This window comes from Burkholderia sp. MSMB1588, assembly GCF_001546925.1.
In the GTDB taxonomy this organism is placed as follows: domain Bacteria; phylum Pseudomonadota; class Gammaproteobacteria; order Burkholderiales; family Burkholderiaceae; genus Burkholderia; species Burkholderia humptydooensis.
Window position 1 is genome coordinate 859,581 of sequence record NZ_CM003770.1, and the last position, 57,671, is coordinate 917,251.

Here is a 57,671-nt window from a genome sequence, read left to right on the forward strand (position 1 = left end):
CGGCCGGAAGCGCACGCCGGCAAGCCCGGTGCGGCGCATGGCTTTCGCCAGCGAGCGGCGGACGATCTCGCCGGGCCGCTCGGTCGGCTTCCTGACGCCCGGCACGCCCCACGCGAAGCCGGACGGATACAGCATCGGCGAAATGTAGTCGACCGTGCGCCCGAGCGTCTCGAGCCGCTGGCCGATGCGCGTATCGTTTGAATTCCAGCAGACATAGCCGAAGATGTCGACCGACAGATAGACGTTGTACGGCCGCAGTCGCGCCCGCGCACCCATCAGAAAGCCGGTGATCGCCGCGACGCGGTTCGATTCGGTGTTGGGCTCGCCGAACCGCAGGCCGTTCGCGTCCGGGAAGCGCAAGTAGTCGAACTGGATTTCGTCGAAGCCCATGCGGGCCGCTTCTTCCGCGAGATCGTAGTGGTGCTCCCAGGCTCCGCGCACGGTCGGATCGATCCAGCGCTGGCGCTCCCGATCGCGCCAGACCGCGCCGGCGGCATCGCGCACCGCCCAATCCGGGTGCGCGGCCGCGAGCGGATCGTCCTTGAACACGACGATCCGTGCGATCAGATAAAGGCCGCGCGCGTGCAGCGCGCGCACCAGCGCAGATAGATCGATCGCGCGCGGCGCTGCGTCGCGCCGAACGGCTGCCGCGCCGATCGATTCGCGCGCCGCGCTGCGATACGGCGTCGCTCCGTCATCTCCTTTCACGTCGATCACGAGCGCATTGATCGCGGTCTTGCCGGGCAGCGCGAGGACGGCGTCGCGCAGCGCCCGGTTCGCAACGCCGAACGCGGACAGATAAACCGCCTTGGGACGCAGCGGCATCATGCGCACGATGCGCGCCGCGTCCCCGTCGCGCAATGTGGTTTCCGCGCGTGCGTAGCCGGGCGCTGTCACGCTCATCGCCGTGGCGGCTCCGCCGGCCGCGGCCGGCACGGCGAGCTTGCCGTCCGCCGCGGTGATTCGGGCCGTGCCCGATGCGTAGGCGGTCGCGCCCGCAAGCGGGCGACCGCTCGCGGCATCGACGACAGTAATCGCGACCGTCGCCGCGTGGCCCGGCAGCCAGACCAGCAGGCACAGGATCGCAATGGCGGCGCGGCTAGCCATGACCGCCTCCCGCGGCGCGCGACGCGCCGCGCGGATCAAGAGGAAAGACTCTCATGGGAGCTTCGCCAGACGTTTTTCAGCCAGTTTCATTGTTGGTCGTTCTGGCGCACTGAGGCAGATCAATCATCCGGTCGGCAGGGTTTTCCGCGACGACGCGCGCGACGGCCCGAATTCCGATACCCGCCATCGTCATCTCCGCATCACGCTGACGTCACGCTCGAACCTTACAGTCCGCTTGGGAATTCCCATGCCGAGGAGGGGCTCGATGTCCGGCGTCACCGGCGCGCGTCGCATGCGCGTCCGGCGCGCGCGTGCATCGCCGGTTCATCGCTCGGTCAATTCAGAACAAGGACTCCGGAACATGAACTCTCGCCGCAGATTTCTGCAAGGCGCCGCATCCACCGGCATCGCGGCCGCCACGCTGGCCGCGTTCCCGCCCAGCATTCGCCGCGCGCTCGCCATTCCCGCCAACAACCGGACCGGCACCATTCGGGATGTCGAGCACATCGTCATCCTGATGCAGGAAAACCGCTCGTTCGACAACTACTTCGGCACGCTGCGCGGCGTGCGCGGCTTCGGCGACCGCTTCGGCATTCCGCTGCCCAACGCGCCGACGGTCTGGCAGCAGCGCAACGCGGCGGGCGCGCCGGTATTGCCGTACCACCTGGACGGCAGCAAGGGCAATGCGCAGCGCGTGAGCGGCACGCCGCACTCGTGGGACGACGGCCAGAATGCGTGGGACGGCGGGCGCATGTACCAGTGGCCGCGCTACAAGAACACGGCATCGATGGGTTACTTCCGGGAGAGCGAGCTGCCGTTCCAGTTCGCGCTCGCGAATGCGTTCACGATCTGCGACGCCTACCACTGCTCGATGCACGCGGGCACCAACTCCAACCGCCTGTTCATGTGGACCGGCACCAACGGCCCGACCGGCGCGGGCGTGGCCTCGGTGGTGAACGAATGGGACGACATCGGTCCTTCCACGCTCGGCTACGAGTGGAAGACCTATCCCGAGCGCCTGCAGGAAGCCGGCGTGAGCTGGAAGGTCTACCAGAACATGCCCGACAACTTCACCGACAACTCGCTCGCCGGCTTCAAGCAATACCGGCGCGCGAACGAGGCGTCGGGCAAGCCGGTGAGCAACAGCGACAAGGTGGTTTCGCCCGCGTATGATCCGGCGAGCGACGACGTGCGCAACCCGCTGTACAAGGGCATCGCCAACACGATGCCCGACGGCGGTTTTCTCGGCGCTTTCAAGGAAGACGTCCGCAACGGCAAGCTGCCGCAGGTGTCGTGGGTGGTGGCGCCGGCCGCGTATTCCGAGCACCCCGGCCCGTCGAGCCCGGTGCAGGGCGCGTGGTACATCCAGGAGACGCTCGATGCGCTCACCGCGATGCCCGACGTCTGGAGCAAGACCGTGCTGCTCGTGAACTTCGACGAGAACGACGGCTACTTCGACCACGTGCCTTCGCCGTCGGCGCCGTCGCTGAACCCGGACGGCACGCCGGCCGGCAAGACCACGCTGTCCGACGCCGACATCGCGTTCGAGCGCTTCACCCACCCGAAGCCGCCGGGCACCAAGAGCCAGCCGCAGCCCGACGCTCGCGTGTATGGCCCCGGCGTGCGCGTGCCGATGTACGTGATCTCGCCGTGGAGCCGCGGCGGCTGGGTCAACTCGCAGGTATTCGACCACACGTCGACCCTGCGCTTCATCGAGGCGCGCTTCGGCGTGCGCGAGCCCAACATCTCCGCGTTCCGCCGCGCGGTATGCGGCGATCTGACGAGCGCCTTCAACTTCGTGCAACCGAACGACGAGCCGCTGCCCACGCTCGCCGGCCGCAAGACCCAGGCCCAGGCCGATGCGCTGCGCGCCGCGCAGCAGCAGATGCCGCAGATCGTGCCGCCCGCGAACGGCCAGTTGCCGCGCCAGGCGGCGGGCACGCGGCCTTCGCGCGCATTGCCGTACGAGCTGCACGTCAATGCCGTCGCCGGGACGCTCGACGGCACGCTGCGCCTCGTATTCGCCAACACGGGGCAGGCCGCGGCCGTGTTCCACGTCTACGACAAGCTGAATCTGGGCCGCCTGCCGCGCCGCTACACGGTCGAGGCCGGCAGGCAGCTCGATGACGTGTGGGCCGCCATGACCGACAACGCGGGCAAGTACGACCTGTGGGTGCTCGGGCCCAACGGCTTTCACCGCCACTTCACCGGCGACCTGAACCGCTTGCGCGCGGGCGGCGCTCCCGCGCCCGAAGTGCGGGTGGAGTACGACAGGAAGCACGGCAACGTGCAATTGCTGTTGCGCAACGAAGGGGCGCGCGAGTGCGTGTTTACCGTGCGCGCGAAGGCGTACCGCAACGATGGCCCGTGGACCTTCAAGGTCAAGGGTGGCGCCGGGCGCAAGCACCACTGGAAGCTGGACGACAGCGGCAACTGGTACGACTTCGTCGTGACCTGCGACGCCGACGCCGGCTACGCGCGCCGCTTTGCCGGCCGGGTGGAAACCGGCGAGCATTCCGTCAGCGATCCGGCGATGGGGATGGGCGACCGGTTCTGAGTGGACACCGCGGCGGCTCGGGCAGACGCGCTGTCTGTCGATTGCGTCTGCCCGGCGCGCCGGGGGAGTGCGCGTCCGTCGATTCGCGGACGAGACGCCGATTCGGTATGGATCGGCGGCGCATCGTTCACCGCCCCGGGCGATCGCCAGTCCGGCGTCGGCCAACACGTGCCGCATCGCGCGGGGGCGACGGTCAATGCGCTATTGCGATATCGCGACGCGACGTCCCGATCCGCGTTCGCCCCGTGCCGTATCCGGCCGCGCATCGTCAGCGCTCGCGGCATGACAACCGCGTGCGACACCGTGCGCAACGGACACGCCGCACGTTCACTCGCCGATCAGATGCAGCACCACATCACGCCGATGCGGCGCGCGCCGATGCTCGAACAGATAGATGCCCTGCCACGCGCCGAGCACCATGCGCCCATGCTCGACGGGAATCGATAGCTGCACCTGCGTGAGCGCCGTGCGCAGATGCGCCGGCATGTCGTCGGCGCCTTCGGTGTCGTGCTCGTAGCGCGTATCGTCCTCGGGCGCGAGGGCCGCGAAATATCGCTCGAGGTCGCGCTGCACCGATGGGTCCGCGTTCTCCTGGATCAGCAGCGAAGCGGACGTGTGCCGGCAGAACACGGTGAGCAGGCCCGTGCTGATCGACTGCAATTCGACGAACGCGCGCACTTGCGGCGTGAACTCGACGAGACCGCATCCGCGCGCCTCGACGGTGATGTGTTGAATCGACTGTTGCATGGCGATGGGCGTAGAGGGTTCATACCAGCGGGTTCATACCAGCGCGGCGAAGCCGATGGATTCGATCTGCTCGGCATCGGTCGGGCGGACGACGCGCGCCACTTCGGCTCCGTCGCGCAGGAACACCAGCGTCGGCCAGAGCTTGATCCCGAACGAGCGGCCGAGCGGCCGGCCGGGGCCGTCTTCGATTTTCAGGTGTCGAACCTCGGCGTGCGCGGAAAACGCGTCGCGAATTGCGGACTGGGCGCCCGCGCAGATGCCGCACCAGTTGGCGCCGAATTCGATGACGGTCGCGCCGGCGAGCGCATCGACTTCCGCGCGCGTGGGCGCGTCGGCGGCATAGGCTTGTGGAGGGGTCATCATGGCTCCGTGGGCTTGGCAAAGGCATGGTTGCGTCGTGGCCGTCGTCGAGGCCAGCGGTTTTACTGTAGTCGAAAAAGGGCGCGATTACACGGGGCGTTGCCCGGCTCGCCGCCGCGACGCGTGACGTATCCGTCGATCTTGCAACAAGCGAACCCGGACCGGGCGATGGGACGGGCGTTTCTTCAACGTCGGCAAGCGGCGGTCCGGGAATCTTGTCGACGGAATGCAAATCCGTCGCGTTGGCGCGAGAGCAGACTACGATCACGACTTGGGGGCGGTGCGGCGAGCGTTTTCTCGATCCGGAGCCTAGAATGGGCTGTAGCGTCTGCACCTTGGTGCGAAACCAGCCGATTTTTCCTCCTGCTAGCGACCGAAGCGGACATGAATATTCACAACGCACACTTCATTCGCCCGGCGCTGGGCGCACTTTGCATCGCTTCGCTGGCGTCGCTTCATGGGTGCGGCGGCGAGGCATGCTTCGGTTTCGACGGTTGCTTCAACGATGGCGGCGTGCAGACCGTCACGCTGTCCGGCACCGCCGCCACCGGCCGGGCGCTCGCCAGCGCGACGGTCAACGTCGACTGCGCACAGGGCTCGGCCGCGACGCTGTCCGACGGCGGCGGCCACTATGGCGTCACGTTCGACGCCACACTCCCCTGTGTCATCACCGTGACCTCCGGCGGCGCGAGCCTGCATTCGCTGGCATACGCCGGCGGCACGTTCAATACGACGCCCGAGACCGAGCTGATGCTCGTCTACCTCGCTGCGCAGCTTGGCACGAGCGCGGCCCGCTTGGTCGGCGATCTGCCGAACAATTCGCGCTTCCAGCAGACGCTGGAGAATCAGACCGATGTGCTGGCCGCGCAAACGGCCGTCGTCGCGAACCTCCAGCAGCGCTATGCGGTCACGTTCGCGACGCCGGCGTTTTTGACGACGCCGTTTTTTGTCGGACAGCCGGGTGTCGACGGCGACCTCGGCGCGCTCGCGAACGCGGGCGCGATCGACGCCAACGGCATGCCCGATGCCGCCGCCGTGTCGCTGCTGCAACAGGCGGGCGCCGCGCATCCGCTGTGAGCGCCCGATTCGCCTCCGTGACGACATACCGCCGTTGCGCCAGCGTGACATGCCGCCCGATGGACGCCGCATCGCCGCCATGCCGTATCCGTATCCCGGGATTGCGTCCGCTCTCGAACGCCACCGTCGCCCAGCGCGGAATCCAGTCGTATCGCCGGAGCTTCGCGCCGTCGCATCGAATCACTTCGAGGCGCCGCCCGGTCAGCACGACGCAGTCGTAATCGACGGCGTGCCGCGCATACATCAAGAAGCACCCGCCGATGGCGACGGCTTCGCCGATCGCGAACGGCGTCGCGATCGCCGGCATGAGCGCGGCCAGCACGCCCATCGACAGCAACGACTGGCGCGGCGACAACGCGCAATTCCGCCGCAGCATCCACACCTGGCGATTCGCGTTCGCACGCGCATACCGCCGCGTCTTGCCCATGTACGTCGGCAGCGCGACCCGGAACAGGAAGTACGCCTGCATCAGTCCGAACGCGAATGCGCCGATCGTCGCGATCTGATCCATGATCGACGACGCGCCGGCGATGTGAATCGCGAAGATCGACAGGTCCATGCGGGGCCCATCTGCGTCGAGAGCGGCGCGTACATCGTCCAGCCGGCGGCCGGCGCGCCGCCCGGCACGAAGAACGAGCCGATCAGCAGCGCGCTCGACACCGGCAGCAGCCAGAAGCTGGAGTTGTTCATCCGCGCGAATCATCAGCGCCATCACGCCGCCGATCATCAGATTGATGACCGAGAACAGCAGATACAGCGTGCCGATGTCCTTGTGATTCGTCGCGAACAGCCAGCGGCATCAGCCGGTCGGTATGGGATGCGCGACGGCATCGAGGTCCGCCGCGTCGGCCGTCGTTTCGCTCATTGTGTGCTTGCCTCGTTCTCGTGATTCCGGGGCACGGATTCGCGCGCGGCCCGATGTGTGCGATCCGTATGTAAATAGACAGACCCTAGAACAACTGCCCCTGCCCGGAGATCACCGACTCGAAATCGTCGCGCACGAACGGAAGAATCGCGTCGGCGACGGGCTGAAGCTGCCGGCTCACGTAGAACGCGTAATCGATCGGCATGCGAAGCGTCTCGAGCGGCTCGGGGCCGGCCGTCGTCATCACGTAGCTGATCCATCCGCCGCGCTGGTACTGGAGCGGGCGCCCCTGTTCGCGGTTGAACGCGTCGGCGACGCGCGCGGCGCGCACGTGCGGCGGCACGTTGCGCTCGTAATCGCGAAGCGGCCGGCGCAGCCGCTTGCGGTAGACGAGTTGCCCGTCGAATTCGCCGGCGAGCGTGCGGCGCACGTATTCGCGGATGAAAGCGCGATACGGCTCGCGCTTGAAGACGAGCCGGTACAGCTCCCGCTGGAACTGCTGCGCGAGCGGCGTCCAGTCGGTCCGCACGGTTTCGAGGCCCTTGAACACGACGTCCTCGCCGCCATCCGCCGCGATGACGAGGCCCGCGTAGCGTTTCTTGCTGCCTTCCTCCGCGCCGCGCACGGTCGGCATCAGGAAGCGATGGTAGTGCCGCTCGTACTGGAGCTCGAGCGCGCTGTCGAGCCCGAAGCGCTCCGCCAGGTGCGCGCGCCACCAGCCGTTGACGTGCCCGACGAGCGCGCGGCCGATGCGGTCCGCTTCGTCGCCGGCGTGCGCGCGCTTGAGCCAGACGAACGTCGAATCGGTGTCGCCGTAGATCACGTCGTAGCCTTGCGCCTCGATCAGCTCGCGCGTCTTGTGCATGATCTCGTGGCCGCGCATCGTGATCGACGACGCGAGCCGCGGATCGAAGAACCGGCATCCGGACGAGCCGAGCACGCCGTAGAACGCGTTCATGATGATCTTCAGCGCCTGCGACAGCGGCTGATTGCGCTGGCGCTTCGCGAGCTCGCGGCCTTCCCAGACGCGGCGCACGATGTCCGGCAGGCAATGGCGGCTGCGCGAGAAGCGCGCGCCGAGAAAGCCGGGCACCGATTCGGCGTCTTCGGGATGGGCGGCGCCTTCGATGAGCCCGACGGGATCGATCAGGAAGCTGCGGATGATCGACGGATACAGGCTCTTGTAATCGAGCACGAGCACCGAATCGTAGAGGCCGGGCCGCGAATCCATCACGAAGCCGCCGGGACTCGTGTCGCCGGTCACGTCGCCGAGGTTCGGCGCGACGTAGCCGAGCCGGTGCATCCTCGGCATGTACAGATGCGTGAACGCGGCGACCGAGCCGCCGATGCGGTCGGCCGGCAGCCCGGTGACGGCCGCGCGCTCGAGCATGAACGGCAGCAGGTCCGCCTTCTCGAAAATGCGCGTGACGAGCTCGCAGTCCTTCAGGTTGTAGCGCGCGAGCGCGGGCTTGTCGCAATCGAAACGGCGCTGGATTTCGTCCATGCGCTGGTACGGATTGTCGATCGCCTTGCCTTCGCCGAGCAGCGCCTGCGCGACGTATTCGAGGCTGAACGACGGAAAGGTCCACGTCGCGGATTTCAGCGCGTCGATGCCGTCGATCACGAGCCGCCCGGCCGCCGCCGCGAAGAAATGGTCGGGCTGCTGGCCGTGCGCGCGCCAGTCGAGCACGCCGCCGCCGCGGCCGAGCCGCAACGGCACGCGGTACTGCACGGCGTGCGCCTGCAGTACGCGCAAGTCGAACTGCACGAGGTTCCAGCCGATGATCGCGTCCGGATCGTGCCGCGCGAGCCAGTCGTTCAGCCGCTCGATCAGCGCCGGCCGGCTGTCGCAGTAGTCGAGCCGGAAATCGACGTCGCGCGCGTCGCCGTTCGCCGGCCCGAGCATGAAGACCTGCCGCTCGCCGCATCCCTCGAGCGCGATCGAATAGAGCTCGCCCTGCGCGCTCGTCTCGATGTCGAGCGACACGCAGCGCAGCGCCGGACGATAGTCGCCGCCGGGTTTCAGTTCGCCGTCGCGCAGCGCGCCATTGTCATCGCCATTGCCGTCGCCGTCGGGCGCGCCGCGAAACCGGACGGGCGCGGTGATGAAGCGCTCCATCATGTAGCGCTCCGGCGGCAGGACGTCGGCTTCGTAGACGTCGACGCCCGCCTGGCTCAGGCGCTTCTTCAGCGCGGCGAGGCGGCGGTATCGGCGGCAATAGAGTCCGACGACCGGGCGTCGGCGGAAATCGCGCAGCGCAAGCGGGCGCAGCACGGCGTCCGGGGCGCCCTGAACGCCCTGAAGCGCGCGCTCGGCCTGCTCCTGCTGCTCGGCAGGGATGAACGCGACCGATTCCTGCGCGCGCAGGCGGACCCGGCGCGCACCGCGCGCGGTCGCCAGCCAGAACTCGACCTCGGTGCCCTGCGCCGTGTCCCGCCAGTGGCGGGTGAGAATGAAGCCCTCTTCGAATTCCGTCAAAACGGGTTCTCTATCTGCTCTATCTGTCGACATGCCGCTGCGGGATTGTAGCGCCGGGGCGCGCGCGTGCGGCGTGCGGCCGCCGATTCGGTCGACGAGCGCGGTCGCCGTGGTTCGGCCGCTCGGGAACGTTCGCCGGATTGGGCGTTTGCCTAATATATAACGTCAGGCATGCTTCGCAGCCATGCATTCGCCCGATGAATCCCTGGGGCGACGTGCCTACCATACGCATCACACGATACAAACGATCCGGAGACGCGCATGAACCCTCTCTCGTCCGCTGCGGCACGGCCCGCATCGGAACCGCTGAACGACGGCTATCGCAAGGTCACGTTGCGGCTGATCCCGTTGATCTTCGTCTGCTACCTGTTCAACTACCTCGACCGCGTGAACGTCGGCTTCGCGAAGCTGCAGATGCTGGGCGACCTGAACATGAGCGAGACCGTCTACGGTCTCGGCGCTGGCATCTTCTTCGTCGGCTACGTGCTCGCGGGCGTGCCGAGCAATCTGGTGTTGCGGCGCGTCGGCGCGCGCGCGTGGATCGCGATCATCATGATCGTGTGGGGCGCGCTGTCGTCGGCGCTGCTGCTCGTGAAGACGCCGGCGTCGTTCTATACGCTGCGCTTCTTCACCGGCATCGCGGAAGCCGGGTTCTTCCCGGGCATGGTGCTGTATCTGACGCAATGGTTCAGCGCCGAGCACCGCGGCCGCGCGATCGCGCTCTTCATGTCGGCGATCCCGATCTCCGGCGTGATTGGCGGCCCGCTGTCGGGCTGGATGCTCGATCACTTCTCGGCGGGCCAAGGCGGGCTCGCCGGCTGGCAGTGGCTGTTCCTGTTGCAGGGCGCGCCGACGATCGTGCTCGGCGCCGCGGTGTTCGTGTTTCTCGAGGACCGGATCGACGACGCGCGCTGGCTGTCGGGCGACGAGAAGGCCGCGCTCACCCGCGCGATCGCGACGACGGCCGCCGACGCCGCCCTCGCATCGTCCGGCCGGCCGCACACGTTGCGCGACATCCTGCTGAACGCCTCCGTGTGGAAATTCGGCGTCGTCTATTTCAGCATCCAGATGGGCGTGTACGCGATCAACTTCTGGCTGCCGTCGATCATCCGCTCGCTCGGCGTCGGCGGTAGCGGCGCGATCGGCTGGCTGAGCGCGATCCCGTACCTGTTCGCGTGCGTCGCGATGATCGCCGTCGGCAAATCGGCCGATGCGCGGCAGGAGCGCCGCTGGCATCTGAGCGTGCCGATGGCGGTCGGCGTCGCGGGGCTGCTGATGGCCGCGCAATCGGGCAACGCGATCGTGCCCGCGATGATCGGCCTCGTGCTCGCGACGGCCGGCGCGCTCACCGCGCTCGCGATGTTCTGGCCGCTGCCGACGCTCGTGCTGACGGGTACGGCCGCGGCGGGCGGCGTCGCGCTGATCAACTCGCTCGGGCAGGTTGCCGGCTTCGTGAGCCCCTACATCGTCGGCTGGATCAAGGACGCGACGCAGCGCACCGATCTCGCGCTCTACATCCTGTCGAGCACGATGGTCGTCGGCATCGTGCTCGTGATGCGCACGCACGCGCGGCGCGCCGGCCGCTGACGCGGGCCACGCCGCGCGTTTCGTCTTTGCATGCTGAGCGCGCGAGCCGCGCGCGTCACCGAAGAGGTTCGCTGATGAAGATCGTGATTGCTCCCGATTCGTTCAAGGAAAGCCTGACCGCGGTCGAAACGGCGCGGCAGATCGAGGCCGGATTCCGCGAGGTGTTCGCCGACGCCGATTACCGGTGCCTGCCGATCGCCGACGGCGGCGAAGGCACGGTCGACGCGCTCGTCGCGGCCGCGGGCGGCGAGCGCCGCAGCGCGAGCGTCGCCGATCCGCTCGGCCGGCCGACGCACGCCGCGTTCGGGGTCCTGCCCGACGGCACCGCCGTGATCGAGATGGCCGAGGCGAGCGGCCTGCATCTCGTGTCGCCCGAATCGCGCGATCCGCGCGTCACGTCGAGCCGGGGCACGGGCGAGCTGATCCGCGCGGCGCTCGACGCGGGCGCGCGGCGCTTCATCGTCGGCCTCGGCGGCAGCGCGACGAACGACGGCGGCGCGGGCATGCTGCAGGCGCTCGGCGTGCACCTCGCGGACGCCGGCGGCCGGCCGCTCGGCCCGGGCGGCGCATCGCTCGCGCGGCTCGCGCGCATCGACGCGGCGGGCCTCGACGGCCGGCTTGCCGATTGCACGTTCGAAGTCGCGTGCGACGTCGACAATCCGCTCGTCGGGCCGAACGGCGCGTCGGCGGTGTTCGGCCCGCAGAAGGGCGCGACGCCGGAAATGGTCGCGGATCTCGACCGGCATCTCGCGCATTTCGCGGCGATCGTCGCGCGCGACGTGGGCCCGGACGTCGCGCGGCTGCCGGGCGGCGGCGCGGCGGGCGGCCTCGGTGCGGCGATGTCCGCGTTCCTGAACGCGACGCTGCGCCCGGGCGTCGAGATCGTCACCGACGCGCTGCGGCTGCGCGACGCGATTCGCGGCGCGAGCCTCGTCGTGACGGGCGAAGGCTGCATCGACGGCCAGACGCTGCGCGGCAAGGCTCCCATCGGCGTTGCGCGGATCGCGGCCGAATGCGGGGTGCCCGTCGTCGCGATCGGCGGCGCGGTGACGAAACAGGCCGACGCGCTGTACGCGCACGGCTTCGACGCGGTCTTCGCGTCCGTCCGGCGCGCGTGTACGATCGACGAGGCGCTGCGCGACGCGGCAACGAACGTGCGCTTCGCGGCGCGCAACGTCGCGGCGGCGATTCGCATCGGCCGGGAGCTCGGCTGTCACGCGTCGCCGCCGCGCGTCGCGTAGCGCACTCGCCACGCATTCATCCCGGGCCGCCCGGCAGCGGGCGGCGCGATCCTCCCGAACCATCCGACTCATTTCCTGCACTGGAACCGGACATGCGAAACGAAAGCCACACCGGCCGCGAGCGCTGCCGTTCGACGAAGATCGTCGCGACGCTCGGCCCGTCGAGCTCGACGGAAACCACGATCGAAGCGCTCGCGCGCGCGGGCGCCGACGTGTTCCGCCTGAACTTCAGCCACGGCGAGCACGCCGATCACGCGGCGCGCCACGCGGCCGTGCGCGCGATCGAGGCGCGCATCGGGCACCCGATCGGCATCCTGCTCGATCTGCAGGGCCCGAAGCTGCGGGTCGGGCAGTTCGCGGGCGGACGTGCGCAGATCGCGAAGGGCCAGCCGTTCGTGTTCGACCTGGACCCCGCGCCCGGCGACGCGCGGCGCGTGTCGCTGCCGCATCCGGAGATCTTCGCCGCCGCGCGCCCCGGCCATCTGCTGCTCGTCGACGACGGCAAGCTGCGGTTTCGCGTCGACGCGGTGTCGGCGGCGCGCATCGAGACGACCGCGCTGCTCGACGGGATCGTGTCCGACCGCAAGGGCGTGAGCGTGCCCGACGCGCCGCTCGCGATTCCGGCGCTGTCCGGGAAGGATCGCGACGATCTGGAATTCGGGCTGTCGCTCGGCGTCGACTGGGTCGCGCTGTCGTTCGTGCAGACCGCGCAGGACGTGCGCGACGCGCGCGCGCTGATCGGCGCGCGCGCGGCGATCGTCGCGAAGATCGAGAAGCCGCAGGCGGTGGCGAACATCGTCGACATCGTCGACGCCGCCGATGCGGTGATGGTCGCGCGCGGCGATCTCGGCGTGGAGATGTCGCTCGAGGACGTGCCGAGCGTGCAGAAGCAGATCATTCGGCTCGCGCGCGCGGCGGGCAAGCCGGTGATCGTCGCGACGCAGATGCTCGAATCGATGACGCTCGCGCCCACGCCGACGCGCGCGGAGGCGTCCGACGTCGCCGCGGCCGTCTACGACGGCGCCGACGCGGTGATGCTGTCCGCGGAATCGGCGTCGGGCCAGTATCCGGTCGAGGCGGTCGACTTCATGCGCAAGATCATCGCGACGACCGAGGCGGACCCGATCCAGCCGCAACTGATGAAGGCGATCGTCACCGCGCACGCGCCGAACGCGACCGACGCGATCGGCGCGGCGATCGAAGTGGTTTCGGATACGCTGCGGCTCGGCGTCGCGGTCACGTACACGGCGTCGGGCGCCACGGCGATACGCCTGTCGCGCCTGCGGCCGCGCACGGCGATCCTGAGCCTCACGCCGCGCGCGGACATCGCGCGGCGGCTCACGCTCGCATGGGGCGTGCGCTCGCGCGTGGCGGTCGAGGCGGCCGGCATCGAGAACATCGTCGAGATCGCGATCGAAGCCGCGCACGCGGAAGGATTCGCCACCGACGAACGCCCGATCGTCGTCGCCGCGGGCGTGCCGTTCGGCCATCCCGGCTCGACGAACCTGATGCGCATCGTCTGGCCGACCGAAATGACGCGACAATAGGCGTCGGGCCGCACGATGGCCCGCAGCCTGCTTCGCTGTCTGCCTTGCAGCCCGCTCCACGGCCCGCTCGCCGCCGTTCCTGCCATTCGACCTGACCGCCATGATGATCGATGCCCGTCTCGCGACTGAAATCGTCGCACGCACTGTCGAAGTGATGCCGTTCGACGTGAACGTGATGGACGCGCACGGCCTGATCCTCGCGAGCAGCGACGCGGCGCGCGTCGGCGAGATCCACGCGGGCGCGCAGCTCGCGCTCGCCCGGGCGCGCGCGGTCGAGATCGACGACGCGATGGCCGCGAACCTGAGCGGCGCGCGGCCCGGCATCAACCTGCCGCTGAGCGTGCGCGGCAAGGTGTGCGGCGTGATCGGCGTCACCGGCGAGCCGGACGCGGTGCGCGGCTTCGGCGAGCTGCTGCGCGTCACCGCGGAATTGATCCTCGAGCGCGAGCAGTTGACCGTCGAATTGCGCCGCAACGCGCGCCATCGGGAAGAGTTCGTGCTTCAGCTTCTGAGGCGCACGGCCGCGGCCGCCGAGCTGGAAGCGTGGGCCGACCGGCTCGGCATCGACGTGCGGCTCGCGCATGCGGCGATCGTGTGCCGCCTGAGCGGCGTCGACGCGGACCCGGAAGCGGGCGTCGGCCAGATCGAGGCGATGCGGTCGCAACTGGCCGACGAGTGGCCGCAGTTGCTGAGCGCGCAGACGTCGTATCGGGAGCTCGTGATGTTCGATGCGATCGACGCGCGCGCGGTGCGCGACAGCGTGCTCGCGACGCACGCCGGCAAGCGGCTCGCCGCGCTGGAGGGCACGTTGCGCAAGGTCGCGACGCAGCCGTTCTCGCTCGCGCTCGGCATCGCGCTCGACGGCATCGACGGCTTCGAGCGCTCGTATCAGTGCGCGCTCGCGACGCTTCGCGTCGGCGCGGCGCGCACGCCGCAAAAGGCCGCCTATTCGTACTACGACTTCGTGCTGCCCGTTCTGCTGTCGGCGCTGTCGCAAGGCTGGCAGGCACGGCAGTTGCGGCTGCCGCTCACGCGCCTGCTCGCGCGCGAGCGGCGCTCCGGCGCGCTGCTCGACACGCTGAGGGCCTGGTACGCGAACGACGGCCACCCGAGCGCGACGGCGCAAGCGCTCGGCATTCACCGCAACACGCTCGACTACCGGCTGCAGCAGATCCGCGACGCGACGGGCCTCGATCTCGGCGCGATCGACGATCGGCTCTGGCTCTATATCGCGCTGCAGACGATGGCGGGCAGCCGCGACGGCGGCGAGGACGACGCCGTCGCTGACGACCGACGTTCGGCGAGCTGATCGCCGCCGCGCCCGATCCGCTCGCCCCGCCCGATCGATTTTGGAAATGTACGTAAAAAATACGGATATCCAGTTCGAAATGTCAGGCTCGATAAATGTCGATAATATGTCGTTCGATCGGGATATAAGTCGCCAAATAAAATCGCATGATTTCGGTGGCGTGAATGGCGGGATGAATTGATTTGCCCGGAATTATATTTAATAAAAATGCCGCGCTTTTGTACGAATACATTCTTGCGAATCGCGTTTAAACTTCACGCGTTTTGTCGTAGACTGCGTTTCGCTTCAATCATCCCGACTGGTACAGGGATATCGCCGTCGCAACTCGCGGCGTTTCATTGAAACGCCGACCGTTTCCCGTTTCGCTTCAATGCTTGTCGCTCGAACCGGTACCGGCGGGCCGCTGGCGCCGGAACGCCGTTGATCGGCCGATTTCCGTGCGGCGTCCCGTCGGTTGCCGGGGCCAAGTCGTTTGCATGCGGCCGATGAATCGCATCGATCATTGGCGCACGGAAAACAATCGAATCATTCGGCGTTTTTCATCCATGCAGCCGGTGGATTATTTCGAAATCCCGTTCATCGCCGTGTGCGATTCGGGGTGAAATCGGGCATTTCGGATCGCATCGGCGCCCGTTGTCGGGATTCGATCGAACAATTCCGCTATTTGCCGGGCAAGCGGCCGGTTCGTCTCACGCAGTCGAGTGTCAATCGGCTGCCGGTCCGTCTTCGCGAGGATCGGCGGCCAGTCAGGTAGGGATTCACCCGCAATCGTCAATCGACGCGTCCGCGCGGACGCGCCCGGACGTTCGTTCACCACTTGCACCACCAGCATGGAGTACCTGCACCATGACGACATCCACTCTCGATTTGCCGCGCGTTTCCGAACACGAATCGCGCGCCACTTCGCCGCACAACATCGTCGACCTGCTGTTGCGGGCCGCACGGCTGCATCCGCATACGGGCGTGCGTTTCATCGCCGCGCAATCCGAGGAAAAGGGGGGCGCTTTCGTCACGTATCCCGAACTGCTCGATGAGGCGCGCCGCATCCTGGGCGGCCTGCGCTCGCGCGGCTACCGGTCCGGCATGAAGGTCGCGCTGCTGCTCGAGCACGCGAACGATTTCATCCCGGCGTTCTGGGCGTGCGCGCTCGGCGGATTCGTGCCGTGTCCGCTCGTGCCGATCCGCAACGATCCCGAGCGTTGGGCAAAGCATCTCGCGCACGTCGACACGCTGCTCGACCATCCGCTGCTCGTCACCACCGAAGCGCTGAAGAGCGATCTGCCGGGCGGCGCGTTCGCCGTCAACCTGAACGCGCTGCGCGCCGGCGCGCCCGACGAATCGGTTCATGCCGCGCAACCGTCGGACCCGGCCGTCTTCGTGCTCACGTCGGGCTCCACCGGCAATTCGAAGGCGGTCGTGCTCACGCACGGCAACCTGCTCGCGTCGATGGCGGGCAAGAACGACCGGCAGCAGCTCGCCGGCGCGGACGTCACGCTCAACTGGATCTCGTTCGATCACGTCGCCGCGCTGCTCGAAGCCCACCTGCTGCCGCTCTGCGTGGGCGCCGTGCAGCTCCATGTCGAATCCGCGGCGATCCTGACCGATCCGCTGCGCTTCCTGCGGCTCATCAGCCGCTATCGCGTCACGATGACCTTCTCGCCGAACTTCCTGTTCGGGCAACTGAACGCCGCGCTCGAAGCGATGGGCGACGAGGCGCTCGCGGCGTGGCGCCGCTCGGTGGATCTCTCGTCGCTGCGGCACGCCGTGTCGGGCGGCGAGGCGATCGTCGTCGCGACCGGGCAGCGCTTCCTCGATCTTCTCGCGCCGTGCGGCCTCGCGCGCGACGCGCTGTGGCCCGCGTTCGGGATGACCGAGACGTGCGCGGGCTCCGTGTATTCGCGCGAATTTCCGCACGGCGACGCGGGCCGCGAGTTCGCGTCGCTCGGCCTGCCGGTGGCCGGGCTGCAGATGCGCATCGCGGACGACCGCAACAACGTGCTGCCGGACGGCGAAGCGGGCGAGTTCCAGGTGCGCGGCCCGATGATCTTCCAGTGCTATTACAACAACGCCGAGGCGACGCGCGCGGCGTTCACGAGCGACGGCTGGTTTCGCACGGGCGATCTCGGGCGCATCGAGCGCGGCCGGCTGTGGCTCGTCGGCCGCAGCAAGGACAGCATCATCGTCAACGGCGTCAACTACTTCAGCCACGAGCTGGAGACGACGCTCGAAGCGCTCGACGGCGTCAAGCGCTCGTTCGTCGCGGCGTTCCCGACGCGCAGCGCCGGCGACGAATCCGAGCAGCTCGTCGTGACGTTCACGCCGTCGTTCCCGCTCGACGACGAGGACGCGCTGTATCGCGTCATCATCGCGATCCGCAACAGCACGATCCTGCTGTGGGGCTTCCGGCCCGCGTTGATCCTGCCGTTGCCGGAAGACGAGTTTCCGAAGACGAGCCTCGGCAAGACCCAGCGCACGATCATGCGCAAGCGGCTCGAAGCGGGCGGCTACGACGGCTGCAAGGCATTGGTCGCCGATCTCGCGAACCGGCAGATGGGCGGCTACGCCGCGCCCGAGGGCGACACCGAGGCCGCGGTCGCCGCGATCTTCGCGGAGATGTTCCAGGTCGCGCCCGACGCGATCAGCGCGACCGCGAGCTTCTTCGATCTCGGCGGCACGTCGCTCGACATCCTGAAGCTCAAGCGCCACGTCGAGCAGCGGCTCGGCGTCGTCGACCTGCCGATCGTGACGATTCTCCAGAATCCGACCGTGCGCGCGCTGGCCGCGCGCCTCGCGTCGGGCGAGCGCGTGACAGCGGGCGATTACGACCCCGTCGTGCCGCTGCAGCTCACGGGCGGCAAGACGCCGCTCTTCTGCGTGCACCCCGGCGTCGGCGAAGTGCTCGTGTTCGTCAATCTCGCGAAGTATTTCGTCAACGAGCGCCCGTTCTACGCGCTGCGCGCGCGCGGCTTCAACGAAGGGGAGACGTATTTCTCCAGCTTCGACGAGATGGTGAACACGTATGTCGACGCGATCCGCAAGCGGCAGCCGCACGGACCTTACGCGGTGGCCGGCTATTCATACGGCGGCGCGGTCGCGTTCGAGATCGCGAAGGTGCTCGAATCGCAGGGCGAGCGCGTGGATTTCGTCGGCAGCTTCAATCTGCCGCCGCACATCAAGTACCGGATGGACGAGCTCGACGAGGTGGAAGGCGCGGTCAACCTCGCGTTCTTCCTGTCGCTGATCGACAAGCAGCAGTCGCTGACGCTGCCGCCGCAGTTGCGCGCCGCGATGCCGGCGCAGGACCCGCTCGCGTACCTGATCGACCACGCGCCGCCCGGGCGGCTCGCCGAGCTCGATCTCGATCTGCCGAAATTCCGCGCATGGGCGGGGCTCGCGCAATCGCTGCTGACGCTCGGGCGTTCGTACGTGCCGTCGGGCAGCGTGCAGGCGATGTCGATTTTCTACGCGATCCCGCTGCGCGGCACGAAGGACGACTGGCTGAACAACGAACTGCGCCGGTGGGACGAGTTCACGCGCGCGCCGAATCGCTACATCGACGTGGCGGGCGAGCACTACACGCTGATGGGGCCCGCGCACGTCGCGACGTTCCAGGCGGTGCTGCGGGCCGAGCTCGATCGCGCGCTCGGCGGCAAATGACCGATGTCCGACATCACGATGAACAAGGAGAAGAGGCTCATGGCAGTGTCTGTCAACGAAGCGCGCGGTGACGCGAAACGGCGGCACGCGAAGCGCAAGGTTCTGATCACGGGCGCGACCGGCCAGGTGGCGCGGCCCGTCGCCGAAGCGCTGGCGGCGCGGGACGAGGTGTGGGCGATCGGCCGGTTCGGCGATGCGAGCGTGGAGGACGCGTTGCGCGCGAAGGGCGTGAACACGTGGCGGTGGGACATGGAGCGCGACACGCTCGACGGCCTGCCCGACGACTTCACGCACGTGCTGCACGCGGCGGTGAGGCGCGGCGAGGACGGCGATTTCGACAAGGCGATCGAGATCAACACGGTCGCCACCGGGCGCCTGATGACGCATTGCCGCCACGCGGAATCGTTCATCTATGTATCGAGCGGCAGCCTGTACGCGCGGCAGGCGCTCGATCATCCGTATGCGGAGACGGACCCGCTGAACGGCGTCGCGCACTGGCTGCCCGCCTATCCGATCGTGAAGATCTCGTGCGAGGGCGTCGTGCGTGCGTTCTCGGCCACGCTCGGCCTGCCGACCGTGATCGCACGCTTGAACGTCGCGTACGGCCCATACGGCCACGGCGGCGTGCCGGTGCTGCTGTACCGGCAACTGCTCGCCGGCAAGCCGGTGCCGGTGCCGCGCGAAGGCCAGAACTGGGCGTCGCTGATCCACACCGACGATCTCGTCCGCCAGGTGCCGCTGCTGTGGGAGGCGGCGAGCTCGCCCGCGCTCGTGCTGAACTGGGGCGGCGACGAGGCCGTCGGCATTCAGGATTGCCTGCAATACGTGGCGGACATCACGGGCGTCGATGCGCGTTTCGAGCGCAGCGACGTGACGCGCGAAACCTATGCGTTCGACAACACGAAGCGGCGCGCGCTGATCGGCGATTGCACGGTGCACTGGAAGGAAGGCGTGCGCCGGACCATCGAAGCTCACTTCCCCGGCGCGGTGAAGACGCTGCCGGCCGAGCAGCGCTGACGCGCGAGACAGGAGCTATTTGCAATGTCGATCAACATGCAGACCGTGCGCGAGTCATACGAGGCCTTCCACCGTCGCGACCTGCCCGGCGTGCTCGCGGCGCTCGCGCCGGACGTGCGCTGGACCCATCCGGACGGCATGAGCCCATACGGGCTCGGCGGAACGAAGCGCGGCCACGACGAAGTGATCGCGTTCATCAGGCACGTGCCGACGCACATCGCCGAGATGCGGATCGAGCCTGAGGAGTTCATCGAGTCCGGCGAGCGGATCGTCGTGCTCGGCTCGCGCCGCGTCACCGCGGCCAACGGGCGCAGCGCGACGCTGAGGTTCGTGCACGTGTGGCGGTTCGAGAACGGCCGGGCGGTCATGTTCGAGGATCACTTCGACACGGCCGAGATGATCAAGCTGATCGCGGCCTGACCGTACCGGCTCGCGCGGCGCGGGCCGCCGCCGACATGCCGCATTCATACGCGCTCTTGCGCATTCGCATTTCGATCGATCACTCGAAAGGAGAAAACTCATGACGGAAGTGCAGGCGGGACAGCCGCCGCATATCGCGATACTGCAGATGGTCACCGGCAAGTGGCACGCGCAGGCGCTCTATGTCGCCGCCGAGCTCGGCATTGCCGACCTGCTGGCGGAGCGGGAACGCACGGCGGACGAACTGGCCGCCGCGACGGACACCCATCCCGAGGCGCTTTACCGCATGCTGCGCGCGCTCGGCAGTCTCGGCGTGTTCGTCGAGGAAGAGGGCCGGCGGTTTCGCAACAGCCCGCTCGGCGACGCGCTGCGGCGCGACGCGCCGGGCTCGATGCGCGGCTTCGTGCGGCTCGCGGGAATGGACGCGGGATGGCGGGCATGGGGGCAACTGATGTACAGCGTCAAGACCGGACGCAGCGCGTTCGAGCATGTCGTGGGCGGGCCGGGCTTCGCGTACATCGATGCGCATCCGGAGATCGCGACGATCGTCAACGATGCGATGACGAGCATCAGCGAGCTGGAATCGCCGGCGGTGGCGCGCGCCTATGATTTTTCGCAAGCGCGCACGATCGTCGACGTGGGCGGCGGCCACGGCTTTCTGCTCGCGACGCTGCTGCACGCGAACCCGAATGCGAACGGCGTGCTCTTCGAGCTGCCGCACGCGTGCGAAGGCGCGCGGCAGCTTTTCGCGAAACACGGGCTGACCGGGCGGGTGAAGGTCGTCGCGGGCGACGCGAGCAAATCGATCGACGCGCACGGCGACGTGTTCGTGATGAAGCACGTGATCTGCGACTGGGACGACGAGCAGGCGACGCGGATCATGGCGAACTGCGCGGAGGCGATGCGCCCGGGCGGCAAGCTCCTGCTCGTCGAGGCGGTGCTCACGCCGCCGGGCGAGCCGCATTTCGCGAAGCTGCACGATCTCGAAATGCTGATCATGAGTTCCGGCGGGCACGGGCGCACGGCCGAAGGGTACGGGCGGCTCTATGCGGCGGCCGGGCTGTCGATGACGGCCGTTCATCCGACGCAAGGCGCGCTGAGCGTGATCGAGGGCGTCAAGCCGTGACGGCGTGACCGCGATTCGGTGGCGAAGCCGCCCGCGCGGCTTCGCCGAATGCGTCGCGGCCGGCGCACGGCGGTTTTGCGTCGTAAGGTAGCGGGCGGCTCGCGTCCCGAACCTCAGTCGCGCATTGCCGCATTCTGCATGTCGAGATGAGGCGCCGCGCTGACGTTGCGCCCCAGCATCTTCGCGCGATACAGCCCCGCGTCGGCGGCCGCGACCAGCGCGCCGGGCGTTTCGAACGGATTGCCGCTGCTCGCCGCGTAGCCGGCGCTCACCGTCACGTAGCCGGGCGTTGTATCGGCCGCGATGCGCAGCCGCTCGACGGACTGCCGCGCCTGTTCGGCGATCGCCGCCGCGCCGCGTTCGTCCGTCCCGGGCAGCACGACGGCGAATTCCTCGCCGCCGTAGCGCGCGACGAAATCGGTCGCGCGGCTCGCCACGCTGGACAGCGCGGCCGCGACGGCGGCGAGGCACGTGTCCCCTTGCAGGTGGCCGAACGTGTCGTTGTACTGCTTGAAATGATCGACGTCGACCATCACGAGTGCGATCGGCAAGTGGTGCCGGCGCGCGTAGTGAAAGGCGTGTTCGAACTGCTCGTTGAAATAGCGGCGGTTGTACACCATCGTCAGCGCGTCGTGCGAGGCGGTTCGCACGAGCGACGTATGCGCGTCGAAGAGCCGCCGGTACAGCATCGTCACTTCCCAGACGAGCACGCATACGAGGATGCCCGGCGTGAACATGCTGAACAGACGCGCGACGTACCAGCCGGCGCTGAAGCGCGTCGTGCTCAGCAGATTCAGGCTGGTATCGGCGAAAGAGGCGAGCAGGACGACAATGAGCCAGACGTCGAGCATCGTCCTCATTCGGCCGACGAGCAGCGCGGCCGCGAACGCGCCGAGATTGATCGTCGAGACGACGATCGCAGCCGGATTGGCGGCGAGCAACGCGTTGTCGAGCGACGGGTCGAACGGCTCGGGCAGATCGACGGACAGTGCGACGGACCCGAGCACGATGCCGGTTGCGACCGGCACGCCCGCCAATGCCGCCAGCCAGAGGCCGACGTGACGGGTGTCGTCGAGCCGCTTCGCGAGCCGGTATCGCGTCAGCATCGCGAGCACGACGAACAGCGGGAAGCCGCCGTGCCAGAACATCCATATCCATGCCGCGCTGTAACGCCGGGCGCCGATCAGGCCGGTCGGCGCAAAAACGCCCGGAAACGCGAGCAGTTGCAGCGCGACCGTGGTCGCGATGAACGCATACGCGCCGGCCAGCGTGCCGAGAACCGGGCGACGCATGACGGTGAACTGCGCGCCGAGCAGGAAGGCCGCGATGATCGACGTGCTGAACACGGTCAACGCGCACATCGGCAGGAACGGCTCGATCGTCGGCAGCCTCAGATTCGCGTTCGGCGCGGTGGCGACGAGCGCGCCCAGCGTCAGCAGCGCGAATGCTCCGGCCCCAAGCGTCTGCAGACGAGACGGGCGCTGAATGAGAAAACCATCCATTGGACCTCCCGAACGCGAAAGCCGACGCCGCCCTCCGGTGGGCGGCGAATCGTAGCGTGGAAAGCGGACCCGTGACGCGTCCCGTGCGAATGGATCGCGTATCGATACGCGCCCCTTCGCGACGTTGATTCACTTTAGTTCATTCCGGGATGCGCCGTCATGCGCGCGGAGCCGGCGCGACGGCGGCGTGGCGCGAAACGAATTGTTCCGATGGTTGCGTCCGTTCGCGCCAGCACGTTCGCGGCGACAGGGGCGCGTAATGTTGTCAATTCGTTCCGTGCCGGCCGCGCGTACCATACCCATTGCCGTTCCGGAATGCGTAGCCGAAGGCACGCGGATTGCCGGCCAAATGCATTTTCACGCCGCCGCAACGAAGGAGAGCGCCATGACTCGACGTTTCGATGCGATCATCATCGGCACCGGTCAATCCGGTCCCCCGCTCGCGGCCCGGCTGTCCGCCGCGGGCATGAAAGTGGCCGTCGTCGAGCGCGCGCGCTTCGGCGGCACCTGCGTGAACACGGGCTGCATTCCGACGAAGACGTTGATCGCGAGCGCCTACGCCGCGCATCTCGCGCGGCGGGCCGGCGAATACGGCGTGACGCTCGGCGGGCCGGTCACGGTCGACATGAAGAAGGTGAAGGCGCGCAAGGATCAGGTTGCCGGGCGCTCGAGCCACGGCGTCGAGCAGTGGGTCCGCGGCCTCGAGAACGGCACGGTCTACCATGGGCACGCGCGCTTCGAGAGCGCGCGCACGGTGCGCGTCGGCGACGCGTTGCTCGAAGCCGGGCGGATCTTCATCGACGTCGGCGGCCGCGCGCTGATTCCGCCGATCCCGGGCCTCGATCAGGTGCCGCACCTGACCAACTCGACGATGATGGACGTCGATTTCCTGCCCGGGCATCTGATCATTCTCGGCGGCAGCTACGTGGGGCTCGAGTTCGGCCAGATGTACCGGCGCTTCGGCTCGCGCGTGACGATCGTCGAGAAAGGCCCGCGGCTGATCGGGCGCGAGGACGAGGACGTGTCGCGGGCGGTGCGCGAGATTCTGGAAGGCGAGGGCGTCGACGTTCGGCTCGACGCCGATTGCCTGAGCGTGCGGCGCGACGGCGGCGGGTTGACCGTCAGCCTCGATTGCGCGGCCGGCGCGCGTGAGGTGACGGGCTCGCACCTGCTGCTCGCCGTCGGGCGCGTGCCGAATACCGACGATCTCGGGCTGGAGAAGGCGGGCGTCGAAACCGATGCGCGCGGCTATATCCGGGTGGACGAGCAGTTGCGCACGAACGTGGCGGGCATCTGGGCAATGGGCGACTGCAACGGCCGCGGCGCGTTCACGCATACGTCGTACAACGATTACGAGATCGTCGCGGCGAACCTGCTCGACAACGATCCGCGCAAGGTCTCGGACCGCATTCCGGCCTACGCGATGTTCATCGATCCGCCGCTCGCGCGCATCGGGCTCACGCAGGCCGAGGCCGCGCGCTCGGGGCGCAGGCTGCTGGTCGGCACGCGCCCGATGACGCGCGTCGGGCGCGCGGTGGAGAAAGGCGAGAGCCTGGGCTTCATGAAGGTGATCGTCGATGCGGACAGCCGCGCGATTCTCGGCGCGTCGATCCTCGGCGTGACGGGCGACGAAGTCGTGCATTCGCTGCTCGACGTGATGTACGCGAAGGCGCCGTACACGACGATCAGCCGCGCGATGCACATTCATCCGACCGTGTCGGAGCTGGTGCCGACGCTGCTTCAGGATTTGCATCCGCCCGCATAGGGCGGCGGCGAACGCGCCGGCCGTAATCGCAGCGGCGGCGCGCCGTTCAGGCATGCGCGGTCGGCGCGCGCGTCGCCCCGCGCGAGCGGCCGCCGCGCGTCAATGCGAGCTCCAGCCCTTGTAGCTCTTCACGTTGTCGCGCGTGACGAGCGTCGGCTCGAGCAGGATCATCGCGTTCCCGGGCTTGTGCCCGTTCATGATTTCGTAGCCGACCGACACAGCCTTCTTCGCCATCGCGAACGGGTCCTGGCTCGACGATGCCTGCACCTGCGTATCGCTCTTCAGCGCGATCTCGATGTCGGGCGCGCCGTCGACCGACGTGATCACGATGCCGGTGCGATGCAACTGCTTCGCGGCGAGGTCGCTGCCGATCGCCTGCGGATCGTTGATCGCGAAGAGCCCGTCGACCTTCGGGAAGCGCGTCAGGTAGCCCTGCATCGCGTTCATCCCGCCTTCGCGCGAGCCCTTGCCGTCCTGGTCGCCCGACAGCAGCTTGAGGCCCGGATTCTTCGCGAGCACCGCCTTGCAGCCGTTCACGCGATCGAGGACGGCCGACACCTGCGGGCCGTTCTCGATGATCACGTTGCCCTTGCCGTTGAGCTTCTTCGCGAGGTAGTCGCACGCGAGCTCGCCCGCCTTCACGTTGTTCGTCTGCACGGTGGCGTCCGCGCCGGAAGCCGCGACGTCGACCGCGATCACCGCGATGCCCGCCGCCTGCGCCTTGCGCACGGCGGGCTCGATCGCCTTCGGATCGGCGGCGTTCAGCAGGATCATGTCGACGTGAGCCGAGATGAAGTTGTCGATCTGCGTGAACTGCTTGTTCAGGTCGTAATCGGCGGAAACCGCGGTGACTTTCGCGTTCGGATTGATTTCTTTCGCCTGCGCTTGCGCGCCTTTCACGACGGTCACGAAGTACGGATTGCCGAGCGAGCCGACGGTGATGCCGATCGACTTGAGCGGCTTGTCGGCCGCATGCGCCGCGCATGCGGCGAACGTGAGCGCGCACGCGGCGGCGGTCTGAACGAGCTTGTGCTTGATCTCCAACATGTCGTTGTCTCCGTATGGTCCGGGATGGAGGGCGCGCGCGAGGACCTGCGCGCGCGCCGCATGGCGGCTGATGATGTCAGGTGCGGGCCGATTCGTGCTGGCGGTAGCGGTCGAGCGCGACCGCGCCGATGATCACGAGCCCCTTGATGATGTATTGCCAGATGTCGGACACGCCGAGCAGCACGAGCCCGTTCGACAGCACCGCGATGATCAGCGCGCCGATCAGCGTGCCGACGATCGAGCCGACGCCGCCGACGAAGCTTGTGCCGCCGAGAATCACCGCGGCGATCGCGTCGAGCTCGTACGACTGGCCGAGCTGCAGTCCGTTCGCCGCATACAGCCGCGCGGCGGACATCAGCGCGCCGAGGCCGGCGAGCAGGCCCGACGTTGCGTAGACGAACAGCTCGATGCCGCGCACGTTGATGCCGGACAGCCGCGCGGCCTCCGGGTTGCCGCCGACCGAATAGATCCGCATGCCGAGCACCGTGCGGCGCAGGATGAACCACGAGAGCGCGACGACGGCGAGCGCGATCACGACGAGCCACGGCACGCCGAGGATCGAGCCGTTGCCGATGAACGCGAATGGCAGTTGCGGGTTGAAGATCGTGGTGTCGTTGCCCATCAGGCGCGCGATGCCGCGCACGGCGGTCAGCGCGCCGAGCGTGACGATGAAGGGCGGCAGGCGCAGGAACGAGATCAGCCCGCCGTTGACGACGCCGAACACGAGCCCGACCGCGAGCGCGGCCGGGATGCCGAGCCAGCCCCAGCCGGGAATGTTCGACGCGAGCAGCGACGCGACCGCGGCGGCCGCGAGCACCGAGCCCACCGACAGATCGATGCCGCCCGTCAGGATCACGAACGTCATGCCGGCGGCGAGCACGATGTTGATCGACGCCTGCTGCGTGACGATCGACAGGTTCTGCAGCGTGAAGAAACCGTCGGTCATGAAGCCGAAGCCGACGCACAAAAGCACGAGAACGGGCAGCATGCCGGCCGTGCGCATCAGCGCCTGCATCCGTGCGCGGCGGTCGGCGGCGCGCGGTGTCGCGCGGTGTTGCGCCGCGCCCGGCGGCGCGGAAGCGATCTCGCTTTGCTTCATCTGTTGGTTCATGGCGATAACCCGAAGGTGAAATGACAGGACGGCGGCGGCCGCTCAGTGCGCGGCCGCGGCCTCGGTGCGGGAGCCGGTGGCGAGCGCGATGATCGCTTCCTGCGTGATCGGCTCGCCCGTGTGTCCGCCGAGCTCGCCGGCGATCCGGCCTTCGCGCATCACGAGCACGCGGTCGGCCACGCCGATGATCTCCGGCAGCTCGCTCGAGATCACGATCACGCCGACGCCGGCGCGCGCGAGATCGTTGATGATCCGGTAGATCTCTGATTTCGCGCCGATGTCGACGCCGCGCGTCGGCTCGTCGAGGATCAGCACGCGCGGCTTCGTCTCGAGCAGGCGCGACAGCAGCACCTTCTGCTGGTTGCCGCCCGACAGCGCGCCGACGTGAACGTTTGCGTGCGGCACGCGAATCGACAGCGCGGCGATCGCGTCGCGCGCGCGCTGCGCGCCGCGTGCGAGATCGAGCGCGCCGAGCCGCGCGTCGCGCCCGCACACCGAGATGTTGATGTTGTCGCGCACGCTCATGTCGAGGAACAGGCCCTGGCGCTTGCGGTCCTCGGTCAGATACACGAGCCCGGCGTCGATCGCGTCGCGCGGCGAATGCGCATCGAACGCCTTGCCGCCGAGCGTCACTTCGCCGCGCACGCGCGGCTCGGCGCCGAAGATGAGCCGCGCGAGCTCGGTGCGGCCCGCGCCGACGAGGCCCGCGATGCCGAGCACTTCGCCCGCGTGCAGATCGAGGCTGCAGCCGCGCACGCGGCGGCCGTCCGCGACGTCGCGCACCGACAGCAGCAGGTTGCCCGGATCGTATGGCGCGTGCGCTTTCTTGTAGAAGCCCGAAATATCGCGGCCGACCATCATGCCGACGAGCCGCTCGGCCGACAGCGAATCGCGATCGAGCGTGCCGACGTACGCGCCGTCGCGCAGCACCGACACGCGGTCGGACAGCTCATAGATCTCCGCCATCCGGTGGCTGATGTAGATGATCGCGAGCCCCTCGGCGCGCAACTGCCGGATCAGCCGGAACAGGTTCTCGGTCTCGCGCGACGAAAGCGGCGTCGTCGGCTCGTCCATCACGAGGATGCGCGCCTTCGTGTGGACGGCGCGCGCGATCTCGACGAGCTGCTGCTCGGCGATCGACAGCGTGCCGACGAGCGTGTTCGGCCCGAAATCCGCGCCGAGCCGCTCGAGCACGTCCTGACAGCCGCGCGCCATCGCGGCGCGGTCGATCGTGCTCCAGCGGCCGTTGCCGCGGCGCAGCTCGCGGCCGACGTAGATGTTCTCCGCGACGGTCAGGTTCGGCGCGAGGCACAGCTCCTGATAGATCACCGCGATGCCGGCGTCGCGCGCGGCGAGCGGGCCGTCGATCGCGACGGGCGCGCCGTCGATCCGGATCTCGCCGCCGGGATCGGCCTGATACGCGCCCGACAGGATCTTGATGAGCGTCGACTTGCCGGCGCCGTTCTCGCCCATCAGCGAATGGATTTCGCCCGGATGGGCGGTGAGGCTCACGCCGGCGAGCGCGCGCACGGCCGGGAACGTCTTGCTGATGCCGCGCATTTCGAGCAGCGGCCGTGACGGATCAGAACGCGGCATATCTGACCTCCTGAGAATCCACGCCGGCGCCGCGGAGAATGCCGGCGCGCGGCGAGAAGTTGAAGAACATCGGCAGCGTCGCGGCGCCGATCGCGCCGGCGTCCGGGCCGAATGAGCCGCGCACGAGCACGGGCGTGCCGCGCGCTTCGGGCGCGAGCGCCGCGAGCGCGGCGTGCAGGCGCGCGATCAGCGTGTCGATGAGGCCCGCGTCGGTATCGGCGTCGAGCACGACGACGGGCGAATCGAGCACGGCGAGCGTCGCGCGCAGCGCGGGCGCGAGCGCGTCGACGCAATCGTCGATCCATTCGCCGACGGCCTTCGCGCCGCGCGCGACGCACGCTTCGAGATCCGCGCGGGTCTCGACTGTTTCGCCGCAGTGGCGCAGATGCCGGACGAGCCCGTTCAGCGATGCGCGCGTGATCAGGATGTCCCATGCGCCGCGCGGCTTCGGCGCCGAAGGCAGGCGGCTCGGCGGCACCGGCATCATCGCGAAGTCGCCCGCGTTGCCGGTGACGCCGCGCAGGCAGTCGCCGTCCACCGCGATGCCGCCGCCGATCGCGGGCCCGAGGAACAGGTAGACGAAATCGTCGCGCTGCCGGCCGCAGCCGTAGAACAGCTCGGCGATCGCGGCGGCGTTGCCGTCGTTTTCGCTGAAGACGGGCAGCTCGATCGCGCGATCGAGCTCGCGCGCGAAATCGACTTCGGCCCATGTGCCGAACGCGTCGGCGGGCAGGTCGATCTCGCGCAGCCAACTGCCGAGGTTGTACGGCTGCGCGACGCCGACGCCCGTGAGCCGCGCGCGCTCGTGCGCGGGAAGCAGCCGCTGCATCGCGGCGACGTCTTCCCGGACGATGTCGAGCACGACGGCGGGCGGCGGCAGCAGCGTGTCGTGCGAGCGGCGGCCGATCACGTCGCCGGCGAAGTTGACGAGCGCCGTCTCGATGCGCATCCGGTCGAGCCGCACGCCGATGCCGAACGCGCCGCGCGGGTCGAGCCGGATCAGCGAAGCGGGCTGGCCGCGCTGGCCCTCGGCGCGGCGGCCGGCGAATTCGATGAGCTTCGCTTCGGCGAGCGACGCGATGATGCTGCCGACCGCGGTGCCCGTCAGATTGGCGAGCCGCGCGAGATCGGCCTTCGACGCACTGCCCGCGCGCCTGAGCGTCTTCAGCAGAAGGCGCTCGTTGTAGCGGCGCACGTTGGCCGAGTTGCTGCCCTGGCCGATGTGCGGACTCCTCATGATGTCTCCTCCTCCAGCCGGCACGGGGCGCCGGAGGTTAAATAAATCAAGTTGATTTATTTAACTGCGCGACGCGCGATGTGTCTGCCTAGGGGATTCCCGAGGAACGACGGCTTGATGTAAGGAAATGGCGGCGGGCGAATGACAAACAGCTTTCAGTGGTGCATGCGTTGCAGAAGATGTTCGCGCTGTATGCGGCCGTCGAGCGATCCGGCGGCGCTTGGCTTGCGCGAACGGGCGTCATGCCGGCGGTGCGCCGGCTGCTTCGTCATCCGAAACGGAAGAGCGCGGAGGGCATCGAGCGGAGTCGTGGCCGAGCACGGGAAGCCACGATCCTTGTTCGTGTGCCGAAGGGCGTGTGCGGCACGCGTGAGAACGGGAGCGAGCGCGTTGCCTCCGGCATTCACGGCGAAGCCGACGGCGGCGGCCGCAGCGGCTGCGCGCCGGCGATGTCGGGGCCGCCGCGCTGCGCTTCGACAGGCGGGGGCTTCGCCGCCGGTTCCGGATTCCAGCTCGTTCCGCCCGGCTTGACCTTCATGGGCGGCAGCGCCTTGACGAGCGGCCGGCTCGGCGGGGCGGGCGCGGGCGTGGGCGGCGCTGTCCGCGCGCGATCGGCCGCGGGCGCGGCGGGCGCAGGCACGGGCGCCGGCGTTGCGGCGGGCGGCGGATGCCGGTTCGACAGCAGTCCTGCGCGCCAGCCCGCCGCCGCCACGCCCAGCAGCGCGCCCGAAACGAGCACGATCCGGCGCGTGCGCGACGTCATCACCAGTTCACCTGATCGTTCAGCGTCAACGTGCCGCTCGCGGGCGTCTGAAGCGCTCGGTTGCCCGACCAGTTCTCCCACGTCACGCTGCCGTCCGCGTTTTTCCGATAGTACTTGTACTGGATCGCCTGACCGGCCGGCATGTTGACGGTGTTGCTCCACACCGGGTAACGGGCCGGGTCGACCGGAATGCCGAGATCGGTGTTCCAGTTGCCGAGCGCGGCGACGTTGCCCGTCACGTACATCTGCTGGCCGAGCTGCGTGCTCGCGTTCACGTTGACCGCCACCGACACCTGCCCGCTCTGCAGCGGCGCGACGCAGTTGCTGTAGCGCGCGCAGACCACCGACGGCACGTCGGCGATGCGCCCCGCCTGGATCGACGCGAGCAGGCTGATGTACTCGCCCATCGCCCAGTTGAGCGGCGCCATCGATTTGGTCGGCTGCCCCGGCGCGTAGCCGGCGGGCGTCGTCACTGCCCAGCCGTCGGGCAGCGTCGTCGAATTCGACCATACCTGCTCCGGCACGAAGCCCTCGGGCGTCGTCAGTTGCTTGAGCGTCGAGAAGTACGCGCTGCCCGCGTTGCCGCTGCCCTGGCGCGCGATCTCCACCATCCCGCGCTCGGCGGTGAAGATCGGCCACAGTCGGCCGGCGCCGGTGCCGTCGAAGTCGCTGCCGTCGTTGTGCTCGCCGTAGCCGTCGAAGTTGTAGCGGAACCACGCGTTCGGCGACAGCGCCGGCGCGTTCGCGATGCTCAGCGTCTGGCCGAGCACGCTGTCGTAGACCGAGATCGTGTTGACGATCGTCGGATCGGTCGCGCGCTTGACGCCCATCCGGACGAGCTCGAAGAAGCCGCCGTCGACGACGCGCCGCGCATCGTGGCTGCCGCCGCCGTTCTTCACGGTCAGCGTCTGCGGCGTGTCCGGGCCCGCGGTGGGCGCGAAGCTCGCGCGATCGGTGCCGGCGCCCGCGCGGCCCGCCGGATTGATCCGGATGTAGTAGCTGCCGCTGCCGAACGTGCCGCTCGACGTGTACGTCCACGCCGCGACGTTCTCCTGCCAGTAGTCGGCCGCGGCGAGGTAGCGCGCGGCGCTCGCCGTGTCGCCGTTTTGCGCGGCGATGTCGGCCGCCGTGACGAGGCCCGCGATCTCGGCGGCGATCGTCGACGGCGAATAGCCGGCGTTCTCTTCCCAGCGCTCCTGGTACGTCCACGGGCCGGTGTTGACGATGTAGTCGGCGGTGAGCTTGATCTTCGGCCACAACGGATTGAACACGCTCGGGCCGAGGCGCCACGCGAGGATGATCGGCATCGCCTGCTCGTCCATCTGCGTGCCTTGCCAGTACGGCCAGCCGTTCACCCACGCGTTCTGCGGGAAGCGCCCGATGCGGCTGTAGCCCTGCGCGCAGCCGGATGCGTTGTATTCGGCGGTGCCGCAGTCCGTCGTTTGCTGCAGCGTGTTGAACAGATAGTTGACGACGCTCGTCGCGCTCGACGTGTCGCCGGCCGTCGTCAGCGCGTTCGCGAACTTGAACAGGTCGCGCGGCCATACGAGGTGATAGCCGCCCGCGTTCGAATCGCCCTGCGTTTCGCCCCACGGCGTGCCGATGCCGGCGATCATCGCGCCGTTGCTCTTGTCCTGCATCGTCTTGAGCGTCATCGCGGCCAGATAGTAGCCGTCGTCCGCCGCGCCGTTCTGCGACGACAGGCCCGCCGCGTAGGTGTGCCACGCGGTGTCGTACTGCTGCTGCTCGCCGGCGAGATCGCTGCCGAGCACCGTGTTCGCGTTGCCGAGCGCCTGATCCTGCGTGCCGCCGAAGCCGAGCACGACGTCGAACGACACGCTCGTCGCGCCCGGATCGCCGAGATCGATCCAGCCCATCTGCGCGACGTTGCCGTTGGTCGCGGACGAGAACGTCCAGTCCATCGTCTTGTCGGCGGTGCCGCCGAGCAGGTCGGTCCAGCCGTCGCTCTGCCCGACGAAGCCGTTCGACGTCATGCCGGCGCCGTTGACCACTTTCCACGGGCGGCTCGCGACGAGCGCCGAATAGCGGCTGTTGTGATTCGCGACGAGCGCGGTGCCGCCGCTGCCGGACACCGTTTGCGCGGTGTTGTTGCCGCCGGCGTTGTCGAGGTACGGCTTCGACAGCATGTAGAGATTGAAGTCGCCGACCTTGTGGCCGTTGAGCGCGGTGAACGTGACGCGCTGCACGATCGCGTTGTAGTTCGGATCGGCGAAGACGGTCTTGCGGATTTGCCAGTTATGCGAACTGTTGCTGGTCGTCACCTGCCAGCTCATCGTGCGCGCGTCCGTTTGCGCGGCCGAGTAGGCCTGCAGCTTTTCTTCGTCGACGAAGGTCTTGCCGGCATCGCCGACGAGGAACTGCAGGTCGACGGACTCCGGCGTGTCGAGAACCGGATAGTAGACCTCGGACAGAATGCCGCGATAGCCGGTGAAGTAGACCCGTGACGCGCCGCCGACCGCCGTGCCGAGGAACGACTTGGCCGAGGGGCCGCGCACGGGCGTCGCGCCGGGCGAGCCAAATGCTTCGGCAGCCGAAGCATTCGCCGGCGGGAGCGCCGCGCCCGCGAGCGCGGCCAGACTGCAAACCAGCATCGCCTGTTTGAATCCGAAGTGCTTTGCCGACATTTTTTCGTCTCCGTTATGAGTGTGTTCGTTATCGTTCTTGTAGCAAAACAACACCCGCTGTATCTCACGCGAAGTCGAAAGAGTCAATATTTTCAATGTTTTGTAGTCGACTATGTATTGATACTACATCCGCGGGAGCAGGTGCGAGGCGGATCGGCGGGAGCGGGCGATGTGTCACGCATCGCGCCGTCGTGCGCGATGCGGATGTCTCGCGGATGTTGTCGGGAAGGATGCCGAACGAATCGCCGAGTGAACGCGAGCGACCATCAACGCTGAAGCGTCGGTGGCGCGCTCGTTACGCGGGGCGCGCAGGCAATGTGCGCGCCGAGGTCAATGATGCGCGTAGGTCGCGCGGTCGATGACCGCCGGCGCGCCGAGCGCGCCCGATCCTGCCGCACTTGCTCGCGCGTCAGCGGTTGCCCGGCGGCCTGCCCGTGAGCCGCGACGCTTGCGCCGAACAGCACGCTCGCAATGGCCAAACGAATCGTCGTCTTGTTCATCTTTTTCTCCGAGTATCGATCGTCCGACGAAAAATCCCGATGTCGGATATGCGACTTTTGTCGCAGGCGCAAGATGGCGGCATCGAGTGCACGACGCCGCATGACGCCACACGACGTCGCATGAAGCTGCGCGAAGGGGCGACGCCACACGTTCGCGGCCACGCCCGTCAGAACTGATGCAGCAGCGTGAGCCGCACGGCGTACTGGTTCGGCCCCGACGCGATGTCGGCCGCGCCCGGGATGTACGCATAGTCGAAATCGGTGCCCGTGTGCGCGTTCATCGCGTGCTGGTAGACGCCTTCGACGAACACCGACGAGCGCTTCGACAGATCGTAGTTGAGCTTCATGCTGAGCTGATGCCACTTCGGATCGAACGCGCCGACCGTCGAATCGACACGCGCCTGCGTATACGTGTACGCAGCGCCGACGTAGAACGCGGGCGTCACATGATAGAGGCCGTTGATCTCGAAGTTGTCGAACTTCCACGATTTCCAGCGCTCGCCCGCGGGTTGCGTCGTGCCGGTGAAATACGCGTTCGCGGTCGGATCGTAGACGTCGACGTGCGAATACGCGAAGCCGATCAGCGCCTTCGAGAATTCGTAGGTCGCGCCGATGCCGATGTTCTGCTGCGACGACGCGTCGAACGTGTTGTCGCCCGTGACGGCGCCCGCCGAATCCGCACTGCGCGCGTTGTTCATCTTCACGTACGACGCGCCGACTGTCAGGCCGCCGTGCTGGTATTGCAGCGCCGCGCTGTAGAGGCGATTGTTCGCGAAGCCGCCCGCCTGATTGCTGAACGCGTACATGCCTTCGGCGGTGAAGCCGTACCACGTCGGCGAGACGTACTTGACCGCGTTGTTCACGCGGAACGAGTAATCGGTGTTGTCGTTGTCGTATGGGTGCGCGAACAGGTAGCCCGTCCAGTTGCCGTTCGCGGTGAGCGGCGAGAACATGTCGACGCTCGGATCGTATTGGCGGCCGAACGTCAGCGTGCCGTAGCGCTCGGACGCGATGCCGACGAACGCCTGCCGGCCGAATTCGCGATTGCCCTGGCCCAGCCTGCCGTTGTTGACGTCGAAGCCGTTCTCGAACTGGAAGATCGCCTTGTATCCGCCGCCCAGATCCTCGGTGCCCTTCAGCCCCCAGCGGCTGCCGTAGTCGTAGCCGCTTTGCAATTGCACCGTGCCGTGGCCGCGCGCGTTGCTCGTGTAGTTGATGCCGTCCTCGATCTTGCCGTACAGCATCACGCTGCTCTGTGCGTGCGCGGCCGCGGCCAGCACGACGGCCGGCGCGACGATCCCCCAGCGCTTGTTCATGTCGATCTCCCGAATCTTCCCATTGCCGATCAGATGCGCGCGCTGGAGGCCCGGGTTGCGCCCGGCGTCTGCGGCGACGCGACGGGCGCAGTGTAATTAGCCGTATTTGTTGCGTGAGTCGCCCGTGATGGAAGAGTGCGTTCCGGATTGGCCGATGTTTGCCGATGGGGGAAACGGTTACGATGGACGCGCGCGAAGGCTCGCGACGTCAGTCGAGCGGCTTGCCCGCCTTGTCGTTCATCGAGCCCAGCGCGATCAGCGTCAGCGCGCCGCAGCCGATCGCGTACCACGCGGGCGCGTTCGCGTTGCCCGTTGCGGCGATCAGCCATGTGACGAAGAATTGCGCGAACCCGCCGAAGATCGCGACGCCGACGCTGTAGACGAGCGCGCCGCCCGTCGCGCGCACCGCACGCGGGAACAGTTCGCCGAGCATCGCGCCCGTCGCGCCGATGTTGATCGCATGCACGGTCGCGAGCGCCGCGATGATCGACAGCAGCGAGGCCGCGCCGGGCCAGCGGTTCAGCGCGATGAACGCCGGATAGATCGCGAGCATCAGTGCGATGCGCGTCCACCAGACGATCCGGTTGCGACCGTAGCGATCCGACAGATGGCCGCCGATCGGCGTGACGACCGCGAGGATCGCGCCGGCGAGGCAACCCGCCGACATCGATAGCCAGCCCGGCAGATGCAGCACCTGTACACCGTAGATCGCCATGTAGAACACGATGATGTAGTGAATCGACGTGCCGCCGATCGTGATGCCGAGGCCGGCGAATACGGCCCGGCCGTGATGGCGCAGCACGTCGGCGAGCGGCAGCGGCGCAGCGTCCCCTTGCGATGCGGATGCGGCCGCCGGCGCTTCGTCGATCGTGCGCCGCAGCCAGTAGCCGAGCGGCACGAACAGCGTGCCGATGATGAACGGCACGCGCCAGCCCCAACTTTCGAGCTGCGCGGCGCTGAGCGTCGACGTCAGCAGCACGCCCGTGAGCGCGCCGGCGAGCGCCGCGAGCCCCTGGCTCGAGAACTGGAACGAGGCATAGAAGCCGCGTTGCGCCTGCGGCGCCTGCTCGATCAGCAGCGTGGTGGACGCACCGACTTCGCCGCCGGATGCGAATCCCTGCAGCAATCGCGCGGCCACGAGCAGCAGAGGCGCCGCGATGCCGATCTGCGCGTAGGTCGGCGCAGCCGCGATCGTCACGGTGCCGAGCGCCATGATGAGCAGCGTGGCGATCATCGCGCGCTTGCGTCCGGCGCGATCCGCGTAGATGCCGATCACGAGCCCGCCGAGCGGCCGCGTGACGAACCCCACGCCGAAGCTCGCGACCGCGAGCATCAGTTGTCCGAACGACGAGTGCACCGGGAAGAACAGCTTGCCGATCAGGATCGCGAAGAAGCTGTAGACCGTGAAATCGTAGAACTCGAGCGCGTTGCCGACAGCGGCCGCGGCGATCAGACGCCGCTTCTTCGCGGCGGCGCGTGCATCGGCCGGCGCGCCGGCGAAATTGAGAGCGGACGTTTCCATGTGACCCCCGAGGAGCGCGAGACGGCGCGGCAATAAAGCATCAGGCGGCGAGCCAGGCTTCGGCGAGCCGCACCCAGTAGCTCGCGCCGATCGCGAGGATGTCGTCGTTGAAGTCGTAGCCGGGGTTGTGGACCATGCAGCCGCCCTTGCTGCCGACGCCGTTGCCGATGAACGCATAGCAGCCGGGGCGCGCCTCGAGCATGTATGCGAAATCCTCGCTGCCCATCAGCGGCGCGGCTTCCGCGTCGACGCGCGCCGCGCCTAGCATCCGGCGCGCGACGTCGGTCGCGAAAGCGGTCGGCTCGGCGTGATTGACGAGCACCGGATAACCGTAGTCATACTGAACGTCCGCCGAGACGCCGAAGCTCTCCGCCTGGCCTTTCGCGAGCGCTTCGATGCGGCGCGCGAGCAGCGCGCGCACGTCGGGGTTCAGCGCGCGCACCGACAGCTTCATCACGACGGTCTCCGGAATGACGTTGAACGTCTCCCCGGCCTGCACGCTGCCGACGGTGATCACGGCCGCCTGCTGCGCGTCGATTTCGCGCGCGACGATCGTCTGCAGCGCGACGATGATGCTGCCCGCCGCCGACATCGGGTCGCGCGCGAAATGCGGCATCGCGCCGTGGCCGCCGACACCGCGCAGCGTGATCGTCACGCGATCGGACGACGCCATCGCGGCGCCCGCGCGGAACGCCATGTCGCCCGCCGCGCGCCCGGGCATGTTGTGGATCGCGAAGATCGCATCGCAGGCAAAGCGCTCGAACAGGCCGTCATCCATCATCGCCTTGGCGCCGCCGAAGTTCTCTTCCGCAGGCTGGAAGATGAGGTTCAGCGTGCCGGAGAACCGGCGCGTCGCGGCCAGGTGGCGTGCCGCGCAGAGCAGCATCGCGGTATGCCCGTCGTGTCCGCACGCATGCATCTTGTTCGCGTGGCGGCTCGCATACGGCAGGCCCGTCGCCTCGGCGATCGGCAGCGCGTCCATGTCCGCGCGCAGGCCGAGCGTGCGCGCGCCTTGCCCCTCGCGCAGCACGCCGACGACGCCCGTCTTGCCGAGCCCGCGATGCACGTCGTAGCCCCAACCGGCGAGCAGCTCGGCGACGAGATCGCTCGTGAGCGTCTCCTCGAACGCGAGCTCGGGGTGCGCGTGGATCCGGCGGCGCACGTCGATCAGCTCGGGCGCGATCGCGGCGATGCCGGCGATGACGGGATTCTCGGACGGGTCGGAATGCATGTTGTTTCCTCGTGGAGCGTGGGGGCGCGCGTGCGCGGACAGGTCGACGAAGCATATGAATTTTTTTTGCGCACCATAAGCTGATAAATTGCGTTGGTGCTCACCGCAGGTTGCCTCTAGGGAACACCCTGATCCGCTGGGGCGCAGCCGATGAGCGGCTTCTTCGAACCGCGCGTTTTCCCATGAAATATCATCAGTTGAAAGCGTTCGTCGCCGTGGCCGACGAAGGCAGCATCCGCGCGGCGGCGCGCCGGCTGAACGTGTCGCCCGCCGCATTGACGAAGGCCGTGAAGGAGCTCGAGCTCGCGCTCGGCGTGTCGCTTGTCGTGCGCACCGCGCGCGGCGTGCAGCTCACCGGCTTCGGCCAGCAGCTCCAGGTGCGCGCGAGCCTGATCGTTGCCGAGATGCAGCGCGCGCGTGACGATATCGAGCAGGCGCAGGGCGCGACGACGGGCGCCGTCGCCGCCGCGATCACGCCGGCCGCCGCGGTGACGATCCTGCCGGACGCATTTCGTGCGTTTCGCCGGCGGTTTCCGCGCGCGCGCGTGAGCATCGTCGAAGGATTTCCCGGCGTCGCGTTGCCGAAGCTGCATGACGGGTCACTCGATTTCGCCGTGTCGGTGGTGGTGCCGGAGCTGCTTGCCGCGGAGTTCGATCACTCGGCGCTGTATGCGAGCCGGCACGTGATCGTCGCGCGCAAGGGTCATCCGCTCGCATCTGCGACGTCGCTCGCCGATCTCGTCGATGCCGACTGGCTGATGAATCCGTCGCCCGAAAGCTCGACGCAGTTGATGTTCAACTGTTTCGCCGAGCACGGCCTGCCGGCGCCGGCGCGCGTCGTCGAGTGCCCGAGCTACGCGATCGCGCACTGTCTCATTCAGGGCTCCGATCTGATTGCGTCGATGCCCGAGCAACTGCTCGGCGTCGAATGGTCGCGCGATCACATCGCCGTGCTGCCGATACGCGAGGCGCTGCCGGCCGTGTCCGTGCAGGTGGTGACGCGCCGCGACAGCCCGCTCACGCCGGCTGCGGCGATGCTCGTCGATTGCATGCGCGACGCGGCGCGCCGGCATGGGCTGCGTTGACGCGCAGCGGCTGTGCGTCACGCGGCCACGGCGCGGGCGATCACGGTCATGTTCACCGTGTTGATCGGCAGCGCGCGCCGGGCATTGCACGTCGCACGTTACATGTCACGCAAGCACCGGATAACCGAGCGCGGCCGCCTCGCGCTCGAATCGTTCGATCTGCGCATAGGCATCGGGCGCGAGTCGCGCAAAGCCGCGCAGCCGCAGCACGCGCGCGCGTTCGGCATCGATCGCGGCAGCCGCATCGAGCGCATCGCGCAGCGCGGCGGCGTGTTCGTCGGCAAGCGCGCGCGATGCGACGAACGGCAGGCCCGGCGCGGCCGCCGTCGCGCCGATGGTCCGCACGCGCCGCAGCAATCCGGGCAGCGCATCGCGCACGTAGGCGAGCGTGACGCAATCGATCGCGGCGAGATCCGCGCCGCCCGCGTCGAGCGCGCGCAGTGCATCCAGATGCGAGCCGGTACGCACGACCGCCGAGAAGAAGCGCCCGCCGCGCGCATGCGGCGCGACCGCATGACGTAACGCGTTCATTCCGCTGTGCGAATCGTCGCCGTTGCAGGCGGCGCGCAGGCCACGGCACGCGGCGAGCGTCGTCGCGCCGCGCGCGTGCGCATCGGCCGACACGACGAGCATGCTTCGATAGCGCGGCCCGTCGCAGCCGGGCGCGTCGAAGACGGGCGTCGCGATCAGATGGACCGCATCGCCGACGCCGAGCATCCGGTACGGATAGCCGCACGTTTGTGACAGCAGCAGATCGTCGCGGCGCCACAGCGGCAGCAACTCGCCGAAAGGCGCGCCCGACGGCTCGCCGAGCAGCGCGACGCCGGCCGGGCCGCCCGCGCGCGCGAACGCGCGCAGCGCGTCGCGCAGCAGCGATTGCCACAGCGCGGCGTGCCGCGGCGTCACGTTGTACATCGGCAATCCGGCGAGCCATCGAGTCATGCGGCCATTCTACGGATTTCCGGACATCACGCGCGCGGCTCGCCCGCCGCTTGCCGGGCGCCGCAAACGCATCGCCGCCCCGGTCGCGCCCGGCGGAACCGATTCGCCGCGCCGCCTTTTGCGATTTCGCCACATCGAACGCTCGCCGCGACGCATAAGCAAATGCGAATCCATTGGTTGGTCCGGCCGCGGCGACTGGTTACGGTGCACGCTTGGGCTGTGCGTGCCGCGGGAGACGTCGTTGTCGTCCGCGCGCTTGTCGACGTTCGGCCGCCGTCACCACCGGAACATGGCCGAATATTTCGATGTAGATCATGCGCGCGAGATCGAGGCGCTCGGCGATCGCTTCGCCGCGCGCACCGAGTGGCCGACCTGGCTGCTGATCTTCGTGATCTACGGCGGCTGGCTTGGCGTGCTGCTGGGCGTGCGCGCCGGGCAACTGCCGCTCGCGGCCGCGACGCCGCTGCTGATCGCGCTGTGCGCGTGGCACATGTCGTTGCAGCACGAGCTGCTGCACGGCCATCCGACGCGTTCCGCGTGCGTGAACAAGCTGCTCGGCTATCCTCCGCTCGCGGTCTGGTATCCGTACACGCTGTATCGCGACATGCATCTCGAACATCATCGCGACGAAGATCTGACTGCGCCGGGCATCGATCCCGAAAGCAATTACGTGCCGCTCGCGCAATGGGCGCGGCTGCCGCGCTGGCGGCGCGCGCTGTGGCGCGCGCGCAAGAGCTTCGTCGGGCGGCTCGTCGTCGGGCCGCCCGCGAGCGTCGCCGCGATGGGCGCGGACGCGCTGCGCGCGTGGTGCCGCGGCGACTGGCGCCATGCGCCGATGTGGGCCGCGCACGTCGCGTCGGTTGCCGCATTGCTCGCGTGGCTGCAATGGTCGATCGGCGTGCCGTGGTGGTATTACCTGCTCGCGATCACGTGGCCCGCGCAGTCGCTCGCGATGATTCGTTCGTTGTACGAGCATCGCGCGGCCGAGCATCCGAAGGCGCGCATCGCGATCAACGAGGCGGGCCTCGCAATGCGCATGCTGTACCTGAACAACAACTATCACCTCGTGCATCACGATCTGCCGAAGCTGCCGTGGTATCACCTGCCGCGCGCATATCGGATGCGGCGCGGCGCTTACGCGCGGAAATGCGGCGGCTTCGTGATTCGCGGCGGCTATTGGGAACTGCTGAAACGCCATGCGTGGCGCGAGACCGATTCGCCCGTGCATCCGTTCGCCGGGGGCGGCGCAGCCGGGCACGCGTCGCAGCGGGCGCGCGTCGCGGTGATCGACGACTGCGTTCAGACCGGCGGTTGACGAGCGTTCGAACGAACGCGCGGGTCGGGTTGGCGCGGAAGCGGACGCGAAAGGCGACGGCGCCCGCCCGTCACCGCGCCCACGCCGCCGCAACGCGGCCCGATCACTTTGTTACATCTCTTACCAGCTTCGTGCCGAAAGGCAACAGATGCCTTTCGTCGCCCCGGTATACTCGGCGCTGCTTCAAATCCAAAACGAAACAAGACCTGTCAACTATGTCGAAGAAACTCATCCAGATCATGGCTGTCGCGGCGCTGGCCGCTGCGGCGTCGCTGCCGGCCGTCGCCGGCGACATGAACAACGCGCTCGGCGGCGCGCTCGGCGGCGTGGCCGGCGCGGCGGTCGGCGGCGCCGTGGGCGGCAGCACGGGGGCTGTGATCGGCGGGGCGGTCGGCGGCGGCGCGGGCGGCGCGGTCACGTCGAATCGCCGCGAGCGCACGGGCGCGATCATCGGCGGCGCGCTCGGCGGCGGCGCGGGCACCGCGGCCGGCAACGCGATGGGCGGCCGCAGCGGCGGCCTGATCGGCGCGGCCGTCGGCGGCGGCGCGGGCGCTGCGCTCGGCGGCAACATCTCGCGCTCGAACTCTTACAACGACGACTACGATCGCGGCTATCGCGGCGGCAAGCATCACGGCAAGCATCATCACCGCCACTGATCGGCGAGGCGGGCCCGATCGAGGTCATCCCGCGTTCGCGGGCACGATCGCCCGCCCGCTCAATCGAGCGCCTTGTCGTTCGGATTCGCGAACAACTTCCTCATGTCCGCCGACAACGGATAGTCGAGATTGACGCCCTTCGGCGGAATCGGCCGGTTGAACCACTTCACGTACAGCGCCTCGGCCTCGCCCGAGCGCTGCATCCGCGCGATCACGCGATCCGCGAGCTGCTTGAAGCCGGGGTCGTCCTTGCGCAGCATGCAGCCATACGCTTCGGATACCGGAGAATTTCCCGTGATCGCGTAGTCGCCCGGATTCGCCTCCTTCGCCTTCGCGCCGTACAGCAGCGGCTCGTCCATGAAGAACGCCACCGCGCGGCCGTTCTTGACGTTCAGGAACGCATCGGCGTGATCCTTCGCGCTGATGATCTGCATCGACATGCCTTTCTCGGCGTTCCATTGCCTCAGCAGCCGTTCCTCGGTCGTGCCGGCCGTCGTCGCGACGGTCTTGCCGGCAAGATCGGGGAAGTCCTTCACGCCGGACGATTTCTTCACGATCAGGCGCATTCCGTATTGAAAGATGCTGTTCGAGAACGACACCTGGTTCGCGCGTTCCTTCGTGTGCGTGGTCGAGCCGCACTCCAGATCGACGGTGCCGTTCTGCACGAGCGGAATGCGGTTCTGCGACGTGATCGGAATCTCGCGGACCGTCAGGTTCGGCCGTTTCAGCTCCTTCTTGATTTCATCGACGATCTTCAGCGCGATCTCCTGCGAGTAGCCGATCGTCTGTTGCTGCTGATCGTAGTACGAGAACGGAACGGACGATTCGCGCACGCCGAGCGTGACGACGCCCGTATCGCGAATTTTCTTCAGCGTCGGGCTGGCGTCGTCCGCGTGCGCGGCGGCGGCGAGCGCGCAGCCGATGGCGATCGAGAGCAACGGGCGAAGGGGTTTCATCATCGAGGTCTCCTGACGGTACGGATAGTGGGGGGCAAATCGGGTCGTGCAACGCGCGCATCGGGCTCAACGATGCAGCGCATACGCGCGAGTGTCCAGTGCGGGCTTGCGGCCCGCGATCAGGTCGGCCAGCACGCGCGCGCTGCCGCAGGCGAGCGTGAAGCCGAGCGCGCCGTGGCCGGTGTTGAGCCACAGATTCCGCAACGGCGTCGCGCCGATCAAAGGCTTGCCGTCGGGCGTCGCGGGGCGATGCCCGCACCACGTTTCGCCGTGCGCATAGTCGCCCGCGTGCGGAAAGATCTCCTGCGCCTGCCGCGCGAGCAACGCGAGCCGGCGCGCGGCGCCGGACGAACGAAGGCCGGCGATCTCGACCATGCCCGCGATCCGCAAGCGCGCGCCGAGCGGCGCATAGACGATCTTGCGATGCAGGTCCGTCACGCTCACGCGCGGCATCGCATCGTGCCGCCCGGGCAGCGTCAGGCTGTAGCCCGTCAGTGGATAGATCGGCAGCCGCATGCCGAGCCGGCGCAGCATCGGCGCGCTGCCGTTGCCCGCGGACAGGACGAACGCGTCGGCGCCGATGTCGCCGCGTGCGGTGCGCGCCGCGACGATCGTCGCGCCTTCGGTGCGCAGCGCGTCGACCGGCGTTTCGTAGTGGATCGTGACGTGGAGCCGCTCGCGCAGCACGCGGGCGAGGCCGACGCCGAACCGGCGGCAGTCGCCGACTTCTTCGGACGGCGTATGAATGCCGCCCGCGAGCAGGCCGGCAGAGGGCGCGAGCGCGGGCTCCAGCGCGACGCACGCGGCCGCGTCGAGCGCGTGCTGCCGCGCGCCGGCCGCGATCAGATGGTCCATCGCGCGGCGCGCGCGGTCGAATTCCTGCCGGTTGCGGTAGACGACGAGCTTGCCGTTGCGCGCATAGTCGAAGTCGAGCGCTTCCTGCTCGACGAGCGCGTGCAGCGCCGCGCGGCTGAGCGCGCCGAGCTCGAGCATTTCGGCGGCGGTTTGCCGCGCGCGGGCGGTGCGGCATGCGGCGAGAAACGCGGCGCACCACAGCCATTGATCGGCATCGAGCCGCGGCACGAAGCGCAGCGCCGAATCGGGCTTCGCGAGCCACGCGGGCAGCTTGCCCAGCACCGCGGGATCGGCGAGCGGCGCGACATAGCTGTAGCTCAACTGACCGCCGTTCGCGAAACTGGCGTCGAGCACGGCGTCCGGGCGCGCTTCCAGCACCGTCACGTCGTGGCCTTCGCGCGCGAGATAGTAGGCGGTCGTCAGGCCGACGACGCCCGCGCCCAATACGCAGATCCGCATGAATGCCGGCAGTCCTTGAAGGGTTGTCGATGCGGTTCAGTCTTGCCGGCCGAAATGGTTTGGGCAAATGAGCAGATGTGCGGCCCCATAACCCTGGGTTAAGAGCGTCGGCGCGCGCCGAACGGCGCGCGCAGCGCGTCGATGAACGTCGCGCCCGCGTGCGAGTCGAGGCCGCCGTCGCGCCACAGCGCGAACACGCCGACCGACAGCGCCGGCTCGATCGGCCGGATCGCGACCGGCTCGCCGGGCGCGCGCGCCGTCAGCTCGTCGAGCAGCACGCGGCCGACGCCGCGCGCGGCGAGCGCCCGCGCGACGTACCACGTATGCGCCTCGACCATCGTCACGCGATCTTCGCCGAACGCTTCGAGCGCATTGCCGATCGCGTCGCCGAGCGGGTCTTCGGTGCCGATGCCGATCGATTCGCCTTCCATGAATTCGTGCAGCGACAGCGGTGCGTCCTGCGCGTCGTCGTCGGGCGGGCCGACGCTGACGACGGCCGTGCGGCCGAGCTCGGTCGACGTGATGCCGGGCCGCGTCGGCGGATCGATCGCGACGGCGACGTCGAGATCGCGCGTGAGCAACGCGTTCAGCAGCGCGTCGGTGTGCAAGGTCTGGATCTTCAGCGCGACGCGCGGGTAATCGCCGCGGAACGCCTTCACGGCCTGCGGGATCAGGCTCAGGCCGAGACTCGGCAGGCAGCCGACGCGCAGATGGCCCTCGGGCTGCAGCGCCAGATTGCGCGCGAGCGTGCGGATGCGGTCGAGGCTCGACTGGAGTTTCTGCGTCTCGCCGAACAGCAGCTCGGCTTCGCGCGTCGGCAGCAGGCGGCCGTGCGCGCGGTTGAAGAGACGGATGCCGAGGTTCTGCTCGGCGTGCGCGAGCACCTTGCTGACGGCGGGCTGCGATACGCACAGCAACTGCGCGGCTTTCGATAGCGAGCCGGTGCGCATGATCGCATGGAAGACTTCGATGTGGCGCAGGCGCATGACGGGGGCGAGGCGGATCTTCGTGCGTTGGACACTACCGCGTGTCGCGGCCGTTCGCAATCCTGTTCGGCAGGGAAGGCGGCCGCTCCGGCGTCACCCCAGGTTGCGGATGTCGGCGGTCGGCGTCGTGCCGAAATCGTCGCTCAGCACATAGTCGATCAATTGGCGCGCGGCGTCGTCAGGCGTTGTCAGCGCGCCGCTCGACTTCAGTTGCTCGAACCGCTCGCGCGACGGAAACCGGTCGCCGCTCGTCGCGCGGATCGTCGCCTGCATGCCGGTGTCCACGACGCCCGGCGCGACGCTGCAGATCCGCAGCGCGCGATTCGCGTCCAGCGCGACCGCCCGCGCATGATGATCGAGCGCGGCCTTGGTCGCGCAGTAGACGCTCCAGCCCGCATACGCGTTGCGCGCCGCGCCGCTCGAGACGTGGGCGATGCGGCGCTCGGCCGTTTCCGGCGCGATCTTCGCGATCGCGCTCGCGAGCATCAGCGGCGTCGCGACGTTCAGGCCGACCGCGCGCGCGATCGCCGCCGCGTCCTGCGTGTCGAGCGGGCCGATCGGCTCGACGGTTCCCGCGTTGTTGAACAGCAGCACGCGGCTCGCGCCGGAGACGAATTCGCCGAGCGCATCGCCGCCGAGCCAGGCCTGAACGCGCGCCGGGTCCGACAGATCCAGCTCGGCCTCGACGAGCCTGCCGCGCGCCTGCGCGCCGAGCGACGGATGGCGGCTGCGCGACAGACCGAGCACCGCGATGTCCCGCTGCAGCAGTTGCGCGGCGAGCGCGGCGCCGAGCCCGCGCGTGTGGCCGGTGACGATCGCGCGAACGGCGGGCAGTGGAGAAGGGGAAGTGGCCATGTCGATGCGAAAAATGAAGGGAACGGGGTGCGCGATGCGGCATGAGTCGGTGACGGATTCGAGCGGCGTTTGTCCGCCCGCGGGCCGGCGCGCGGCGCGACGATCGGACGAGCCGGTATCGTAACGTCGGCGCCGGCTTGGCGCAAACGTCCCGTTCACGCAATCCGTTTTTTGGCGAGGTCGCCCGTCTGCGATTAAAGCCCGGGCAATTTCTGACGAATTTCTTCATGACACGATTGCATGCTAGCCTTGACTCCGAATCGTCGATGACATGCCGAATGCGAAGTGAAAACGATTCGGCGAATCCGCCGGCCCGGCGATGCAAACCGTCGAATGGCGGCGCGCTTTCGCCGGATTTTTCGAAGCCGTCTTCGAAACTCACGCCCGATGGAGCCGATTACGCAGGCATTCGCACAGCAATTCAGCCGGGAATTGAATGCCGAATGCGTCGGCAGCCGGCCTGACGAGTGAATGGCTTCGGCGCGAAACAAACGCAGCGCGGCGGCAGTGGCGGGCGACCAATCAACGAGGGCTGCGACGATTCGTTCGTCGTACTCACCTATGTCATACCCGGCGACTTATAGTTTCGACGGGGCAGATCGGGAGAGCATGATTCATGGTCAAGAAACGAATCCGTGCCGTGTTCGCCGCCGCGTTCGTCGGGCTGGCCGCGCACGCAGCGCACGCGCAATACACGACGGACTGGATCGCGAACACCTATGGCACCATCGCATCGCACGTCGGCAACAACGCGCGGTCGATGTGGGTCTCGCCCGAAGGCGTGATCTATACGGCGTCCTTCTGGGACGAAAACGCGGGCGGCGTCGCGATCTACCAGAACGGCAAGACCCTCGGCTCGATCGGCACGCACGCGGAGTTTCAGGGCGGTGCGATCACCGGCAACGCAACGTCGGTCTTCGCGGCGATGCAGTACAGCACCCCGCAGGGCAGCGGCACGGTGGGGCGCTACAACCGGGCGACGCTGCAGCGCGACCTCACGATTCCGGTCAGCGTGTGGAACGCGGTCAGCCGGGCCGACGTGATCACCGGCCTCGCGACCGCGGGCACGCTGCTCTATGCGAGCGACTACTTCGGCAATCGCGTGCGCGTATTCACGACCGACGGCGTCTGGCAACGCGACATCGGCATCACGAACCCCGGCGCGCTCGCGCTCGACGATGCCGGAAACCTGTGGGTCGCGCAGAAGAATGCGGCGAAGATCGTCGAATTCGGCCCGGCCGGCGCGCTGCTGAACACGATCCAGATGCCGACGGCGTCGCGGCCGGCTTCGCTGTATTACGACGCGTCGAAGCGGCAGTTGATGGTCGGCGATCAGGGGCCCGACATGAACATCAAGCTCTACGCGATCGCGGGCGCGCCGACGCAGGTCGGCACGTTCGGCGTGCAGGGCGGCTACCTCGACATGACGACGGGCATCAGGGGCCAGGTCGGCGACAGGCGCTTCACGCGCGTGGTCGGCATCGGCAAGGATTCGGCCGGCACGCTGTACGTGCTCAACAATCCGTGGGGCGGCGGCTGGGATCTCGGCCGCAACGGCGCGACCGACATTCACGCATACGGCGCGCTCGGCAATTCGCTGTGGAAGCTGCAGGCGCTGAACTTCGAGGCGATCGCGGCGCCTGATCCGACGACAGACGGCACGCTGTTCTACAGCGGAATGAACATTTACTCGGGCACGGCGGGCGGCACCTTCATCGCGAACACGGTCGATCCGTTCACGTATCCGTCCGACCCGCGTCTCGACATGAACGACTATCAGCGCGGCCAGCATTTCGGCCAGCTCGTCAGCGTCGGCGGCAACAAGATACTCGTCGCGTCGGGGCAGAACCCAGGCAACTTCAACTTCTATCACTTCAACGCGGCGAGCGGCTACATCGCGATTCCCGACGCGTCGCTGCCGGGTAAGGGGTTCAATACGTCGCTGCAGGTGACGGCGGGTTTCTCGATCGACAACAAGGGTGACGTGTGGGCGGGCCTCAACGGGACGAACGCGATCTCGCACTACCCGCTGACGGGCTTCGATGCGAACGGCAAGCCGTCGTGGGGCGCGCCCGTGTCGATCCCGACGCCGGCGAGCGTCCAGCCGACCACGCGCATTCTCTACCTGTCGGACAGCGATACGATGATCCTCGCGCAGGGCATCGCGGGGAGCTGGGACTGGACCGCGATGAACGGGCGGATCGAGGTGTATCACGGCTGGAACGCGGGCAACGTCGCGCAGCCGAATCCGGTCATCACGCTCGCGAGCCCCAATCCGAAGTCGATCGCGGCGGCCGGCAACTATCTGTTCGTCGGCTACGTGCACACGGTGCCGAATATCGACGTATTCGATCTCAACACCGGCCAGCTCGTCACCACGCTGACCAACTCGAACACCGGCATGATGGACGTCGGCAACGACGTCGATTCGATGTACGGCCTCAGGGCGTATCTGCGATCGACCGGCGAATACGTGGTCACGAAGGACAACTACAACGGATCGAGCGTCGTCGTCTATCGCTGGCGGCCGTGATGGCGTCCGCGCGCATCGCCGCGCGGACATTTGAAATAAGAACGCCGTGTTGCACGCTGTTTCGCATCGTTTAGTAAATATGATAAAAACATTACGGCACCCTTCATTTCATTGACGAAGAAACCAATCGCCATGAAAGCGCGCAGGTGATTCAAATTTCTTATCCCCACCTCGGTTCGAAATTCCGGGCGGCGCTCGCCCTGTCGCGGACGAAGCGCCGATGCGCCGCACGTGACGTCAGTGGAACGCCTTTGATCATGGGCCGATCTATTAATCGAACATCGTGACGCCGGATCGCCGCGTCGCTAAAGGCGCGGCGATCCGTGCCGATAACCCGTTCCACACGACATGACTCGAAGAAACGAGGGACCGCATGCGCAACGAATACACGATGAATCGGCTTCGGCAAGAACTGCTCGATCACTTTGAAAAGCGATTCGAGAAAACCTTGAAGCGCGCGCGCGAAACGTGTTCTTACGTCGACGTCATGCCGTCGATCGCCGAGGAGCCGAAAGGCACGCTGATCGCCACCGTCACGCTCGTCACGGTCGGAAAGGATCAGCCGGACGACGCCGAGCCGTCGCGATCCAGCGCGCTCTACGAGTATGTGCAGCGCAGCCGTTCGGGCGGCTACGAGGGCTGGCGCTGCTATCGCGACTGGCTCGACTGAAGCGGCCGCGGCGCTTGCCGTGCGAGTCGCTTCGCCGCGCGCCGTCGATGCCGCTTACGCCTGCGCCTCACGCCGAGGCGACACTTGCTGCGGCACGACGTTCGCAACGTTCACAGCGCGCGCGAGCGAACCGCCTGTGTCGCCCGCGCCTGTTGCCCATGATGCGCGGCGTCCGCGGCGGGCGGCGCGGGCGGGCTCGCCGGCGGCAGTCCGGGCGGCGCGCCGGTGTCCGCGAGATTGAACATCGGCATCGCGCCCGGGCACCGGAACGTCTTCAGCACGTCGCTCGTCAGCGGATTCGCGACGCTGCCGGTGCTCGCGATGTCGAGCACCGCCTTGCGGCCGTCGAAGTCGAGCGTGACGCGCGTGCGGCCGGGCGTCGCCGTTTCGGCCACGCGCCCCTTCTGCAACAGGCGCAGCAGCGCCCACGGGCCGTCCGTCGACACCGTCGACGTGTCGGGCCGAATCCGCGGGCTCGCGGTGAGCTCCGCGTGAACGCCGCCGCGCGGCCCCGGCCAGCTCACCGTGAACGGTGCGACGGGGCCGTGCTGATAGAGCGTCGTCTGTCCGTCGATGTCGATCGCGAGGCCCGTGATCGTCGGGTCCAGCTCGGGAATCCGGATGTCGGCCTTCCACGCCATCTGCTTCTGGCCGGGCGCGCCGAAAAACACTTCGCGGATCGCCTTCGCGTGCTGGAACGGTTCGAGATCGGGGCCCTGCACCGGCTCGGTCGCGCCGGGCAGCGTCTTGTAGCGCCACGGCCGCGTCGATGTGTCGACGAACGGCGCGAGCGTCTTCGCGAAGAAGTCGTCGATCACGCCGCCCTGCGCGAACACGCGCGTGAAATCCTCGATGCCGACGTCGCGCCTGCTGTCGGCCGCGAACGGATAGTTGCCCTCGATCGCGAGGCGGCACACGTCGCCCACCGTCGCCTGCAACTGTCGCGACAGCAACTGGCCGATGCTGCGGTTCACTTCGCGCGAGCCCTGCGCGGCGAGCTCGGTCAGCACCGCGCGAAACGGCGCGGGCATCGTCTGCGCCGCCATCTTCAGCTTCGCCGCGGTGTCGTTCGCGGGCGGCATGCTGTTGTTCGTCAGCGCGTCGTCCGCGACGGTCAGCGCCGTGTAATAGTCGTTCAGCAGGTTCGCGACCGCCTCGAGCCCGCTCTTGCCCGCCGGCGCGGCCGGCGGCGGCGTGCCCGTCTGCGTGTCCGCACGGCCCGTCACCATTTCGCGCAGGCCCGCGAAGCGGTTGTCGACGAGCTCGCGCTCGACGCGTTCCTCCGCGCGCACGCCGAGCACCTTGTCCGCTTTCTGGCTCAACTGGTCGGACGCCTTTTGCAGGAACGAGCGGTCGGCGCTCGCGACGGGCTGCGCGAGCGTCGTCTCGCGAACCGCCGCGCGCGCGAGCCGATCGAGCGGCGAATCCGGCGCCGCGAAGCTGCGCAGCACCACGAGGTCGAACGCGAGGCTCGTGCCGCCGATCGTCCGGATGTCGCCGAGAAACGCGTCCCATTGCTGCGCGTATTCCATCAGGTATTGCCGGCGGATCGCTTCGGTCAGCGGATCGTCGGCGAGCGCGATCGCATTCGCGATCTCAGCCGTTTTTTTTTGAGCGCCGCCGAGATAGGCGCGGCCCATCACCCATGCGTCGTCTTCGCGCGCGGCCTGCACGAATTCGGCGAGACGCTTGTCGAACACGCGCCGGTAGCCGTCGAACGTGAAGAGGCCGGGCACGCCGCGCGCGAGCGGCGCGCCGCTCGCGCGCGTGAACACCGTGCCGGCCTGCGGGCCGACGGCCCGGATCAGCGTGAACTCGTCGGGCGCTTCTTTCTCCATCGCCGCCTTCGCGCGCTCGTAGAGCCGCTCGGTCGCGTTGCTGCCGTCCAGAAACGCGCGCGCCTGCCGGATCAGCGCGTCGTTGCGGATCAGCGGGGATTGCACGACGCGCTCGCCGGAGAACAACTGCCCGACGTGCGCGATCATCGACGCGCGGCCGCCGAAGACCGCGGCGCTGTCGGTCCGCGCCCAGTCGTCGAGAACCCACGCCTCGACCTGCGCGGCGTCGAAGCGGGCCTTGTCGTACAGCATCAGGTAGACGCGCAGCGCGTCATACGCGGCCTTCGGATCGCGATCGGCGATCGCCTGCGACAGCACCGCCTCGATGCGTCTCACGATCTGCGGCAGCAGCAGGTTGTCCTCGAGCGCGCTGTATGTGCGCTGGCTTTCGGCGACGATGCCGGGCGGCGTGTACAAGCCGAACCGCCAGCCGCCGTCCGGCGCGGACAGGTCGAGCCCTGGGTACGCGGGCAGAGCGCGCGCTTGCGTCAGCACGTCGGGCACGGCCTCGGGCTTCGGCGTCCTGTACAACTGGCCGACCTGGGACGCGAGCGCCGTCGTCTTGCGCGCGACCGCGTCGAGATAATCGCCGTTGTTGCCCATGCTGACGCGCAGGCCGATCGCGGCCCACGCGAACAGCAGCAGCGCGAGCGCGTGACCGGCGAGGCCGAGCGTGCGCGAGCGATACTCCCACCGGAGATTCGGCTGGACGAGACGCGCGTCCGGAATGACGATCTTCGTCAGCAGATCGTGCAGGAAGAAGCTCTGGCTGGTTTCCTGCTGCGCCGCGCGCGCGGCCGCGGCCGGCGCGCGGCCCGTCGCGGCGGCGAGGCGCTGCGCGACGGTGCGCGTTTCGGCGACGATTTCGCCGCCCGTCTGCGCGGCGCTCGTGAAGTACACGCCGCGCAGCGTCGCGTGGTGCTGCGTGTCGTCGTAGCGCGAATCGACGAAGACGCAATCGATCAGTTCGCCGAGCGGGCGCGTCAGCACGAGAAATTCCTCCGCCAACGCGGCGAGCCGGCGGCGTCTTTGCGTGTCGTGCTCTTCCTGCAGGCGCGTGTTGACGCCCGCCGCGAGCCGCGCGGCCAGCTCGCCCAGCTCGTCGGCGCAGCGCGCATGGATGCCTTCGTCGGCGATGGTCTCCTTGCCGTATGGCAGCGTGAAGCCCCACGTCTGCGCGCGGCCCTCGGTGGTCAGCGAGCTGAAGTACTCGGCGAAGCCCGGCAGCCGGTCCATCTTCGTGACGAGCAGATAGACGGGAAAGCGCACGCCCAGCTCCGCGCGCAGTTCGGCGAGCCGCGCGCGCAGCGCGGCGGCTTCGGCATGGCGCGCGTTTTCGTCGGCGCTCGTCAGCGCGGCGACGTCGACGGCGAGCAGCGCGCCGTTGATCGGCTCGCGGGGGCGGTGCTTGCGCAGCATCCGAAGAAAGCCGAGCCATTCGGCCTGATCGACGGTCTGCCGCCATTGTGCTTGCCGTTCGTCGACGAACGCGAGGTTCGGCGCCGTCGCCATCGCGGCGGCGGGCGATTGCGGCACGGCCTGCGTCGACGTGCCGTGACGCGTGTAATGCCCGGCCGTGTCGATCAGCACCGCATCGTTGGTCAGCCACCAGTCGACGGAGCCGCCGTGATCCGGCAGCCCGGCCGCCGCCCGCTGCATCTGCGCCGCGACCGGAAACGACAGCCCGGCGTTGACGAGCGCGCTCGTCTTGCCCGACGCCTGCGAGCCGAGCGTGACGTACCACGGCAGTTCGTACAGATAGCGCTTGCCGCGCAACAGGCGGTCGAGCCCCCGCGCGCCGGTGCGCATGCCCTTCAGGCGCGCGATCGCGCCGGCGATCGCCGCGTTGACCGCGATCAGCCGGCTGGCCGCGGGCGATTCGTGCTGCTTGCTGCCGAACTCGAGCAGGTTCTTCAGAAAGTCCGGGTCCGTGCGCATCTTCCGCAGCAGCCGGAATGCGAGGTGCAGCGCGAACGCCGCGAGCACGACCGCGATCGCGATCGCCCGGACCGATTCCGGCGCGAACGGCGTCGCGCGGCCGAACGCGAGCAGCGGCGACGCATGCCAGATCAGCACGCACAGCAGTGCGACGAACACCACGCTCGTCGGCCAGCCCGCGAGCCACAGCAGCACGCCCGCCAGCAGCAGCACGATCGCGAGGACGCGCATGCCCGCGCCCGCGAGCGGCGTGAGCCCGCCGAACGCGACGAACGGGCCGGCGAACCAGATGACGAGCGCGACGACGAGCAGCGCGACGAACGCGAGGAACGGTCGCGACACCAGAAAGGACAGGAACTTGTTCATGTCGGGGTTCCGAGTGAGCGGGCCGCGGATCAGCGCGCGACCGTGATTTCGACGCGGCGGTTCAGCGCGCGGCCCTGCGGGGTCCGGTTGTCGCCGATCGGGTTCGCGTCGCCCTTGCCTAGCGCCTCGAGGCGGCTCGCGGGCACGCCCGCGCTCTGGAGCATCTGCATGACCTGCGTCGCGCGTTCTTCGGACAGCGCCTCGTTCGACGCGAATTGACGGCTCCTGATCGGCTGGTTGTCGGTGTAGCCGAGCACGATCACCTTGCCCGGCACTTTCGCGATCTCGGCCGCGATCTTCTTGACGAGCGGCCCGATCGTCGCGTTCACGCCGGCCGCGCCCGGCGGAAACATCGCGTCGCCGCGGAACGTCACCGAGCTGTGGCGCGCGTCCTCGTCGACACTGACCGTGCCCGCCGCGATCTCGTCGGCGAGCAGCGCCTTCAGGCGCAGCTCGGCCGGCGCGGCGGGCGGCGTCATCCGCGCGATCGCGGCGATCCGCTGCTGCACGTCGGCGCTGCGCATCGACAGCGCGTACTTGAAGTAGCCGAACAGGCCGAATGCGATCAGCGACAGCACGACGGCGGTGATCCACGCGGGGAAATCGCGCAACGGCGCGCTCCTGCTCCGGGGGCCCGGCTGCCAGTGCGGCGACAGCGCGACCGACACCGGCCCGCGTTGCGACGCGATCTCGTTGTAGAGCCGCTGGCGCACGGTCTCGTGCTTGCGCTGGCCGTCGGCTTCGTAACGGTAGCGGCCCTCGAAGCCGAGGCTCAGGATGCGATAGATGACTTCGAGCAGATCGACGTGCTCGTGCGGCGAATTCATCAGCCGGCCGATCAGCAGGTAGACCTTGTCGCCGCCCTGGCGATCCTCGTGGAACGACGTCGCGAGCCCCTCGCTGATCCACGTGCCGAGATTGCCGCCCGCCGATTTCGCCCACGACGTCTGCATCGCCGCCTCGTCGAGCGCGGTGCACAGGCAGTAGCGCGCGCCGAGCATGTGGTCGCGCCGGATGTTCGCCTGCTCGCAGAGCCGCTGGAACAGGCGCACTTCCTGTTCGAGCAGCAGGCGCAGTTGCGGGATGTCGTCGCGATCGAGCCGGTCGGGCATGTCGGCGAGCGCCCGCAGCAGCGGGCGCGCCGCTTCGAGCAGCGGATTGCGGGCGAGCCTGATCGCGGCGAGGCGGGCGGCGGGCGGCTCGCCGGCCGGCAGCGGCGGCGGATCGCGCCGCGCGAACGTGGCCGCGGCGGGATCGGACGGTTGCGGACCCGGCTGCGGACCCGGTTGCGGACCCGATACGCCCGGATGATGCACGGCTTCCGAGGTCACTGGTATGCCCCACTCTGGTTGGATTCGTCATGGCGGCCGGCGCGCACGGCCCGGCCGCTCCCCGCAGTCGCCGCTATCCGCGAATGCCCCACAGCTCCAGCTTCAGCGACGGAAATTCGCCGGCGATGTGCAACGCGAGCCCGCCGTGCCGCGCCACTTCGTCCCACAGCGGTCCGCTTCGCGCGAGCTCGTAGTAGACGTAGCCGGCGTTGAACGGAATCTGCCGGGGCGGCACCGGCAGCGCCTGCAGCGCGATGCCCGACAGATGGCTGCGCACGAGGTCCGGCAGCCGCTCGGACGGCCCCGCCTTCGCCTGCGCGGCGAACTGCTGCTGCAACAGATCGGGCGGCATCTGCGCGTGCACCGCGAGCACGACCGCGGTGAAGCCCTGCATGTCGACCGGATCGACGACCGCATTGAGCATCCCGTGCCCCTGATCGGCGAGCGCGATGCTCTGCGCGCTGCGCACGAGCACGGCGTTGAGCAGCCGGTGCGCATCGTCGACGACGGGCTTCAGGCACAGGTGCGGCGCGACGTGCTGATACGGCGGATGCGTATCGAGCGGCCGGCGTGTGTCGGTGCGCACGTAGGTCGACAGCTCGCCCGCCATGCCGATGAGGAGCGCGTACAGATCGGCGGGCGACGTCGTCGGCACGCGCTGCAGGTGTTGCAGCAGCGGCTCGTAGCGATTGAGCGTTTGCAGCAGCAGGTAGTCGGACACTTCGGCCGTCGTGCCCGCCCGGCCGTCCGCGCCCGTCAGGCGCTCGGCGAGCGCGTTCGCGCGCAGGCGCGTGAGATCGTGGATCTTCGCGAGCCAGCTCGCGAGCGTGTCGCTCGCGCCGTAGCCGACCACGGGCGGAATCAGCGTGTCGTCGAGCTCGATGCTCGCGTCCGCGCGGATCGTCTTCACGCGCGTGAGCGCGAGCCCGATCCACGCATCCGTCAGTTCCTTTTCCGGAATCAGCCGCAGGCGCAGGTTCGACAACTGGACGGTCTTCGGCCCTTGCCCGATCGAGTTCGTGTCGCGCAGATCGGTTTCGAACACGGCGTAGCGCGCGAGCGATTCGGCCGCGTGGCCGAATGCGGTCTCCTCGCCGTTCGGCACGCGGATCGGCACCGCGAGATGGATCACCTGGTCCAGGTGCTCGGGCCGGATCGTGAGCGGCGCGGGCGGCGGCGTGCTGCCCGGCGCGTCGAACGGCGTGCCGTCGGCGAACACGCCGCTCGCCGATTTCACGATGATCTTGCCGAGCGCCGGCGCCTCGCTGTCGAGGCTGAAGTGGCTGAAGCCGAAGAAGAACGGCGACAGCGGCGCCGCGCGCTTGTGCGCGTAGTGCTCGAGGTAGCGCTCCTGCTGCTGGAACAACTGCGGGCGCATGAAGAGCCCCTCGCTCCAGACGACCTTGTTATGCCAGCTCATGGTTTCGTTCCGCCGTGCATGTCATTTTCCCGTTTCGGTGATCCTGATCGCGTGCGTGTCGAGGTCGATGGTCAGCTTCAGCTTCGGCGACGAGAAGCGATACCACGCGGCATCCCGCGCGGCCGGCAGCGGATAGACCGCGCGCCACACCGAATTCGGCAGGTCGCGGTACGCGGCGACGACGCCGAGCGCGCCCGCCTCCGGATCGGCGTTGCGCCGGATCGTCCGGCGCTCGCCCGGGCGCAACTGGAAGCGCTCGCGCGCGAGCAGATCGTCGGCGAGCACGGTCTTGTCCTTGTCCTGCAGCGTGAAGAAATCGGCGGCGTTGAACGCGCCGTCGGTCTTCAGCTCGTAGACGCTCACGACGATCGGGGCCGGCCGGCTCCGGTCGTCCGGATTGACCGTGAGCGCGGCGTTCACGGCGAGGTCGAGCCGCACCGGCTCCTTCGGCCTGGCCGCGCCGCTCGCGCACGCGGCGCACGCGAGCGCGAACGCGAGGGCGGTAGCGATGGTGGTCGGACGCATTCGAGGCACGCGTTTGCTGTGAGAGGGGAATCGGTCGCGGGCGGCGCGGGCCCGGCGGGCGTCGACAACCGCCGCCGGGCCCGCGCCGCCGCCGCTCAGGCTTCCTTGTTGCCCTTGATGTCGAAGCTCGTCGTGACGGCGCCGCCGCTGCCGCCCTGCGCGTTCTGCACGACGTACTCCTGCTTCACCTTCGCGAACGACAGCGACACCGTCTCGCGGCTGCGCTCGGTATCGTCGCGGCTGCCCGACGGCCTCACGCGCGTGACGATCACGTCGCTCATCGTGAGCTTCAGGTATTCGAGCGGATTGCCGCCCGCCTTGCGCATCACGAGCACCGCCTGGTCGACGTGCTTGCCGGTCAGCGCGTACTTCATCAGGTTGGGGCTCGCGCGGTCGATCGCATGCTCGAACGCGAGATCCTTGACGCTCGCCTTGCCGGCGCCGCCGCCGCTGCCCGTGTGCATCGTCGATTCCTGCTGGATTTCCCAGTTCCAGTTCAGGACTTCGATCTCGTCCTTGTGACTGTCGTCGAGGGATTCGCCGTTGATGCCGTCGATCTTCAGAAAAATGTCCTGCGCCATTTCATTGCTCTCTTACGTGGATTGCGTGGATGACAAAAACAGCCGGCCCCGCGCGGCGCGCCGCGCGCGACGAAGGCGCGATGCCGGCCAGCCGAGGACGCCCGCCCGGCGATGCGTCAGGCGGCTTCCTTGATCGACGGCAGCTTCGCGACGAGTCGCAGCGACACGGTCAGGCCCTCGAGCTGGAAGTGCGGGCGCAGGAAGAATTTCGCCTGGTAGTAGCCGGGGTTGCCCTGCGCTTGCTCGACCACCACCTCGGCGGCGGCGAGCGGCCGGCGCGCCTTCGTGTCCTGCGACGAGTTCGCCGGGTCCGCGTCGACGTAGTTCATGATCCATTCGTTCAGCCAGCGCTGCATGTCCTCGCGCTCCTTGAACGCGCCCACCTTGTCGCGCACGATGCACTTCAGGTAGTGCGCGAAGCGCGAGCATGCGAACAGATACGGCAGGCGCGCCGACAGGTTCGCGTTCGCGGTGGCGTCGGAATCGTCGTATTCGGCCGGCTTGTGCAGCGACTGCGCGCCGATGAACGTCGCGTGATCCGTGTTCTTGCGATGCACGAGCGGGATGAAGCCGTTTTTCGACAGCTCCGCCTCGCGCCGGTCGGAGATCGCGATCTCGGTCGGGCACTTGATGTCGACGCCGCCGTCGTCGGTCGGGAACGTGTGGCACGGCAGGTTCTCGACCGTGCCGCCCGATTCGACGCCGCGGATCAGCGAGCACCAGCCATAGAGCCGGAACGACCGGTTGATGTTCACGCCCATCGCGTATGCGGCGTTCGTCCATGCGTAGCGGCGATGGTCGGCGCCGTTCGTGTCTTCCTCGAAGTCGAACTCGTCGACGGGATTCGTCAGCACGCCGTACGGCAGGCGCGCGAGGAAGCGCGGCATCGCGAGGCCGATGTAGCGCGCGTCGTCCATGTTGCGCAGCGAGTTCCACGACGCGTATTCGAGGTTCTGCGTGAAGATCTTCGTCAGGTCGCGCGGGTTCGCGAGCTCCTGCCACGATTCCATCTGCAGCACCGAAGGCGAC

42 protein-coding genes and 3 pseudogenes (2 of these 45 cut by a window edge) are annotated in these 57,671 nt (G+C 68.4%); 16 read left to right on the plus strand and 29 right to left on the minus strand.

The genetic code is table 11. The features are described from left to right. Positions 1-1,107 carry the 5' portion of a putative glycoside hydrolase gene (locus WS92_RS03610; RefSeq protein ID WP_015602578.1) on the minus strand. 156 nt of this gene lie to the left of the window's left edge, so the window shows 1,107 of its 1,263 coding nt (coding positions 1-1,107); the start codon lies at positions 1,105-1,107; its stop codon lies beyond the left edge, outside the window. Between the two features lie 361 nt (positions 1,108-1,468). On the opposite strand from WS92_RS03610, the gene WS92_RS03615 reads away from it, so the two are divergent. After that, positions 1,469-3,664 (plus strand): phosphocholine-specific phospholipase C, encoded by a 2,196-nt coding sequence (locus tag WS92_RS03615; protein WP_006028447.1) that lies wholly within the window; start codon positions 1,469-1,471, stop codon positions 3,662-3,664. A 327-nt stretch (positions 3,665-3,991) separates the two neighbouring features. On the opposite strand, the gene WS92_RS03620 is transcribed toward WS92_RS03615, so the two are convergent. Together WS92_RS03620 and WS92_RS03625 are read right to left on the minus strand one after the other, a co-directional pair. Continuing rightward, on the minus strand, positions 3,992-4,411 hold the full coding sequence (locus WS92_RS03620) for a secondary thiamine-phosphate synthase enzyme YjbQ (protein WP_006028448.1): 420 nt from the start codon (positions 4,409-4,411) through the stop codon (positions 3,992-3,994). Positions 4,412-4,444: 33 nt separating this feature from the next. Beyond that, positions 4,445-4,771, minus strand: a complete 327-nt coding sequence (locus WS92_RS03625) for a thioredoxin family protein (protein ID WP_059933667.1) — start codon at positions 4,769-4,771, stop codon at positions 4,445-4,447. Positions 4,772-5,155: 384 nt separating this feature from the next. Between WS92_RS03625 and WS92_RS03630 the strand changes: the two genes are divergently transcribed. Continuing rightward, the gene (locus WS92_RS03630; protein ID WP_006028450.1) at positions 5,156-5,848 is read left to right on the plus strand and encodes a hypothetical protein; all 693 of its coding nucleotides are present in this window, start codon (positions 5,156-5,158) and stop codon (positions 5,846-5,848) included. Here the strand turns inward: WS92_RS03630 and WS92_RS36310 are convergent. The 3 genes and pseudogenes from WS92_RS36310 to WS92_RS03645 all read right to left on the minus strand — a co-directional run. Continuing rightward, positions 5,835-6,239: pseudogene (locus tag WS92_RS36310) on the minus strand (DUF2244 domain-containing protein); the annotation flags it as partial. The gene WS92_RS03630 and the pseudogene WS92_RS36310 sit on opposite strands and share 14 nt — an antisense overlap. A 117-nt stretch (positions 6,240-6,356) precedes the next feature. Continuing rightward, positions 6,357-6,644 (minus strand): annotated as a pseudogene (locus tag WS92_RS30900) (cbb3-type cytochrome c oxidase subunit I); the annotation flags it as partial. A 154-nt stretch (positions 6,645-6,798) separates the two neighbouring features. Then, a complete protein-coding gene (locus WS92_RS03645; protein ID WP_059933559.1) occupies positions 6,799-9,192 on the minus strand; it encodes a DNA polymerase II in 2,394 nt (797 codons plus the stop codon). 261 nt (positions 9,193-9,453) lie between these two features. Between WS92_RS03645 and WS92_RS03650 the strand changes: the two genes are divergently transcribed. The 4 genes from WS92_RS03650 (at position 9,454) to WS92_RS03665 (ending at position 14,876) form a co-directional block, all read left to right on the plus strand. Then, positions 9,454-10,779, plus strand: coding sequence for an MFS transporter (locus tag WS92_RS03650; protein ID WP_015603968.1), 1,326 nt, complete (start codon positions 9,454-9,456; stop codon positions 10,777-10,779). 74 nt (positions 10,780-10,853) lie between these two features. Beyond that, entirely contained in the window at positions 10,854-12,020 is a 1,167-nt protein-coding gene (locus WS92_RS03655) for a glycerate kinase family protein (RefSeq protein WP_015602548.1), read from the plus strand. A gap of 92 nt (positions 12,021-12,112) precedes the next feature. Next, positions 12,113-13,567 carry a pyruvate kinase gene (gene pyk, locus WS92_RS03660; protein ID WP_059933557.1) on the plus strand — a complete coding sequence of 485 codons (1,455 nt, stop codon included), beginning with the start codon at positions 12,113-12,115 and terminating at the stop codon, positions 13,565-13,567. A 100-nt stretch (positions 13,568-13,667) separates the two neighbouring features. After that, on the plus strand, positions 13,668-14,876 hold the full coding sequence (locus WS92_RS03665) for a sugar diacid recognition domain-containing protein (RefSeq protein ID WP_015603165.1): 1,209 nt from the start codon (positions 13,668-13,670) through the stop codon (positions 14,874-14,876). A 559-nt stretch (positions 14,877-15,435) separates the two neighbouring features. On the opposite strand, the gene WS92_RS36315 is transcribed toward WS92_RS03665, so the two are convergent. Beyond that, positions 15,436-15,708, minus strand: a complete 273-nt coding sequence (locus WS92_RS36315; RefSeq protein WP_156436732.1) for a hypothetical protein — start codon at positions 15,706-15,708, stop codon at positions 15,436-15,438. Positions 15,709-15,722: 14 nt separating this feature from the next. On the opposite strand from WS92_RS36315, the gene WS92_RS03670 reads away from it, so the two are divergent. From WS92_RS03670 to WS92_RS03685, 4 genes are all read left to right on the plus strand, one after another. Then, positions 15,723-18,533 carry a non-ribosomal peptide synthetase gene (locus WS92_RS03670; protein WP_059933554.1) on the plus strand — a complete coding sequence of 937 codons (2,811 nt, stop codon included), beginning with the start codon at positions 15,723-15,725 and terminating at the stop codon, positions 18,531-18,533. A 39-nt stretch (positions 18,534-18,572) separates the two neighbouring features. Then, positions 18,573-19,550 (plus strand): NAD-dependent epimerase/dehydratase family protein, encoded by a 978-nt coding sequence (locus WS92_RS03675; protein WP_015603421.1) that lies wholly within the window; start codon positions 18,573-18,575, stop codon positions 19,548-19,550. Positions 19,551-19,574: 24 nt separating this feature from the next. Beyond that, on the plus strand, positions 19,575-19,970 hold the full coding sequence (locus WS92_RS03680) for a nuclear transport factor 2 family protein (protein WP_059933551.1): 396 nt from the start codon (positions 19,575-19,577) through the stop codon (positions 19,968-19,970). 100 nt (positions 19,971-20,070) lie between these two features. After that, positions 20,071-21,096 (plus strand): methyltransferase, encoded by a 1,026-nt coding sequence (locus tag WS92_RS03685; RefSeq protein ID WP_009914120.1) that lies wholly within the window; start codon positions 20,071-20,073, stop codon positions 21,094-21,096. 113 nt (positions 21,097-21,209) lie between these two features. Here WS92_RS03685 and WS92_RS03690 read toward each other — a convergent pair whose 3' ends face one another. Next, positions 21,210-22,598 (minus strand): GGDEF domain-containing protein, encoded by a 1,389-nt coding sequence (locus tag WS92_RS03690; protein ID WP_015603642.1) that lies wholly within the window; start codon positions 22,596-22,598, stop codon positions 21,210-21,212. A 385-nt stretch (positions 22,599-22,983) separates the two neighbouring features. Between WS92_RS03690 and WS92_RS03695 the strand changes: the two genes are divergently transcribed. Next, entirely contained in the window at positions 22,984-24,363 is a 1,380-nt protein-coding gene (locus WS92_RS03695; RefSeq protein WP_059933548.1) for an FAD-containing oxidoreductase, read from the plus strand. Between the two features lie 99 nt (positions 24,364-24,462). Here WS92_RS03695 and WS92_RS03700 read toward each other — a convergent pair whose 3' ends face one another. The 10 genes from WS92_RS03700 to WS92_RS03745 all read right to left on the minus strand — a co-directional run bounded on the left by WS92_RS03700 (position 24,463) and on the right by WS92_RS03745 (position 37,331). Beyond that, positions 24,463-25,410, minus strand: a complete 948-nt coding sequence (locus tag WS92_RS03700; RefSeq protein WP_009914122.1) for an ABC transporter substrate-binding protein — start codon at positions 25,408-25,410, stop codon at positions 24,463-24,465. 76 nt (positions 25,411-25,486) lie between these two features. Further along, positions 25,487-26,521, minus strand: a complete 1,035-nt coding sequence (locus tag WS92_RS03705; protein WP_015603444.1) for an ABC transporter permease subunit — start codon at positions 26,519-26,521, stop codon at positions 25,487-25,489. Positions 26,522-26,563: 42 nt separating this feature from the next. Further along, positions 26,564-28,117, minus strand: a complete 1,554-nt coding sequence (locus WS92_RS03710) for a sugar ABC transporter ATP-binding protein (RefSeq protein ID WP_015603781.1) — start codon at positions 28,115-28,117, stop codon at positions 26,564-26,566. Next, positions 28,104-29,354, minus strand: a complete 1,251-nt coding sequence (locus WS92_RS03715) for an ROK family protein (RefSeq protein WP_006028466.1) — start codon at positions 29,352-29,354, stop codon at positions 28,104-28,106. Before WS92_RS03715 ends, WS92_RS03710 begins: the two co-directional genes overlap by 14 nt. Before the next feature lie 403 nt (positions 29,355-29,757). Continuing rightward, the gene (locus tag WS92_RS03720) at positions 29,758-30,117 is read right to left on the minus strand and encodes a hypothetical protein (protein WP_059933545.1); all 360 of its coding nucleotides are present in this window, start codon (positions 30,115-30,117) and stop codon (positions 29,758-29,760) included. Next, positions 30,117-32,762, minus strand: a complete 2,646-nt coding sequence (locus WS92_RS03725) for a glycoside hydrolase family 15 protein (protein ID WP_059933542.1) — start codon at positions 32,760-32,762, stop codon at positions 30,117-30,119. Before WS92_RS03725 ends, WS92_RS03720 begins: the two co-directional genes overlap by 1 nt. A gap of 266 nt (positions 32,763-33,028) precedes the next feature. Then, complete coding sequence (locus WS92_RS03730) at positions 33,029-33,262, minus strand: DUF4148 domain-containing protein (RefSeq protein ID WP_009914131.1); 234 nt, start codon at positions 33,260-33,262, stop codon at positions 33,029-33,031. Positions 33,263-33,429: 167 nt separating this feature from the next. After that, on the minus strand, positions 33,430-34,578 hold the full coding sequence (locus WS92_RS03735; protein ID WP_059933539.1) for a porin: 1,149 nt from the start codon (positions 34,576-34,578) through the stop codon (positions 33,430-33,432). Between the two features lie 208 nt (positions 34,579-34,786). Then, on the minus strand, positions 34,787-36,100 hold the full coding sequence (locus tag WS92_RS03740) for an MFS transporter (RefSeq protein ID WP_059933537.1): 1,314 nt from the start codon (positions 36,098-36,100) through the stop codon (positions 34,787-34,789). Between the two features lie 40 nt (positions 36,101-36,140). Next, the gene (locus tag WS92_RS03745) at positions 36,141-37,331 is read right to left on the minus strand and encodes a M20 aminoacylase family protein (protein WP_059933534.1); all 1,191 of its coding nucleotides are present in this window, start codon (positions 37,329-37,331) and stop codon (positions 36,141-36,143) included. 182 nt (positions 37,332-37,513) lie between these two features. On the opposite strand from WS92_RS03745, the gene WS92_RS03750 reads away from it, so the two are divergent. Beyond that, positions 37,514-38,416 (plus strand): LysR substrate-binding domain-containing protein, encoded by a 903-nt coding sequence (locus WS92_RS03750; RefSeq protein ID WP_015603290.1) that lies wholly within the window; start codon positions 37,514-37,516, stop codon positions 38,414-38,416. Between the two features lie 105 nt (positions 38,417-38,521). Here the strand turns inward: WS92_RS03750 and WS92_RS03755 are convergent, their stop codons facing one another. Continuing rightward, positions 38,522-39,358 (minus strand): phosphate/phosphite/phosphonate ABC transporter substrate-binding protein, encoded by an 837-nt coding sequence (locus WS92_RS03755; RefSeq protein WP_059933531.1) that lies wholly within the window; start codon positions 39,356-39,358, stop codon positions 38,522-38,524. Between the two features lie 177 nt (positions 39,359-39,535). Here WS92_RS03755 and WS92_RS03760 point away from each other — a divergent pair. Together WS92_RS03760 and WS92_RS03765 are read left to right on the plus strand one after the other, a co-directional pair. Beyond that, positions 39,536-40,673 (plus strand): annotated as a pseudogene (locus tag WS92_RS03760) (fatty acid desaturase). A 215-nt stretch (positions 40,674-40,888) separates the two neighbouring features. Next, entirely contained in the window at positions 40,889-41,329 is a 441-nt protein-coding gene (locus WS92_RS03765; protein WP_015602942.1) for a hypothetical protein, read from the plus strand. A gap of 59 nt (positions 41,330-41,388) precedes the next feature. Here WS92_RS03765 and WS92_RS03770 read toward each other — a convergent pair whose 3' ends face one another. From WS92_RS03770 to WS92_RS03785, 4 genes are all read right to left on the minus strand, one after another. Next, positions 41,389-42,288 carry a glutamate/aspartate ABC transporter substrate-binding protein gene (locus tag WS92_RS03770; RefSeq protein ID WP_082743855.1) on the minus strand — a complete coding sequence of 300 codons (900 nt, stop codon included), beginning with the start codon at positions 42,286-42,288 and terminating at the stop codon, positions 41,389-41,391. 63 nt (positions 42,289-42,351) lie between these two features. Beyond that, positions 42,352-43,599, minus strand: coding sequence for a D-amino acid dehydrogenase (locus WS92_RS03775; protein WP_059933527.1), 1,248 nt, complete (start codon positions 43,597-43,599; stop codon positions 42,352-42,354). Between the two features lie 98 nt (positions 43,600-43,697). After that, positions 43,698-44,585 (minus strand): LysR family transcriptional regulator, encoded by an 888-nt coding sequence (locus WS92_RS03780; RefSeq protein ID WP_059933524.1) that lies wholly within the window; start codon positions 44,583-44,585, stop codon positions 43,698-43,700. A gap of 93 nt (positions 44,586-44,678) precedes the next feature. Further along, on the minus strand, positions 44,679-45,419 hold the full coding sequence (locus WS92_RS03785) for an SDR family oxidoreductase (RefSeq protein WP_043283392.1): 741 nt from the start codon (positions 45,417-45,419) through the stop codon (positions 44,679-44,681). Between the two features lie 637 nt (positions 45,420-46,056). Between WS92_RS03785 and WS92_RS03790 the strand changes: the two genes are divergently transcribed. Together WS92_RS03790 and WS92_RS03795 are read left to right on the plus strand one after the other, a co-directional pair. Further along, positions 46,057-47,973 (plus strand): SMP-30/gluconolactonase/LRE family protein, encoded by a 1,917-nt coding sequence (locus WS92_RS03790; RefSeq protein WP_059933522.1) that lies wholly within the window; start codon positions 46,057-46,059, stop codon positions 47,971-47,973. Positions 47,974-48,421: 448 nt separating this feature from the next. Continuing rightward, positions 48,422-48,643 carry a hypothetical protein gene (locus tag WS92_RS03795; protein WP_242425351.1) on the plus strand — a complete coding sequence of 74 codons (222 nt, stop codon included), beginning with the start codon at positions 48,422-48,424 and terminating at the stop codon, positions 48,641-48,643. 110 nt (positions 48,644-48,753) lie between these two features. On the opposite strand, the gene tssM is transcribed toward WS92_RS03795, so the two are convergent. From tssM to tssC, 6 genes are all read right to left on the minus strand, one after another. Then, the gene (gene tssM, locus WS92_RS03800; RefSeq protein WP_059933519.1) at positions 48,754-52,785 is read right to left on the minus strand and encodes a type VI secretion system membrane subunit TssM; all 4,032 of its coding nucleotides are present in this window, start codon (positions 52,783-52,785) and stop codon (positions 48,754-48,756) included. Positions 52,786-52,814: 29 nt separating this feature from the next. Further along, entirely contained in the window at positions 52,815-54,116 is a 1,302-nt protein-coding gene (gene tssL / locus WS92_RS03805) for a type VI secretion system protein TssL, long form (protein ID WP_059933516.1), read from the minus strand. Positions 54,117-54,189: 73 nt separating this feature from the next. After that, positions 54,190-55,536, minus strand: coding sequence for a type VI secretion system baseplate subunit TssK (gene tssK / locus WS92_RS03810; RefSeq protein ID WP_015603373.1), 1,347 nt, complete (start codon positions 55,534-55,536; stop codon positions 54,190-54,192). A 21-nt stretch (positions 55,537-55,557) separates the two neighbouring features. Beyond that, positions 55,558-56,061, minus strand: a complete 504-nt coding sequence (gene tssJ / locus WS92_RS03815; protein WP_059933513.1) for a type VI secretion system lipoprotein TssJ — start codon at positions 56,059-56,061, stop codon at positions 55,558-55,560. 95 nt (positions 56,062-56,156) lie between these two features. Next, positions 56,157-56,642, minus strand: coding sequence for an Hcp family type VI secretion system effector (locus WS92_RS03820; RefSeq protein WP_006029729.1), 486 nt, complete (start codon positions 56,640-56,642; stop codon positions 56,157-56,159). Between the two features lie 116 nt (positions 56,643-56,758). After that, positions 56,759-57,671 carry the 3' portion of a type VI secretion system contractile sheath large subunit gene (gene tssC, locus WS92_RS03825; protein ID WP_015603710.1) on the minus strand. Its footprint extends 587 nt past the window's final position, so only the last 913 of its 1,500 coding nucleotides appear in the window; its start codon lies beyond the right edge, outside the window — the gene reads right to left on this strand; its stop codon occupies positions 56,759-56,761.

What these genes read in the sequence shown, in the direction of transcription:
- WS92_RS03615 (WP_006028447.1), top strand. Translation starts at nt 1,469, where the DNA reads ATGAACTCTCGCCGCAGATTTCTGCAAGGCGCCGCATCCACCGGCATC.
- WS92_RS03620 (WP_006028448.1), bottom strand. Translation starts at nt 4,411, where the DNA reads ATGCAACAGTCGATTCAACACATCACCGTCGAGGCGCGCGGATGCGGT.
- WS92_RS03625 (WP_059933667.1), bottom strand. Translation starts at nt 4,771, where the DNA reads ATGACCCCTCCACAAGCCTATGCCGCCGACGCGCCCACGCGCGCGGAA.
- WS92_RS03630 (WP_006028450.1), top strand. Translation starts at nt 5,156, where the DNA reads ATGAATATTCACAACGCACACTTCATTCGCCCGGCGCTGGGCGCACTT.
- WS92_RS03650 (WP_015603968.1), top strand. Translation starts at nt 9,454, where the DNA reads ATGAACCCTCTCTCGTCCGCTGCGGCACGGCCCGCATCGGAACCGCTG.
- WS92_RS03655 (WP_015602548.1), top strand. Translation starts at nt 10,854, where the DNA reads ATGAAGATCGTGATTGCTCCCGATTCGTTCAAGGAAAGCCTGACCGCG.
- pyk (WP_059933557.1), top strand. Translation starts at nt 12,113, where the DNA reads ATGCGAAACGAAAGCCACACCGGCCGCGAGCGCTGCCGTTCGACGAAG.
- WS92_RS03665 (WP_015603165.1), top strand. Translation starts at nt 13,668, where the DNA reads ATGATGATCGATGCCCGTCTCGCGACTGAAATCGTCGCACGCACTGTC.
- WS92_RS36315 (WP_156436732.1), bottom strand. Translation starts at nt 15,708, where the DNA reads ATGCTGGTGGTGCAAGTGGTGAACGAACGTCCGGGCGCGTCCGCGCGG.
- WS92_RS03670 (WP_059933554.1), top strand. Translation starts at nt 15,723, where the DNA reads ATGACGACATCCACTCTCGATTTGCCGCGCGTTTCCGAACACGAATCG.
- WS92_RS03675 (WP_015603421.1), top strand. Translation starts at nt 18,573, where the DNA reads ATGGCAGTGTCTGTCAACGAAGCGCGCGGTGACGCGAAACGGCGGCAC.
- WS92_RS03680 (WP_059933551.1), top strand. Translation starts at nt 19,575, where the DNA reads ATGTCGATCAACATGCAGACCGTGCGCGAGTCATACGAGGCCTTCCAC.
- WS92_RS03685 (WP_009914120.1), top strand. Translation starts at nt 20,071, where the DNA reads ATGACGGAAGTGCAGGCGGGACAGCCGCCGCATATCGCGATACTGCAG.
- WS92_RS03690 (WP_015603642.1), bottom strand. Translation starts at nt 22,598, where the DNA reads ATGGATGGTTTTCTCATTCAGCGCCCGTCTCGTCTGCAGACGCTTGGG.
- WS92_RS03695 (WP_059933548.1), top strand. Translation starts at nt 22,984, where the DNA reads ATGACTCGACGTTTCGATGCGATCATCATCGGCACCGGTCAATCCGGT.
- WS92_RS03700 (WP_009914122.1), bottom strand. Translation starts at nt 25,410, where the DNA reads ATGTTGGAGATCAAGCACAAGCTCGTTCAGACCGCCGCCGCGTGCGCG.
- WS92_RS03705 (WP_015603444.1), bottom strand. Translation starts at nt 26,521, where the DNA reads ATGAACCAACAGATGAAGCAAAGCGAGATCGCTTCCGCGCCGCCGGGC.
- WS92_RS03710 (WP_015603781.1), bottom strand. Translation starts at nt 28,117, where the DNA reads ATGCCGCGTTCTGATCCGTCACGGCCGCTGCTCGAAATGCGCGGCATC.
- WS92_RS03715 (WP_006028466.1), bottom strand. Translation starts at nt 29,354, where the DNA reads ATGAGGAGTCCGCACATCGGCCAGGGCAGCAACTCGGCCAACGTGCGC.
- WS92_RS03720 (WP_059933545.1), bottom strand. Translation starts at nt 30,117, where the DNA reads ATGACGTCGCGCACGCGCCGGATCGTGCTCGTTTCGGGCGCGCTGCTG.
- WS92_RS03725 (WP_059933542.1), bottom strand. Translation starts at nt 32,762, where the DNA reads ATGTCGGCAAAGCACTTCGGATTCAAACAGGCGATGCTGGTTTGCAGT.
- WS92_RS03730 (WP_009914131.1), bottom strand. Translation starts at nt 33,262, where the DNA reads ATGAACAAGACGACGATTCGTTTGGCCATTGCGAGCGTGCTGTTCGGC.
- WS92_RS03735 (WP_059933539.1), bottom strand. Translation starts at nt 34,578, where the DNA reads ATGAACAAGCGCTGGGGGATCGTCGCGCCGGCCGTCGTGCTGGCCGCG.
- WS92_RS03740 (WP_059933537.1), bottom strand. Translation starts at nt 36,100, where the DNA reads ATGGAAACGTCCGCTCTCAATTTCGCCGGCGCGCCGGCCGATGCACGC.
- WS92_RS03745 (WP_059933534.1), bottom strand. Translation starts at nt 37,331, where the DNA reads ATGCATTCCGACCCGTCCGAGAATCCCGTCATCGCCGGCATCGCCGCG.
- WS92_RS03750 (WP_015603290.1), top strand. Translation starts at nt 37,514, where the DNA reads ATGAAATATCATCAGTTGAAAGCGTTCGTCGCCGTGGCCGACGAAGGC.
- WS92_RS03755 (WP_059933531.1), bottom strand. Translation starts at nt 39,358, where the DNA reads ATGACTCGATGGCTCGCCGGATTGCCGATGTACAACGTGACGCCGCGG.
- WS92_RS03765 (WP_015602942.1), top strand. Translation starts at nt 40,889, where the DNA reads ATGTCGAAGAAACTCATCCAGATCATGGCTGTCGCGGCGCTGGCCGCT.
- WS92_RS03770 (WP_082743855.1), bottom strand. Translation starts at nt 42,288, where the DNA reads ATGATGAAACCCCTTCGCCCGTTGCTCTCGATCGCCATCGGCTGCGCG.
- WS92_RS03775 (WP_059933527.1), bottom strand. Translation starts at nt 43,599, where the DNA reads ATGCGGATCTGCGTATTGGGCGCGGGCGTCGTCGGCCTGACGACCGCC.
- WS92_RS03780 (WP_059933524.1), bottom strand. Translation starts at nt 44,585, where the DNA reads ATGCGCCTGCGCCACATCGAAGTCTTCCATGCGATCATGCGCACCGGC.
- WS92_RS03790 (WP_059933522.1), top strand. Translation starts at nt 46,057, where the DNA reads ATGGTCAAGAAACGAATCCGTGCCGTGTTCGCCGCCGCGTTCGTCGGG.
- tssM (WP_059933519.1), bottom strand. Translation starts at nt 52,785, where the DNA reads ATGAACAAGTTCCTGTCCTTTCTGGTGTCGCGACCGTTCCTCGCGTTC.
- tssK (WP_015603373.1), bottom strand. Translation starts at nt 55,536, where the DNA reads ATGAGCTGGCATAACAAGGTCGTCTGGAGCGAGGGGCTCTTCATGCGC.
- tssJ (WP_059933513.1), bottom strand. Translation starts at nt 56,061, where the DNA reads ATGCGTCCGACCACCATCGCTACCGCCCTCGCGTTCGCGCTCGCGTGC.
- WS92_RS03820 (WP_006029729.1), bottom strand. Translation starts at nt 56,642, where the DNA reads ATGGCGCAGGACATTTTTCTGAAGATCGACGGCATCAACGGCGAATCC.